At 66.6% G+C, this 57,475-nt stretch carries 50 protein-coding genes and 2 pseudogenes (2 of these 52 cut by a window edge); 32 read left to right on the forward strand and 20 right to left on the reverse strand.

Annotation, left to right across the window (positions count from 1 at the left end; translation table 11 throughout):
- From DIE15_RS17680 to DIE15_RS17695, 4 genes are all read left to right on the forward strand, one after another.
- A protein-coding gene (locus DIE15_RS17680; RefSeq protein WP_057926345.1) for a 1-aminocyclopropane-1-carboxylate deaminase crosses the window boundary here: on the forward strand, nt 1-374 show its 3' end. The gene continues 643 nt to the left of window position 1, outside the view; 374 of the gene's 1,017 nt are visible here — the last part of the coding sequence; its start codon lies beyond the left edge, outside the window; its stop codon occupies nt 372-374.
- Between the two features lie 377 nt (nt 375-751).
- On the forward strand, nt 752-2,404 hold the full coding sequence (locus DIE15_RS17685; protein ID WP_260428283.1) for a ShlB/FhaC/HecB family hemolysin secretion/activation protein: 1,653 nt from the start codon (nt 752-754) through the stop codon (nt 2,402-2,404).
- A 172-nt stretch (nt 2,405-2,576) separates the two neighbouring features.
- A complete protein-coding gene (locus tag DIE15_RS17690) occupies nt 2,577-6,014 on the forward strand; it encodes a GLUG motif-containing protein (protein WP_124833943.1) in 3,438 nt (1,145 codons plus the stop codon).
- Nucleotides 6,015-6,191: 177 nt separating this feature from the next.
- Nucleotides 6,192-6,485 (forward strand): ESPR-type extended signal peptide-containing protein, encoded by a 294-nt coding sequence (locus tag DIE15_RS17695; protein ID WP_057926342.1) that lies wholly within the window; start codon nt 6,192-6,194, stop codon nt 6,483-6,485.
- 292 nt (nt 6,486-6,777) lie between these two features.
- Here the strand turns inward: DIE15_RS17695 and DIE15_RS17700 are convergent, their stop codons facing one another.
- From DIE15_RS17700 to DIE15_RS17725, 6 genes and pseudogenes are all read right to left on the reverse strand, one after another.
- Nucleotides 6,778-7,143, reverse strand: a complete 366-nt coding sequence (locus DIE15_RS17700) for a fimbrial protein (RefSeq protein ID WP_260428284.1) — start codon at nt 7,141-7,143, stop codon at nt 6,778-6,780.
- 273 nt (nt 7,144-7,416) lie between these two features.
- Nucleotides 7,417-10,455 carry an ATP-binding protein gene (locus DIE15_RS17705; protein WP_124833944.1) on the reverse strand — a complete coding sequence of 1,013 codons (3,039 nt, stop codon included), beginning with the start codon at nt 10,453-10,455 and terminating at the stop codon, nt 7,417-7,419.
- A 156-nt stretch (nt 10,456-10,611) separates the two neighbouring features.
- Nucleotides 10,612-11,286, reverse strand: coding sequence for a response regulator (locus DIE15_RS17710; protein ID WP_057926340.1), 675 nt, complete (start codon nt 11,284-11,286; stop codon nt 10,612-10,614).
- A 436-nt stretch (nt 11,287-11,722) separates the two neighbouring features.
- Nucleotides 11,723-11,908 (reverse strand): hypothetical protein, encoded by a 186-nt coding sequence (locus DIE15_RS17715; RefSeq protein ID WP_244104882.1) that lies wholly within the window; start codon nt 11,906-11,908, stop codon nt 11,723-11,725.
- Nucleotides 11,909-12,026: 118 nt separating this feature from the next.
- Nucleotides 12,027-15,068, reverse strand: a complete 3,042-nt coding sequence (locus DIE15_RS17720; protein WP_124833945.1) for an ATP-binding protein — start codon at nt 15,066-15,068, stop codon at nt 12,027-12,029.
- A 138-nt stretch (nt 15,069-15,206) separates the two neighbouring features.
- A pseudogene (locus tag DIE15_RS17725) lies at nt 15,207-15,488 on the reverse strand (hypothetical protein); the annotation flags it as partial.
- 615 nt (nt 15,489-16,103) lie between these two features.
- On the opposite strand from DIE15_RS17725, the gene DIE15_RS17730 reads away from it, so the two are divergent.
- Genes DIE15_RS17730 through atsR form a run of 3 tightly spaced genes read left to right on the forward strand, consistent with a single transcriptional unit; the run spans nt 16,104 to nt 19,363 of the window.
- Nucleotides 16,104-16,988 carry a helix-turn-helix domain-containing protein gene (locus DIE15_RS17730; RefSeq protein ID WP_124833946.1) on the forward strand — a complete coding sequence of 295 codons (885 nt, stop codon included), beginning with the start codon at nt 16,104-16,106 and terminating at the stop codon, nt 16,986-16,988.
- Nucleotides 16,989-17,041: 53 nt separating this feature from the next.
- Nucleotides 17,042-17,542, forward strand: a complete 501-nt coding sequence (locus tag DIE15_RS17735; RefSeq protein WP_057926335.1) for a molybdopterin-dependent oxidoreductase — start codon at nt 17,042-17,044, stop codon at nt 17,540-17,542.
- A 9-nt stretch (nt 17,543-17,551) separates the two neighbouring features.
- Nucleotides 17,552-19,363 (forward strand): hybrid sensor histidine kinase/response regulator AtsR, encoded by a 1,812-nt coding sequence (atsR, locus tag DIE15_RS17740; RefSeq protein ID WP_124833947.1) that lies wholly within the window; start codon nt 17,552-17,554, stop codon nt 19,361-19,363.
- A 54-nt stretch (nt 19,364-19,417) separates the two neighbouring features.
- On the opposite strand, the gene DIE15_RS17745 is transcribed toward atsR, so the two are convergent.
- Together DIE15_RS17745 and DIE15_RS17750 are read right to left on the reverse strand one after the other, a co-directional pair.
- Nucleotides 19,418-19,837, reverse strand: coding sequence for a secondary thiamine-phosphate synthase enzyme YjbQ (locus tag DIE15_RS17745; protein WP_057926333.1), 420 nt, complete (start codon nt 19,835-19,837; stop codon nt 19,418-19,420).
- A 10-nt stretch (nt 19,838-19,847) separates the two neighbouring features.
- Nucleotides 19,848-20,174: a thioredoxin family protein gene (locus DIE15_RS17750; RefSeq protein WP_057926332.1), complete on the reverse strand. Its 327-nt coding sequence runs from the start codon at nt 20,172-20,174 to the stop codon at nt 19,848-19,850.
- Between the two features lie 111 nt (nt 20,175-20,285).
- Between DIE15_RS17750 and DIE15_RS17755 the strand changes: the two are divergent.
- The 7 genes and pseudogenes from DIE15_RS17755 to DIE15_RS17785 form a co-directional block, all read left to right on the forward strand.
- Nucleotides 20,286-20,546 (forward strand): annotated as a pseudogene (locus DIE15_RS17755) (flavin reductase family protein); the annotation flags it as partial.
- A 191-nt stretch (nt 20,547-20,737) separates the two neighbouring features.
- Nucleotides 20,738-21,070, forward strand: a complete 333-nt coding sequence (locus DIE15_RS17760; RefSeq protein ID WP_057926330.1) for a DUF2322 family protein — start codon at nt 20,738-20,740, stop codon at nt 21,068-21,070.
- A gap of 72 nt (nt 21,071-21,142) precedes the next feature.
- Entirely contained in the window at nt 21,143-21,937 is a 795-nt protein-coding gene (locus tag DIE15_RS17765; protein ID WP_244104889.1) for a hypothetical protein, read from the forward strand.
- A gap of 551 nt (nt 21,938-22,488) precedes the next feature.
- Nucleotides 22,489-23,889: an MFS transporter gene (locus DIE15_RS17770; RefSeq protein WP_124833949.1), complete on the forward strand. Its 1,401-nt coding sequence runs from the start codon at nt 22,489-22,491 to the stop codon at nt 23,887-23,889.
- 316 nt (nt 23,890-24,205) lie between these two features.
- On the forward strand, nt 24,206-26,656 hold the full coding sequence (gene nirB / locus DIE15_RS17775) for a nitrite reductase large subunit NirB (protein WP_124833950.1): 2,451 nt from the start codon (nt 24,206-24,208) through the stop codon (nt 26,654-26,656).
- A gap of 32 nt (nt 26,657-26,688) precedes the next feature.
- On the forward strand, nt 26,689-27,087 hold the full coding sequence (locus DIE15_RS17780) for a nitrite reductase (NAD(P)H) small subunit (RefSeq protein ID WP_057926327.1): 399 nt from the start codon (nt 26,689-26,691) through the stop codon (nt 27,085-27,087).
- Nucleotides 27,084-29,921, forward strand: coding sequence for a nitrate reductase (locus tag DIE15_RS17785; protein WP_124833951.1), 2,838 nt, complete (start codon nt 27,084-27,086; stop codon nt 29,919-29,921). Before DIE15_RS17780 ends, DIE15_RS17785 begins: the two co-directional genes overlap by 4 nt.
- Nucleotides 29,922-30,001: 80 nt before the next feature.
- Here DIE15_RS17785 and DIE15_RS17790 read toward each other — a convergent pair whose 3' ends face one another.
- A complete protein-coding gene (locus tag DIE15_RS17790; protein ID WP_057926325.1) occupies nt 30,002-30,571 on the reverse strand; it encodes a hypothetical protein in 570 nt (189 codons plus the stop codon).
- A 216-nt stretch (nt 30,572-30,787) separates the two neighbouring features.
- Nucleotides 30,788-31,246 (reverse strand): Lrp/AsnC family transcriptional regulator, encoded by a 459-nt coding sequence (locus DIE15_RS17795; RefSeq protein WP_006486309.1) that lies wholly within the window; start codon nt 31,244-31,246, stop codon nt 30,788-30,790.
- A gap of 124 nt (nt 31,247-31,370) precedes the next feature.
- On the opposite strand from DIE15_RS17795, the gene DIE15_RS17800 reads away from it, so the two are divergent.
- From DIE15_RS17800 to DIE15_RS17815, 4 genes are all read left to right on the forward strand, one after another.
- On the forward strand, nt 31,371-32,108 hold the full coding sequence (locus tag DIE15_RS17800) for an AzlC family ABC transporter permease (protein WP_124833952.1): 738 nt from the start codon (nt 31,371-31,373) through the stop codon (nt 32,106-32,108).
- Nucleotides 32,098-32,400 (forward strand): AzlD family protein, encoded by a 303-nt coding sequence (locus DIE15_RS17805; protein ID WP_082664671.1) that lies wholly within the window; start codon nt 32,098-32,100, stop codon nt 32,398-32,400. Before DIE15_RS17800 ends, DIE15_RS17805 begins: the two co-directional genes overlap by 11 nt.
- A gap of 188 nt (nt 32,401-32,588) precedes the next feature.
- Nucleotides 32,589-33,368 (forward strand): 5'/3'-nucleotidase SurE, encoded by a 780-nt coding sequence (gene surE / locus DIE15_RS17810; RefSeq protein WP_057926323.1) that lies wholly within the window; start codon nt 32,589-32,591, stop codon nt 33,366-33,368.
- A gap of 50 nt (nt 33,369-33,418) precedes the next feature.
- A complete protein-coding gene (locus DIE15_RS17815) occupies nt 33,419-33,778 on the forward strand; it encodes a TetR-like C-terminal domain-containing protein (protein ID WP_057926322.1) in 360 nt (119 codons plus the stop codon).
- 69 nt (nt 33,779-33,847) lie between these two features.
- On the opposite strand, the gene DIE15_RS17820 is transcribed toward DIE15_RS17815, so the two are convergent.
- The 3 genes from DIE15_RS17820 to DIE15_RS17830 form a co-directional block, all read right to left on the reverse strand.
- Entirely contained in the window at nt 33,848-34,669 is an 822-nt protein-coding gene (locus DIE15_RS17820) for an SDR family NAD(P)-dependent oxidoreductase (protein ID WP_124833954.1), read from the reverse strand.
- A 131-nt stretch (nt 34,670-34,800) separates the two neighbouring features.
- Nucleotides 34,801-35,268 carry a cupin domain-containing protein gene (locus DIE15_RS17825; protein WP_057926320.1) on the reverse strand — a complete coding sequence of 156 codons (468 nt, stop codon included), beginning with the start codon at nt 35,266-35,268 and terminating at the stop codon, nt 34,801-34,803.
- Between the two features lie 138 nt (nt 35,269-35,406).
- Nucleotides 35,407-36,630: a Zn-dependent hydrolase gene (locus DIE15_RS17830; protein WP_057926448.1), complete on the reverse strand. Its 1,224-nt coding sequence runs from the start codon at nt 36,628-36,630 to the stop codon at nt 35,407-35,409.
- Between the two features lie 94 nt (nt 36,631-36,724).
- Between DIE15_RS17830 and DIE15_RS17835 the strand changes: the two genes are divergently transcribed.
- Nucleotides 36,725-37,648, forward strand: a complete 924-nt coding sequence (locus DIE15_RS17835; RefSeq protein WP_124834004.1) for a LysR family transcriptional regulator — start codon at nt 36,725-36,727, stop codon at nt 37,646-37,648.
- Between the two features lie 52 nt (nt 37,649-37,700).
- On the opposite strand, the gene DIE15_RS17840 is transcribed toward DIE15_RS17835, so the two are convergent.
- Nucleotides 37,701-39,053 carry a pyridoxal-dependent decarboxylase gene (locus DIE15_RS17840; RefSeq protein ID WP_124833955.1) on the reverse strand — a complete coding sequence of 451 codons (1,353 nt, stop codon included), beginning with the start codon at nt 39,051-39,053 and terminating at the stop codon, nt 37,701-37,703.
- Nucleotides 39,054-39,073: 20 nt separating this feature from the next.
- Nucleotides 39,074-39,373 (reverse strand): helix-turn-helix transcriptional regulator, encoded by a 300-nt coding sequence (locus DIE15_RS17845; protein ID WP_057926317.1) that lies wholly within the window; start codon nt 39,371-39,373, stop codon nt 39,074-39,076.
- 299 nt (nt 39,374-39,672) lie between these two features.
- On the opposite strand from DIE15_RS17845, the gene DIE15_RS17850 reads away from it, so the two are divergent.
- The 4 genes from DIE15_RS17850 (at nt 39,673) to DIE15_RS17865 (ending at nt 42,921) form a co-directional block, all read left to right on the forward strand.
- Nucleotides 39,673-40,656, forward strand: a complete 984-nt coding sequence (locus DIE15_RS17850) for a hypothetical protein (protein ID WP_057926316.1) — start codon at nt 39,673-39,675, stop codon at nt 40,654-40,656.
- Between the two features lie 299 nt (nt 40,657-40,955).
- Nucleotides 40,956-41,765, forward strand: a complete 810-nt coding sequence (locus DIE15_RS17855; protein WP_124833956.1) for a TlpA disulfide reductase family protein — start codon at nt 40,956-40,958, stop codon at nt 41,763-41,765.
- A 500-nt stretch (nt 41,766-42,265) separates the two neighbouring features.
- Nucleotides 42,266-42,604 (forward strand): SymE family type I addiction module toxin, encoded by a 339-nt coding sequence (locus DIE15_RS17860; protein WP_057926314.1) that lies wholly within the window; start codon nt 42,266-42,268, stop codon nt 42,602-42,604.
- Complete coding sequence (locus tag DIE15_RS17865) at nt 42,601-42,921, forward strand: helix-turn-helix domain-containing protein (protein WP_124833957.1); 321 nt, start codon at nt 42,601-42,603, stop codon at nt 42,919-42,921. The genes DIE15_RS17860 and DIE15_RS17865 overlap by 4 nt, the downstream gene beginning before the upstream one ends.
- A 191-nt stretch (nt 42,922-43,112) precedes the next feature.
- Here the strand turns inward: DIE15_RS17865 and DIE15_RS17870 are convergent, their stop codons facing one another.
- Nucleotides 43,113-43,517 carry a peptide ABC transporter ATPase gene (locus DIE15_RS17870; RefSeq protein ID WP_124833958.1) on the reverse strand — a complete coding sequence of 135 codons (405 nt, stop codon included), beginning with the start codon at nt 43,515-43,517 and terminating at the stop codon, nt 43,113-43,115.
- Between the two features lie 678 nt (nt 43,518-44,195).
- On the opposite strand from DIE15_RS17870, the gene DIE15_RS17875 reads away from it, so the two are divergent.
- The 4 genes from DIE15_RS17875 (at nt 44,196) to DIE15_RS17890 (ending at nt 48,037) form a co-directional block, all read left to right on the forward strand.
- Nucleotides 44,196-44,585, forward strand: coding sequence for a fucose-binding lectin II (locus tag DIE15_RS17875; RefSeq protein ID WP_057926312.1), 390 nt, complete (start codon nt 44,196-44,198; stop codon nt 44,583-44,585).
- A gap of 130 nt (nt 44,586-44,715) precedes the next feature.
- A complete protein-coding gene (locus DIE15_RS17880) occupies nt 44,716-45,540 on the forward strand; it encodes a fucose-binding lectin II (RefSeq protein ID WP_124833959.1) in 825 nt (274 codons plus the stop codon).
- Between the two features lie 193 nt (nt 45,541-45,733).
- Nucleotides 45,734-46,474 (forward strand): fucose-binding lectin II, encoded by a 741-nt coding sequence (locus DIE15_RS17885; RefSeq protein ID WP_057926446.1) that lies wholly within the window; start codon nt 45,734-45,736, stop codon nt 46,472-46,474.
- 357 nt (nt 46,475-46,831) lie between these two features.
- Entirely contained in the window at nt 46,832-48,037 is a 1,206-nt protein-coding gene (locus tag DIE15_RS17890; protein ID WP_057926310.1) for an NAD(P)/FAD-dependent oxidoreductase, read from the forward strand.
- A gap of 85 nt (nt 48,038-48,122) precedes the next feature.
- Here the strand turns inward: DIE15_RS17890 and DIE15_RS17895 are convergent, their stop codons facing one another.
- Both DIE15_RS17895 and DIE15_RS17900 read right to left on the reverse strand, forming a co-directional pair.
- Entirely contained in the window at nt 48,123-48,644 is a 522-nt protein-coding gene (locus DIE15_RS17895; protein WP_057926309.1) for an Rrf2 family transcriptional regulator, read from the reverse strand.
- 206 nt (nt 48,645-48,850) lie between these two features.
- Nucleotides 48,851-50,221, reverse strand: a complete 1,371-nt coding sequence (locus tag DIE15_RS17900) for a M23 family metallopeptidase (RefSeq protein ID WP_124833960.1) — start codon at nt 50,219-50,221, stop codon at nt 48,851-48,853.
- 329 nt (nt 50,222-50,550) lie between these two features.
- On the opposite strand from DIE15_RS17900, the gene DIE15_RS17905 reads away from it, so the two are divergent.
- Nucleotides 50,551-51,426: a mechanosensitive ion channel family protein gene (locus DIE15_RS17905; RefSeq protein WP_057926307.1), complete on the forward strand. Its 876-nt coding sequence runs from the start codon at nt 50,551-50,553 to the stop codon at nt 51,424-51,426.
- A gap of 53 nt (nt 51,427-51,479) precedes the next feature.
- Here the strand turns inward: DIE15_RS17905 and DIE15_RS17910 are convergent, their stop codons facing one another.
- Complete coding sequence (locus tag DIE15_RS17910; protein WP_124833961.1) at nt 51,480-52,625, reverse strand: branched-chain amino acid ABC transporter substrate-binding protein; 1,146 nt, start codon at nt 52,623-52,625, stop codon at nt 51,480-51,482.
- A 70-nt stretch (nt 52,626-52,695) separates the two neighbouring features.
- Nucleotides 52,696-53,733 (reverse strand): histone deacetylase family protein, encoded by a 1,038-nt coding sequence (locus DIE15_RS17915; RefSeq protein WP_057926305.1) that lies wholly within the window; start codon nt 53,731-53,733, stop codon nt 52,696-52,698.
- Between the two features lie 125 nt (nt 53,734-53,858).
- Between DIE15_RS17915 and DIE15_RS17920 the strand changes: the two genes are divergently transcribed.
- The 4 genes from DIE15_RS17920 to DIE15_RS17935 form a co-directional block, all read left to right on the forward strand.
- A complete protein-coding gene (locus DIE15_RS17920; RefSeq protein ID WP_057926304.1) occupies nt 53,859-54,347 on the forward strand; it encodes an Lrp/AsnC family transcriptional regulator in 489 nt (162 codons plus the stop codon).
- 61 nt (nt 54,348-54,408) lie between these two features.
- Nucleotides 54,409-54,738, forward strand: coding sequence for a hypothetical protein (locus DIE15_RS17925; RefSeq protein ID WP_124833962.1), 330 nt, complete (start codon nt 54,409-54,411; stop codon nt 54,736-54,738).
- Between the two features lie 585 nt (nt 54,739-55,323).
- Nucleotides 55,324-56,985, forward strand: a complete 1,662-nt coding sequence (gene mqo, locus DIE15_RS17930) for a malate dehydrogenase (quinone) (protein WP_175825948.1) — start codon at nt 55,324-55,326, stop codon at nt 56,983-56,985.
- A 420-nt stretch (nt 56,986-57,405) separates the two neighbouring features.
- Nucleotides 57,406-57,475 carry the 5' portion of a hypothetical protein gene (locus tag DIE15_RS17935; protein ID WP_057926444.1) on the forward strand. 128 nt of this gene lie beyond the right edge of the window, so only the first 70 of its 198 coding nucleotides appear in the window; its start codon is at nt 57,406-57,408; its stop codon lies beyond the right edge, outside the window.

Below are 57,475 nucleotides of genomic sequence, written 5' to 3' on the forward strand. Positions count from 1 at the left end.
GTGCCGACCGCGTGATCGGCATCGACGCGTCGGCGACACCCGAGCGCACCCATGAACAGATCACGCGCATCGCGCGGCATACGGCCGAACTGGTCGATCTCGGTCGGCCGATCACGAACGCAGACGTCGTGCTCGACACGCGCTATGCCGGGCCGGAATACGGACTGCCGAACGATGGCACGCTGGAGGCGATTCGCCTGTGTGCACGACTGGAAGGCATGCTGACCGATCCCGTCTACGAAGGAAAATCGATGCACGGGATGATCGACAAGGTACGTCGTGGGGAATTCGAACCGGGATCGAAGGTGCTGTATGCGCATCTCGGTGGCGTGCCGGCGTTGAGCGCGTATAGCGAGATTTTCTGCAACGGGTGACGCGCACCCCGATATCGACGCGGCGCGCGGTCGATCGCGCCGCGCCGTTCTACGCCGATCTGCGAAGCCAAACGCAGCCGGCACAAAAAATCGTGCAAAACTGACTGATTTCGCACGTGCGCTAGTACTTGTTCAATATTCACGCGTGAAACCGTTTCGTAATATCCCCGCCTATACCAACCGATCGGCTCCAACGTCCGAGACCGGTCCTGATTTCCTATCCGGGGTGGGATATTCGTATCGTTCGTCACATTCAGGTGCCCGCATTCGCGCGCAAATCGGCAACCGTCTCCGGCTCGCACGCGAGTGCGCCACGCGCAACCGCAGGTACCTTCTCCCGCTGCACCGCACGCACCAGTGCTCATGCATGGCGCGTCATGACGGGACGCAGCCTGATCGGCTGTGTCGCCACCACGCTGCTGCTCCCCGGCTACGCGTTCTCGCAGATGCCCAGCGCGGGACAATCGATGCGCGACATCGAAACCGTGCGCCCGTCACTACCTGCGGCCACCGGCCCGAAGATCGACGTCGCGCCCGCCGAACCCGAGCCCGCCGCGAGCGATGAAACGGGCCCGCGCGTCACGGTCAGCGCATTCGTCATCGACGGCAATGCGGCCATTCCGGCAGCGCAGCTCGACGCGCTGCTCACCGATCTCGTCGGCCGCGACCTGAGTTTCAACGATCTGCAGCAGGCCGCGGGCAAAATCACGACCTACTACCGCGAGCACGGCTACGTCCTCGCCCGTGCCTATCTGCCTCGTCAGGACATCGAACGCGGCGTCGTGCGCATCGCCGTCGTCGAAGGCCGCTACGGGCAGATCGAACTGCACAACCGCACGCGCGTGCTGGACCGCGCGCTGCGCCAGCCGCTGACGTCGCTGCAACCCGGCGAAATCGCGCACGGCGGCCGTCTCGAACGCAGCCTCACGCTGCTGAACGAGATGCCCGGCGTCGATGCGAAGGGCACGCTGCGGCCCGGCGCCGAGCCCGGCACGACCGACCTCGTGATCGACGCCGACCCGGCCAGGCTCGCCACCGGCTCGATCGAGCTCGACAACTTCGGCGATCCGCTGACCGGCCGCTACCGCGCAACCGGCAGTATCGACGTCAACGCGCCGCTGCGCGTGGGCGATCGCTTCTCGTTGCGCGGCCTGACGAGCAACACGAATCAGCACTACTACCGCGCGTCGTATCAGGTACCGGTCGGCCCCGCGTCCACGCGTGTCGGCATCGCGTATTCCGACATGAACTACCGGATCGGCGGCAGCCTGAAAGCGCTTCGCTACCACGGCGGAGCGGACGTCCGCTCCGCATTCGTCACGCAGCCGCTGCTGCGCAGCCGGCGCACGAGTGTCGATGCTCAGGTTACCTACGAAAACAAGCACCTGCGCGACGTGTACGGCGTGTTCGACGTGGTCGGCGACAAGACCGTCGATCTGTGGTCGTTCGGCGTGAGCGGCAACAACCAGGATGGTTTCGACGGCGGCGGCCGCACCGGCTTCTCCGCGACCGTCGGCATCGGTCACCTCGGCGGCAACGATCCGCTCGACATGGACTACTACGTCCATACGCTGGGCCAGTTCGCGAAGCTGAACATCAATGCGCTGCGGTTGCAGGCGCTCGGCCCGCGATTCCAGCTCTACACCCAATTCAGTGCGCAACTGTCGTCGCGCAACCTCGACGCGTCGGAAAAATTCAGCCTCGGCGGCCCGTACGGCGTGCGCGCGTTCGCACTCGGCGCCGGCAGCGGCGACCAAGGGTGGCAGGCCACGGCCGAACTGCGCTATCTCGCCGCACCCGGCTGGCAACTGAGCGCGTTCGCCGACACGGGCCGCATCCAGCTCAGCAAGCAGCGCTGGTCGCGCGAGCGCAACACCGTGCAGCTGTCGTCGCTCGGTATCGGCGCGAGCTGGTTCGGCTCGCGTCATCAAGTCAGCGTCACCGCCGCGCTGCCGGTCGGTTACGCCGATCCGGTCGCGTCGGCCACGCGCTCACCGAGTGTCTGGCTGCAGGCCGCCCAGTATTTCTGAGCGGCATTCGACGAGCGGCCCGCCAGGCATGGCAGGGCCGCAAGTAGCGCGGGCGGCGTAGCTGCCCGCACCGTCGGAAGCGTGCAAGTCACGCATTTCCGTCTTCACCGCTTCGTTAGGTATACGTACCAATACGAAGCCATATCCCAGTACTTTTTCCAGAGGAAAAAACATGAACAAGACCTACGCACTGGTCTGGAACCAGACCCAGGGATGCTGGAGTGCGGTCGGGGAAACCGCGCGCCGCCGCGCCAAACCCGGCAGCGCCAGGCGCGTCGCCGCCGCCCTCTCCCTGCTCGGCATCGTCGCCCTGCCAGCCTTCGCGCTGCCCACCGGCGAGAACATCACGTCCGGCAAGGCCGACATCATCCGCGAGAACGACGGCAAGTCGATGTCGATCAACCAGCACACCGACAAGCTCATCACCAACTGGAACGACTTCAACATCGCCGGCAACGAGCGCGTGTCGTTCCATCAGCCCGGCACCACGTCGATTGCCCTGAACCGCGTGGTCGGCAACAACGGCAGCCAGATCCACGGCCGGCTCGACGCCAACGGCAAGGTCTTCCTCGTCAACCCGAACGGCGTGCTGTTCGGTGCCGGCGCGCAGATCAACGTCGGCGGCCTCGTCGCATCCACCCGGAACATCGCCGACGCCGACTTCCTCGCCGGCAACTACCGCTTCTCGGGCAACTCCACCGCATCGATCGTCAACGACGGCCACATCACCGCCGCCGACGGCGGCAGCGTCGCGCTGCTTGGCGCACGCGTGTCCAACAACGGCGTGATCCAGGCCAAGATGGGCCGCATTGCGCTCGGCGCGGGCAACACCTTCAAGGTCAACTTCGACGGCAACGACCTGCTCAGCCTCCAGGTCGAAGGCGGCGCGGTCGATGCGCAGGCCAACAACGGCGGCCTGCTCAAGGCCGACGGCGGCGAAGTGCTGATGACTGCACGCGCCGCTGGCAACCTGCTGAACGCCGTCGTCAACAACACCGGCACGATCGAAGCGAAGGGGCTCGCCAGCCACGCCGGCAAGATCACGCTCGATGGCGGCACCGTCCTCGTCGGCGGCAAACTCGACGCGAGCGCGGCCGACGCCGATGCGCCGGCCGGTGCCGTCGTCACGCGCGGCGAACAGGTTCGTGTCGCACGCGGCACCACGGTCGACACGCGTGCGGGCAACACCGCCGGCACCTGGACCATCGAAGCGGCCAATGCAGGCGTCGCAAACAACAAGACCGACAGCCTCTATCCGGCCGGCGCATCGATCGACGCCGACACGCTGTCGGACAACCTCGGCACCACCAACGTCGCACTGACGAACACGCAAGGCGATCTCACCGTCGGCGGCCCGGTCGCGTGGGACAGCGATCGCGCGCTCACGCTCACGTCGCAGAAGGGGAACGTCGATCTGCAGCAAACGGTGTCGTCCACCGGCGCGAACGCGAGCCTGAACGTCAACGCCGCCGACAGGATCCGCATCAACGATGCGGTCAAGCTCACCGGCCGCAACGCGCACCTCGAACTCAATTCGAAGAACGGCCATACGCTGAACAACGGCGCTGCCGTGACGCTGTCCGGCGACAACGCGTCGTTCCGCTCGAACGGCGAGGACTACAAGGTTCTCCATACCATCGCCGACCTGCGTAACGTCGATGCGAACCGCGGTGGCCGCTACGTGATCGGCAACACGATCGACGGCGCGAACACGAGCCTGCGCAGCATCGGCGGCGACCAGGCGTTCTACGGCGTGTTCGACGGCCTCGGCAACACGGTGACACGCCTGCGGATTTCCAATCCGGGCCAGACGGCCGTCGGCCTGTTCTCGCACAACGCCGGCCGCATCGCCAACCTCAACCTGAGCGACATCGTGACGACCGCATCGGGTCTGCCGTATTGGCAGACTTCGGTCGGCACGCTCGCCGGCAGCAACTCGGGCACGATCTCGAACGTGACGGCCACGAATGTCGCGGTCTCGGCCACGGGGCCGGCGATCATCGGCGGTCTCGTCGGCTCGAACTATGGCGGCACGATCGAACACGCCAAGGTATCCGGCCGCATCGAAGGCGATCGCTACGCGTACGCGATCGGCGGCCTCGTGGGCGAGAACCTGACGCTGCTGAACAAGCCGCCGGTATCGGCAACGATTCGCGACAGCCATGCCGACGTCCGCATCGACGCCGCGCACGATGGCGCCACCGGCGGCCTGGTCGGTCACAACACGGGCATGATCGAGCGCTCGTCGAGTGCGGGCTCCATCAACGCGACGGGGGCCAACGCGAAGGTCGGCGGACTCGTCGGCATCAACGACGGCATCGTCAAGCAGTCGTCGTCGTCCGCGATCGTGACTGCGCGCAACAACGCCATCGCAGGCGGGCTCGTCGGCCTCAACCTGGCCACCATCTCGGAATCGCGCGCCGGCGGCAAGGTGAGCGTCGGCGAGCATAGCGTCGCGGGCGGCCTCGCGGGCGTGAACCTCGGCGACATCGACTCGTCCACGGCCGACGGCGACGTGTTCGCGGCCGCATCGAGCACGATCGGCGGCCTCGTCGGCACGAACAGCGGCCGGATCCGGAAGTCGCAGGCCAACGGCAACGTGACGGCGGGCAGCAAGGCGGTGGCCGGCGGCTTTGCCGGCTACAACGACGGCGACATCGACGCGTCGACTGCAACGGGCAACGTCGTCACCGGCGCCGACAGCCTCGCCGGCGGCTTCGTCGGCCGCAACGGCACGGCGGGCCGCATCCATGCGTCCGACGCGCAAGGCCATGTCCGGGCCATCGGCAAATCGACGCTCGGCGGCTTCGCGGGCTCGAACGACGGCTTCATCGAAACGTCCCTGGCCAGCGGCAACGTGGCCGGCGACCACAACGCCACGGTCGGCGGTTTTGTCGGCGTGAACGCCGGTCGCATCGAGGCATCCGACGCATCCGGCGACGTAGCGGCGGGCGACAACAGCACGGTCGGCGGCTTTGCCGGGACCAACGCCGGCACGCTGGATTCCTCCAACGCATCAGGCAATGTCGCCGCGCTGGACAACAGCTCGGCAGGCGGTCTCGTCGGGTACAACGCGGGCCGCATCCTCACGTCGAGCGCCAAGGGCAACGTGTCGGCCGGGTCTTCGAGCCGTGCAGGCGGCCTCGTCGGCCGCAACTTCGGGACGATCGCCGATTCCCGTGCTACTGGCTTGGTGAGGGCGGGCGACTTCTCGTCGGTCGGCGGCCTCGTCGGCAGCAGCGAGAGAGGCGACATCGTACGGTCGACGGCGTCGGGCGACGTCGAAGCCGGCATGCAGAGCAATGTCGGCGGCCTCGTCGGCATCCTGACCGGGAATATCGACCAGTCGCGCGCGACGGGCTCCGCCAGGGGCGGCGACGCCAGCTACGTCGGCGGCCTCGTCGGCAACAACGGCGGCACCATCACCGCGTCGTCGTCGTCGAACGGCACCGTATCCGGCGGCCGGTACGCGCGGCTCGGCGGCCTCGTCGGCGGCAATTTCGGCCGCGTCTACGGCTCGTCGAGCACCAGCCGCGTCGACGTAAAGGCTGGCTACGACCAGTTTTACGGCGCGCTGGTCGGCCTGGACTACGGCCTGGTGAAGCCCTGAGCGTGAACCCTGACGGTTCCGGCTGCGCCGCCTGAACGGCAGGCCGGATTCCGTCGCCTGTTACGAGTGGCCTGACCGCTCGTCGCCGGCGGCCGCGAGGCCGTCGGCAACCACCCGCCGGCCGATCGGCCTTCAAGGTCGGCCGGACTTCCAAAAGTCAACCAGGATGACCGAAGGATGAACAAGACCTCCGCAACAGCCTGGAATCAGGCCCAAGGATGCTGGAGTGCCGTCAGGGAGACCGCGCGCCGACGTACCAAACCCGGCAGCGCCAAGCGCATCGCCACCGCCCTCTCGCTGCTCGGCTTTACCGCGCTGCCCGCCTTCGCGCTGCCCACCAACGGGAACGTCACCGCCGGCAACGCCGACATCTTTCGTGAAGACGACAACAGGATCCGCGCGTCGACGTTGAGCAGTCGTCTGCATCTGGTATCTGTTATCCGGTCCAGCCTTATTCCACGGTCGGCTTGAACACCGGCAAGATCGGCGGGCAGTGGCGCAACGGCCCAGTCAGCTGGCGATAGCCTGTTGAACGCGTTGGGCTCGTTGGGCTCGTTGGGCTCTACATGACGGCACCCGCTCATTTCAAGAGCGGCTGCTGGAAAATCGATGACGGGCGGCATAATCAGAGCCGTCAGTCAGTATGCCAACCCCGTGGCGGCTTTAAAACGATATCGCCTTCGAGAACCTGTATTCGCGTTCCGTTCACTGTCGAATTCGGTTCGCACACCAGAGGCGCTGACGCGCTGCCATAAGTCCTGAGTCAGTCCGCGAAGGATATTTGCCGCCGAGGCCAATCGTCACTTGCGTGATCTTTTCGGCGCCGCCGAACTTGATTTCCTTGTCCCCCCCCGTTGGGCGACAGCGACACCATCGGGTTCGCCATTTCGTACCTGCCGCTCGTCAGCTTCAGCGATTGCGCAAGTGAGACGTTGACATCGGCGCTCGTCGACCAGATGCGAACCGGCAGCGACTTTTCGAACTTGCGTTGCGTGTAGTCGGTCGCCTGCAGTTCTTCCGTGCCGTACCACGTCGAGCCGTCCGGCTCCGACACGAAGATGCCGTCGTTGATCTGCGCGGTCAGCGTGATCTTCTTCGACACCGGGTCGGCCTGCGCCGTGTGTGCCATGCCGGACAGTGCCGCGGTGACGCCCCTTGCCAGAACGAGTTTGCTGAGTTTCCTCGATGGATCTCCATTTAAAAGATTGACGCCACGGCCGTGGCACGACCGGCCGTCGAACGATCGAATCCGGCGTTGCGCCGCGCGACCACGCGATCGCGCCCGTCTCCGTGCGACGCGTTTGTTTTCTTTTAATGAACGCGCCGCTGCCCGAATTGGCTTCGGGTCATTTCCCTCCTCGCACGGACCGACATCATGTCGACCTGTCCGGCGGGAGACGCATCAATCCTTGACGAACGCCGCGCCTCCTCGATGGCCGATCCGCTCCAGCGCGTGTTCGATCGTGCCCCGGAACGCGACCCAGTGCGATTCAAACGCCGCGGCACCACCCGAGTTCACAGTCGCTTCCATCTGAGCGCACGCGTCTCGCGCGACACTGTCGCCGGCCAGTGCGAAACCGCCGCGCATCGAGTGCAGTTCTATCGCAAGCGCGTTCGTGTTGCCGCTCGACAGTGTCGCCTCGATCGCACCCAGCGAGCGCAGTGTGGCTTCGCGCAACGCGTGGCGAATTTCATCGGTTACGACCGGCGCCGGCTCACACGCTCCGGATTGAGCATGCTCCGCCCGCGCGCCGCGTTGTCCCCCATGCCGCTGCAATGCCGCGTCAAGCACATCGATCGACAACGGCTTGAGCACGACTTCCGCCACCCCGACCTGCGCGCAGCGGCGACGATCTTCATCGGTCGCATGCGCGGTCATCGCGATCACCGGTACCGTTGCGCCCTGCTCGCGCAGGAAATTCGCCAGCGCGAAACCGTCGAGCTGCGGCATGCTGAGATCGGTCAGCACGACGTCGAACGGATGCACGAAGTACGCGCGCATCGCTTCGACGCCGTTCTCGACGATCGTCGCGTCATGACCGAGCGCGTCGAGCTGATCCCGCAGCAGCACACGGCTGGCCGGGTGATCCTCGGCCACCAGCACGCGCAGCGGCTCCGCGTCATCGTGCCGATCCGGCGTTTGCGCGGCATACGCCGCATCCGTGTCGGGTTCAGTGCCCCGCCAGCCGGCCGGCGCGTCGGGCAGCGGCAGTCTTGCCACGAACGTCGAACCCGCGCCCACCCGGCTCTCGACCGCAAGCTCCCCCTGCATCAGCCGCGCAATGCGGCGACACAGCGGCAAGCCGAGCCCGGTGCCGCCGAACCGACGATAGATCGATGCATCGGCCTGCATATAGACGTCGAACAACGTCGGCAATGCGTCCTCGGGAATGCCGACACCCGTATCGCGCACTGCGATTTCGACGCCGCCCGCACCGGTGCCACCGCCCGCGAGCCGCGCGTCGATCGCAATGCCGCCACGCTCCGTGAACTTGATCGCATTGCCCACGAGGTTCGACACGAGCTGGCGCAACCGCGTCGGATCGCCCAGGTAGCCGTCGGCCAGTTCGGGCGCGATACGGCATTCGAGCGCCAGCCCCTTCGCTTCGGCGAGCGGCCGGAAGATCGCCGCGACCTCCTTCAGCACGCGCCGCAGGTCGAACGGCATGTGCTCCAGCGCCATCTGGTTCGATTCCGCCTTCGACAGGTCGAGCACGTCGTTGATCACGCGCAGCAGCGCGTCCGACGACGACACGATCGTCTTCAGGCGCTGCCGCTCGACCGCAGGCAGGTCGGCGCGCTCCATCAGCTCCAGGTTGCCGACGATCGCGTTGAGCGGCGTGCGGATCTCGTGGCTCATTGTCGCGAGGAACGTCGATTTCGCCTTGTTGGCGTCGTCTGCGGCCACACGCGCTTCGCGCAGCTTGTCTTCGGTCAGCTTGCGTGCGGTGACGTCGGTCAGCGTGCAGAGCAGAACGTCGACGCCGCGGAATTTGGTGCGGACGACGTGCGCCGCGAGATACGTCGTGTCGTGACCGGCGCGCTCGACCGCCAGTTCCTGCTGCATGACGAAGCGCCGCTCGCCCGTGCCTGTCTGCTGTCGCTCGCGGCAGGCCTGCCAGATACGCTTGCCGAGCGGGAGCCCCGATGCGCCGTCGTCGTACGCGAGCGCGGCGTCGTTGCGCACCATTGTTTCTCCATCGGCCGCCGATAGCAGCAGCAGGCCGGCCGGTGCGGTGCGAATCAACGTCCGGTTGAACGCCTCGCTTTCGATCAGACGGATCGCGCGCCGGTGTGCCGGGCGCAGCGCACGACGATCGAACGTCACGATCGTGATCCACAGCGTCACGACGGCAAGCAACGCGGCCCCGAGCGTCACGCTCACGCCGACAGCAGTCGCCCTCGCCACGCTTCGCCACGAGAAGGTGGTTGCTATGGTCAGGCTGGTATCGGGCAGGCTGTCCATGATCGCAAACCGCATGCCTATCCGGCGTACGACGACATGCTTACCGGACTGCGCACCTGCATCGGCCATCGCTCGCTCGATCAGTGCTGGATCGCGCAGCCGCCCGAACACGACACGGCCACGCTCATCCAGGACTGCGACGTCCTCGTCGTCGGACTGCGGCGACATGATGTCGTCGAGACGGAACCGGCCGTTGAAGACGAGCCATCCGAACGGGCGACCGTCCGCGTCGTCGAGCCGCCGTGCGAACCGTACGACGGTGCGCCCGACGATCGGGTCGTAGCGACGATCGAGCATGAATGTCGCGCCTTGCATGTCCGGCTTCTGCTTCGTTGCGCCGGTGGGCATCAGGCTGTCAATCAACGCCCGCAGGTCGGTGTCGGGTGGCAGTGCCCGCGCGCGCGCGACGACCCCCGCCCCCAACACACCAAGAAACGGTCCATCGAGCCCGATCAGGTAGCCCCCGATCGGCTCGGCGTCCGGCGGATTCAACGGGTAGCGCGCGCCCCGGTCGATTTGCCCAAGTACCGCACCCAGATATCGGCCATAGGATTCGGCCGGTCGGGTCGCCGCCACCTCGGCCATCGCGAAAAACGGCGTCCCGCCGCCGGCGTTGCCGGCGGCCAACCGGCCGTGTTCCGCCGAGAATGCCCTGAGCGCATCCAGCGGAGGCTGTGCGCCCTTGCGCCACAGCAGTTCCGTGCGGGTCCCGAGCATCATCAGCATGCGGTCCGCAGTTTGCAGGCTTGCGTAGAACTGCGTTTCGCGCTGAAGAAACGTCGAGCGTGCCCGTGCCAGACTGTCCTGGATGTCGAGCCGGATAACCAGCGCCGCGCAGACGGCAATGAACGCAGTGACCGCACAACCGCCGCCGTACAGCAGCATCTGCTGCTGCCGCCGGACGCGCCCGGGATCGAACGGCTTGCGGCCCACCGCGGCCGCATGCGCGAGAAGTCGTTTCAGTTTTGCGGGCATGAATCGTTTTCGTTAGCGCGGAACGAGGAAGGCACACCCCTGCGCGTCGGGCACTTCGCACGCCGCTTGCCCCGACGTGCATGCCGAGCGGACGAATCGCACGCAGTCGCGCGATGCGATCGTCGATGCATTCGGCGCGGTCACGTTCAGCGCCGGCTATTCGCTTGTGGCCGGCGCATCGGGCGCCGCCGAGTCGACCAGGTTGCCGTCGCTCGCATAGCGGATCAGGTCGGCGTCGCGCACAATGCCGAGCTTCTTCATCGCGCTGGTTTTCTGCGAACTGATCGTCTGCTTGCTGCGATGAAGCTGCGTGGCGATCTCGCCGACCGTATAACCGGCACCGAACAGGCGCACCACTTCGATTTCGCGCGTCGTCAGCGGGCGGGCCGTATCGGACGTGCCCGTCGACTCCAGCAACTGCTTGATATGCGGCGACAGGTAGTTGGCGCCGACATACGCCGCGTGGACCGCGCCGACCAGATGCGAAATCGCATCCGACTTGCTCAGGATGCAGCCGACACCCTGCTTGCGAATCGCATGCAGCACGCTCGGGTTGTCGATCATCGTGATCGTCACGAGCTTCAGCGCCGGATAGCGGCGCTGCAGAAACGACAGCAGCACGAGCCCGTCGCCGAATTTGCCGCCGGGCATCACGTAGTCGACCACCAGCACGTCGCTCGGCTTCTCGTCGAGCGCTGCCACGAGATCGGTCGAATTGGACACGGAGTCGACGAGCCGGATCGTGCTGCTATCGGCGAGCGCCTGCGACATCCCGATCGCGGATGACGGGTGGTCGTCGGCCACCATCACGCGCACAAAGAATTCATCCATCGTCCCATTTCTCCCCGAGGCTTTTGATCGCGCATCCGCCAACAGCCGCAGGATGCGGGCCATCCAGTCGACAGGCCGTCGATTCGACCCGTCGCATTCGACACATCGAAGAATGCAAGCGCGACTCGATTTTAAGATAAAACGAGTGCAAAACCGTAAGCATTGGCCGACAGGTCGAAGCAGGCTGCATGTCGCGTCGCCCCGTGGCATGCCCAGCATGGGCGCGCCGGCCGAACATGAGCGGGTGTTACCGATCGGCATGCACTTCCGGGCCGGCAGCACGCATGGTGATCGGGACACACGCCGACACATAGGTCGGCTTCCCGGACCTGAACGCCGCATCGCGCGTCGCCCCGCCCCATCCCCTGCCACCGCAACCACTCGCGCAGCAGCGAGCCTGCCGCGCATCGACCGCTTGCCCGCATCCGGATCGTCGTTATGGTCTGTGGGCACCTTCGCCCGATTCGCCCCGTTCCTCGACTGCCTGCTTCCATTCGCTGATCGCGCGCCGCTTCTGCACGGGCGACATGATCAGGAATTCGTTCATCCTGCCGAGAAAGTCTCTTCTGGATTTCTCGGGAAGCGTGGCGAAATCGAGCAACATTACGAAGACTTTCACCATGTAGCGCACGGTCTTCCCCTTTTCTCACCTGATTGATCTGCGCCACCGTTGCCGATGCGTCGCGCTGCCTTCCATTCTTCGGACCTCGTCGTCACCGCCCACGGCCATCGACACGCGTTCATGTCATGCCACCGTGTGCGAAGCGCGCGACGTCCGGTTCTTGTATTCCCGCTCCATGCCCCGGCGCACCACGCCGCCGAGCGATGCCGGCCAATGCGCCGCGCAGATGCGCGAGGGTCACCGGTTTGGTCAACACGCAGGCGACTCCTGCGTCGGCATACCGCTGCCTGTCGACAGGCGCGACATGCGACGCCACGACCATCACGTCGCAGCCCGTGCCGAGATCGCGCACGGCATTCGCCAGCGTGCAGACCGACATGTCCGGCAGACTGGCATCCACCAGCAGCACGTGCCACGCGCCGGTGGCCAGCAGGTCGAGCGCCGCTTCGGCCGTACCCGCCGTCTGCACCTCGCAGCCCAGCACGTGGAGTTGCTCCCGCAAGAGCGTGCTGCCGACGGAATCGATGCCGGCGAGCGCCACACGCACCGCGCGCGGACGAACGGCTTCCACATGCGTGCTCGCCGACCGTTGCGCGGCAACGCCGCCGGTGTCGGCCATCGCCTGCGCAAGTGCGGCCTTGAAGCCACCCAATGCATAACTCGACACGCGTATCGTCCTGCCTGCCCGATACGCTTGCGGCGGGCCGTCCGGCGTGGCGAACACGACAAGGCTGTCGCCGCCCAGGCTGTCGAGCTCCGCGCGCGACCAGGCATCCGATTCGCCGAACAGGACGATCGCGACGGCCCGCGCACGACGGTCGGCCGGAATCCGCGCCGGGCGCTCGTATGCGTCGACGTCGAAGCCCCATGCACGCAGATGCGGCAACGCGAAGCGCTGCCATTCCGTACGCGCAACGACGATCAGCGGCGCGCGCGCGCGGCGCGCCGGATGCGTATCGAGCGGCACGACCGCCATCCCGAGCGGCACCGTCAACGTGAAGCGGCTGCCGGCGCCCGGCACGCTCGCCACGTCGATCCGTCCGCCCATCGCGGCCGCGAGACGATCGCACAGCGCGAGCCCGAGCCCGGTGCCGCCGTAGCGGCGTGTGATCGACGCGTCGACCTGCGAGAACGCCTTGAACAGCTTGTGCCGATCGGCGCCCGCAATGCCGATGCCGGTGTCCTCGACGGCGATCGACAGCGCGGCGTCGCCGCATCCGTCCAACGCAACCGACACGCGCACGAGCACATGCCCGCTGGCGGTGAACTTGATCGCGTTGCTCAACAGATTGCCGAGCACCTGCCCGAGCCGGGTCGGATCGCCGCGCATCCGCTGCGCGTCGCTCGCATCGATATCGGCGAACAGCGGCAACCCTTTCGCTTTTGCGACGGGCGCGAACGCCGCCAGTTCACGCTCGATCACCGTGATCACGTCGAACTCGATCGACTCGACCGACATCGCACCGGCCTCGATCTTCGAGAAATCGAGGATGTCGCTGACGATCGCGAGCAGGCCTTCGGCCGATGCACGCAGCGTCTGCACGCGGCTCTGCTGTGACGCATCGAGCGCCGTGCGCCCGAGCAGTTCGAGGTTGCCGAGGATCACGTTGAGCGGCGTACGGATCTCATGGCTCGTCGCGGCAAGAAACGACGACTTGGCCGCATTCGCCGAATCGGCCGCGCGCACGGCCTCCTCGAGCTGATGCACGAGCCGGCGCTGCGCGGTCGTGTCGGCAAAAGTCGCGATCAGCACGTCCTCGCCCTGATAACGCGCGCTGTGCGCGATGATCTCCAGATGCAGCGGCGCGGCGCCGTGTGCATCGAGCACGAGTTCGGTCATCATCGTCCGACCCGCGCCGCCGTGCGCGATGAACGCGTCGTATTGCTCGAGCACCTGCGCGCTCAGCGCATGGTGATCGCCGCCGTGCGGCACGAGCATCTGCGCCAGCACGTCGCTCGCGAGCATCACGCGACGATCGGACAGCGACACGAGACCGATGCCGACCGGTGCCATCGCGATCACGCTGCGACACAGCGCCTCGCTCTCGAACACGCGGGCCGAACGCGCGTAGACCGGCACGAGCACGCGCCGGTGGAATCGCACGAGCAGCAGCCACATCACGACGATCGCAACGAGCGTCGACGCCGCGAGCGCGCCTGCCTGCACGCCGATGCCGGCCGCCACGTCGGCCCACGACAGCACATAGGCGATCGTCCAGCCGGTCGCCGCAAGGCGGGAGCGGAACACGATCGCGCCGTCGCGAAAGAGCGGCTCGCCGGCTGCCTGGCCGCGCTGCGCGACATCGAGGTTCAGCAAGCGCTCGGTCAGCGCATTGGTCCGCTCGACACCGGGATCGATCGCGATCAGCCGGTTGTCCGCCGACACGACGAAGAACACGCCGGCCGGGTTGCGTTCGGGCAGCCACGACAACAGGTATTCCGGGGCGTATTCGGTGACGAGTACCGCGAACGGCAGGCCGCCGGCGCGCGCTTCGGCGGCGATCCGGATGCGCGCCTGCCCCGTCACGGGATTGATGTAGGGCGACAGCCAGCGAACGTGCGGCCGACCGTCTGTCGGTGCCGGGCCGTCGAAATTGACGTGCAGGGCCGCGAGGACACGCGCGCGCGCCTCGGCCGTCGCGAGTGCGGGATTGTCGCGCGCCAGATGCGGTACGAAGCCGAACACCCCCGTGCGCGTACTGTAGTGGTAGCCCTCGAGCGTGCGCCCGCGATTGAGCGAACTCGCCGCGCCGATGCGCGACAGCAGGAACGACAGCGCGAGATAGCGCGCCACCTCGTCGCGCTGCGCGGTTTGCCCCGGCACGCCGACCACGAGCGACGGATACGGCTTGATCGCGAACTGCTGGCCGTTGGCGAAAAACGCGTTCACGACGTCGGGAGGCGCCGCGCCGAGTTCATGCCAGACCAACTGTGTATTCGCGACGCCGTTGCGGAACGACGTCTCGGCCACCTGCACCTCGTCGACGGCTTCCTCGACGCCGTTCAGGAAATTACGCCGCTCGGCATCCAGATAGCCGTAGACGATCGACGTGATCCCGAGCCCGCAGGCGATCAGGATCAGGATCGTGACGACGATGCCGCCCCCGAACATCGAAATGCTCTGGTAGCGGCGAATGGACTGAAGCGTGCTGTATGGCATGACTCGACGTGACGGCGCCCGGGATGCGGACATGCGGCAAATTCCCCGCCGGGCTGGGCGTCACGATGGATACATTCGGGATAGCGATATCCCGATCATGCCAAACGACACGGTGAAAATCAGTCGTGCATTATCCTTTTAGTACACGTCCGATTTGTTTTTATGCTTGTTTTGAACTCGAACGAATCTTCGCGGCGAAATCGCACACGACGTGCTGTCCGAAGTCACGAGATCGCTCAGGTAAGCGGCGCCCTGCGCGCCGTAATCGTTCGCCTGCTGCACGAAGCTCGCGCCGGTCAACTGGTACGTGAAGATTGGCGACTGCGTCTGGTCCTTCACGTAGATCCACGACAGCGTGCTGCCGAACACTTGCCCGCCCTTCACGCCTTCGCTGTTGGCCTGCGCGATGAAGTCGCTGACGTTCGGTTCGTCGCGGCCCCGGTCACACCCGCGTTCCGGCCGGCTTCGTCACCATGCCGCCGCAGCCGGCGACGGACGCGCAAAGCGCTGCAACCAGCGCAGCTTGAGTGAGACGTTGGGAAAGAATGGCCTTCGTGTCGTTATCGATCGATAGCGTCGTTGTTCGGCTTATCGTTCGTGCGAACTTCGATAAGCCATCCGGCTGGCGCGCGATGGTGGTCTCCCCGCGGCTGCCCCCGTTGCTTCAGGCCCGGTCGGTAGTACCAGTACGTCTGCTGCCAGACGCCGTAGTACGGATAACCCGAAACCAGTAGCCGTGTGCGCACCCGGCTCGCGCACGGCGAGGCGAATACAATTCGCCAACGCCGACGCGCAGTCCAAGGCTCTCTCAGGCTCTCTCTTCGAATCGTTCTGTCACGTGCTGCTGCCGCTTTTCGCTGGGCCGACCGCGGTCGACACCGGCCTCCAGACCTGACGCGACAAACAATAGTGACGTGGTGAGCAATAATAATGGAGAAATATGGCATGTCAAGGTGATTCGTGATTTCAAAGTTTGCGTATCACGTCACTTTTGAATATGCTCTTCGTCGCGAAAACCCAGGAGACCCCTTCGAGATGTCCACCAGCGAGCAGGCCAACGCCGATCTCATTACCGCCACCAAGGTGCACGATCTGCTGACGCGCAACGGCATTCCGCCGCGCAGCCACAACACGACGATCGCGAACGTGCTGGGCCTCAGTTTCTCGGTCGTCACGCGCAAGATGAAAGGGCTGATTCCGTGGAACCTGTCGCAGTTGCAGGACATCGCGACGCACTTCGGCGTGCCGCCCGCGATCCTGCTCGACGACAAGGGCACGCAGCCGGCCGCCGCCGAGATGATCGACGCGACGCTCGTGATCGAGTCGCGCCGCTTTCGCTGCCGCGCGGCGATCTCGGCGAAGGCCAGCAGCCAGATCGAAACGGATTTCGTCGCGCTGCAGTGGCAGGGCGAATGGATCGTCACCGAACGCCAGCACGCGCGCGAAGGCCGCACCTATCCGGTCGATGTCATCGAACTGCGCTCGAGCCAGCCGACCGTCTATGCGGCTCGGATCGCCGTGGTCGACGATTCGCAGGACGTCGCCGAAACGGTGTGCGAGTACTTCATCGAAAAAGGCGTGAACGCGGTCCCTTACTATGACGGCGCGTCGTTCCGCAAGGCGCTGGAAGTCGAGGATTTCGACGGCTACATCCTCGACTGGATGCTCGGCGACCAGACGGCCGCCGAGCTCGTGCGCGGCATCCGGTCAAGCGAGAACGGCGGTGCGCCGATCTTCCTGCTGACCGGCAAGATCTCCACCGGCGAAGCGAGCGAGGACGAGATCGCGCACATCGTGTCGCACTACAACGCGCGCTGCGAGGAAAAACCGGTGCGCCTGCCGATCCTGTTCGCCGAAGTCGCGCGCGAACTGAAGATCGCGCTGCCGGCCGGCCCGGCCGCCGCCGCCGCCGCGAGCTGAGACCACAACAAAGACCGACCATCACACGAACACGAACACGAACGAGGAAACACATGCGAATTTCGACGATCTGGATCAAGAGCCTGGTCACGGCCGGCCTGCTCGGCATGGCTGCCGCGTGCTGCGCCGCGTCGTTTACGTTCACCGTCGACGGCAAGATCGGCCGCAGCAACCAGCCCGGCAAGACGACCTTCGTCTTTTCCGAGCAGGCGCTGATGGCGCTGCCGCAGCACACGATCGTCACGTCGACGAGCTGGACGCCGAAGGCGACCTTCACCGGCCCGCGCCTGTCCGACGTGCTGAAGACCGTCGACGCGCAAGGCACGCAAATCGAGTTCCGCTGCATCGACGAGTACACGTTCACGATCCCCGTGTCGGATGCCGACAAGTACGGCGTGATCCTCGCGCGCACGATGAACGGCAAGGTGCTCGGCAACGACAACTACGGGCCGCTGTGGATCATGTATCCGCGCGACCAGTATCCCGACGAGCTGAAGACGCCGCTCGGCGAAGCCAAGTTCGCGTGGCAGATCATCGGCCTGACCGTGAAGTAAGCGCGCGACATGAAGCGCGGGCGGTGGAAGAACAGAAAAGTCATCCTGGTCCTGGGATCGCTGTGGATCCTGGGATTCGCCGCGTGGGCATTCCTGCTGTGGGACCTGCTCGCGACGTCGGTCAACGAGGGCGTGCTCGAAGGGCCGCGTGAAGGCGTGTTCTGGACCGCCGCGCAATACCGCAACGTCTACACGCGCTTCGACCGCCAGCTGATCCTCTACGCGACGCACGTGGACGACGACTACGACCACGTGCAGATGCAGCTCGACAGCCTGTCGGTGTCGTTCGGGTTCCTGCAGCGGCCGTCGGAGGTATCCGAATACTGGCTGCGCATCCCGCGCGCGCGCAAGGAGATCGCGGTGCTCGGCGAATTCATGGCGCGCCTGAAGCAGGACGTGCCGCGCTTGCACCATGCACCGAACGATGCACCGCGCGTGATCGACGAGGTCAATGCGTACTGGCCGAAGGTCAACGGCCTCGCGAACTACTTCCGCGCGATCGAGATGGCGCAGCGCGACTTCACGTTCCATCAGCTGAAGGAAAAGCAGCGGGCGATCCTGTCGCTCGGCATCATCCTCGGCGTGATCCTCGGCGCGCTGTTCCTGCTGCTGTTCTATACGATGCGTACGCGCGACGACCTGCTCGAGCGCCAGGACGCGGCGCTGGATGCGGAGCGCAAGGCATCCGATCGCGCGTTCGAGATGATCGAGGCGAAGAACGCGTTCCTCGGGATGGTCAGTCATGAGCTGCGTACGCCCTTGCAGGCGATCTGCGGGTCGATCGAGATCCTGCTCGCGCGGCCGCAGTCCGACGCGAACCTGAAGACGATCCGGCGGCTGCAAAATTCCGCGTCGTCGCTTGAAGCGCTGGTCAAGGACCTGACCGACTACATCAAGCTGCGCTCGACCAAGCGCCTCGCCGAAACCGAGACGGTCGGCATGGCATCGCTGCTCGCCGAGGTGATCGATCCGCTGCGCGAGAGGATCGCGGCCAAGCGGATTGCAATTTCGCAGCAGGTCGAGCCGCATGATCTCGCGATCCGCTCCGATCGCAAGCTGTTGCGGCAGGTGCTGTCGAACCTGATCGAGAATTCGGTGAAATACACCGTCGACGGATCGATCGACGTATCGATCCTGCTCGTCGACGCGCCGGCCGGCCGGCAGCTGAGACTCGCCGTGCGGGACACCGGCGCAGGTATCGCGAAGCAGCATCTGTCGAAGATCTTCGAGCCGTTCTATCGCGCGAACGACGCGGTCGGCCTGCATGTGGACGGGATCGGGATGGGGCTCGCCGTCGTGCGCGAGATCGTGACGACGCTGCGCGGCCATGTGGACGTGCGCAGCACCGTTGGCGAAGGCAGCGAGTTCGTCGTGACGCTGCCGGCCGAAGTGCCGGATGCCGGCGAAACGGCCGGCGACGCGCCCGCATGGCCGGCTGCCGCCGCGCATCGCAACCGCCGCGCGCTCGTGGTCGACGACAACGACAACGCGCGCGAAACGCTCGGCGCAATGTTGTCGGCGCTCGGCCTCGACACCGATCTGTGCAGCACCGGACAAGAAGGCGTCGCCCGTTTCGGCGAAGCGCATTACGACCTCGTCGTGCTCGACCTCGAGCTGCCGGACCTGAGCGGCTTCGAAGTCGCTCATCGCATCCGGATCGCCGCGCAACCGGACAACGACGGACGGCTTCCGTCGATTCTCGGCGTCAGCGCGTACGAATCGGCCGCGCTGCGCGAGAACCAGCGGGTGTTCGACGAATTCCTGCCGAAGCCCGTTCATCTGCGCGAACTCGGCGCGCTCGTCGAGAAGCTGCTCGGCTGAACGCGGCCGAAATGCGGCGCGGGCCCGCCTGCTCGCCCGTTCGCGTTGCCGCTTCTACTCGCCAATCAAATGCAGCACGATGTCGCGCCGATGCGCCGCGCGACGGTGCTCGAACAGATAGATGCCCTGCCAGGTGCCGAGCACCATGCGCCCATGCTCGACCGGGATCGACAACTGCACCTGCGTCAGCGCCGTGCGCAGATGCGCGGGCATGTCGTCGGGCCCTTCGGTGTCGTGCTCGTAGCGCGTGTCGTCCTCGGGTGCGAGCGTCGCGAAGTAGCGCTCGAGATCGCGCTGCACCGACGGATCCGCGTTCTCCTGGATCAGCAGCGACGCGGACGTATGGCGGCAGAACACGGTCAGCAGCCCGGTGCGGATCGCCTGCTGGTCGACGAATGCGCGCACCTGCGGCGTGAACTCGACGAGGCCGCTCCCGCGCGTGTCGACGCCGATGTGCGTGATGGCCTGTTGCATGATGACGCCCTCAGGCAAGTGCGGCGAAGCCGTCGGCTTCGATCTGCTTCGCGTCGGCGGGGCGCACGACGCGCGCGACTTCGACCCCGTCGCGCAGGAATACCAGCGTCGGCCACAGCTTCACGCCGAACGACCGGCCGAGCGGCCGGCCCGGACCATCCTCGATCTTCAGGTGCCGCACGGCCGGATGCGCGGAAAACGACGCGACGATCGCAGGCTGCGCACCTGCGCAGATCCCGCACCAGTTCGCGCCGAATTCGATGACGGTGGCACCGGCCAGTGCGTCGACTTCCGCGCGCGTCGGCGCATTGGCGGTGTAGCGTTGTTCAGTGTCCATCGGGGCCCTCGTGTGCAATGGCGGAACGTGGCCGCCGCGTGCCGGCGTGGGCGGCAGGTGCGGCCGGTGATTTCCCACTGTAGCGGAAAAGCGCGCGCGATGCCGATGGTGGTGCGCGGCTACATTCGCGTATTCGAAGTGCGCATCCAGCGCGTGCACGGGCACCCGGACCTGCTGATGGATGGCCATCCGGACCACGTCGATCCGGACAAGTGGTCGCCACCGATCATGAGTTTTCAGAAGTTCTACGGCCTCGCACCGCATCAGCCGCATGCGTCGCGGCTCGCCGACATTCCCGAGCGCGCATATCGCAGCCCCGACATCGAGCGCTCGCGCGAAGCGGGCATGACGATGGATACGGCGCGGCGATAACGCAGGGCGGCCCGCGTCACGCAAACGCCTCGCGTACGCGGTGCCGCTGCTCGCGTCCTGCTCACGTCCGGCTCTCGTGCACCGGCTGGTGCGCCGGTGGGTGCGCCGGTGGGTACGCGGCGGCTGGCCGCGGCGACGATCGGATAAGATACGGGCCGATTGACCCATGATCGAACCGACGGAGTATTTCAGTGATTCAACCGACCCAAGTATTCAAGGACAACCTCGCGCAATTGCCGGCCATCGACGGCATCGCGCGCATCGATCTCGTCGGCGCGAACGGCGACGTGGTCGCCAGCATCGAGAACCAGCCGGGCAAGCAAGGCTCGCTCGCGGTGTACAACTACCTGAAGCAGGCATTCGGCACGCTGGATGCGAAGGCCGCCGAACACGGCCTCGCGGTATTCGCGGAACATACCGCCGACGCACGCAACCGCCCGGGCGCACACCCGAACGTCGATCGTCTGCTGGCGATCGTCGACGGTGGCGACGCACTGCGGATCGACGTGATCGCGCAAGGCTGAGTCCACATGCGGCGCATCGCTGCCCGGCCGTTTGCCCGCCGCGTCGCATCGCTCGCGGCACTCACGTGCATCATGCTCGGCGGCGCGGCGTCGGCCGATACGCTGCGTACGGCTTCCGATATCGCGGGTGCGTCGCTGGTTCCGCTCGGCGCGCTGCCGCACTCGCCGGAGAACGGCGCGCTCGACACGTTTTGCGCGCAATATCGTGCGAAAACTGCAACCGCGGCCGGCCGCGACGTCGCGAAGCTCGGCTGGATCGTGACGTCCGAAGCACCGCTCGGCCGCTACACGGTCGTCACGTTCGCGAGCGGGTTCAAGTCGGGGACCAGCGCGATCTGCTTCGCGCGCAACGCAAACATCGGCGTCTTCGACGGCACGACGCTCGTCGCGCTCGGCTATACGGCGCGCGCGTCCGGCTGGCAGCTCGGCTCGGTCGAGCCGCTGGAAAGCGGCGCGCTGCTGGTCTGGGGCGGTGATGGTCCGTCGGCGCCCGTCGGCGAGTTGCGCGAAGAGAATGGCGGCTTGCGGCTGACCGCGGTTGCCGCCGAACGCACGTACTGTCACGGCCGCGCGATCGTGCCCAACGTGTACGGCAAACCGCTCGACAAGGCGCGCAAGATCCTGATCTCGCATGGCTGGCAGCCGCTGCGCCCGCACGAGAAACCGGACGCGATGGACGGCGCGGCGACGCTCGCGAAGCACGGGATCATCGAAGCCGAAGCGTGCTCGGGCACCGGCATGGGGTATTGCGCGCTGCGATATCGGAATGCGGCCGGCGTGCTCGGCGTGACGACGGTCGGCGGCGAGCCGGACACGCCGTCCGCGAATACCGTGATCGATTATCAGGTGGCTTGCAGGCAGCAGTAACCGACGCGAGGCAGCAAGAAACTCGTGATCTCGTTCGCTTGATTCGTCGTACCCTCAGTCGTTCATCGTTTGAACCGCCAGCAGTCGCCACTGTTGTTCAAAATCCTGAACATGCCGCGCCGGCGATCGTAGGCGCCGCCGATTTCCGCATCTTCCGAACCTCGCGGCTCCCGCTCCCCCGGTATCGCGGCCACGCGTCTCTCCCACCACCCGCCACGCGTCGCTCTCGAACCTGGTCGCCCATGTCACCGTACGGCGTGTCCCATCCGGCAACCTCGCTCGATCAACGGTAGTACCCCGAATCTTCCCGGTGCATGGCCGCACCGCCACTGCGCCCGAGCGCACGCTGACAGTGCCGCTCCCCCCGCGTCGCATCAAACGCCGTGGATCCCCCTCTCCCGCTACCGACAAGGCTGAGCGCCCCATCCATCGACATCTGCCGCGGCTGGCATGCATATTGCCAACGAGGACCTGACGCCGCATGCCGGCGTCTTGCGATGTTCGGACCGATCCAGCCGGTGTCCGACCGGCAATCCGCAGAGGTCATCACCATGACGCGTTTGCGCACCTCCTTGCAGAGCGGCAACTGGCGCTCGCTGCTCGCGTGCTTCCTGTATTTCGACACCGGCTTCACCGTCTGGGTGCTGTACGGCCCGCTCGCGCCGTTCATCGGCAAGGACATCGCGATGTCCGCCGCGCAGCAAGGCTTTCTCGTCGCGGTACCGGTGCTCGCCGCGGCGATCCTGCGCGTGACGCTCGGCAACCTGTACCAATCCACGAATGGACGCACGATCGCGCTGATGGGCGTCGTGTTGTCCGCACTGCCGGCAATCGTCCTGCCGTGCGTGCCCGGCACGCCGTCGTACGCGCTGCTGCTCGTGCTCGGCGTATTCCTCGGGATGGGCGGCGCAAGTTTCGCGGTTGCGCTGCCAATGGCGGGCAGCAGCTATCCGCCGAAAGTGCAGGGCCTCGTGCTCGGCCTTGCCGCGGCTGGCAACATCGGCGCGGTACTCGACGGCTTCATGTTTCCGCATATCGCGGCCGCCGTCGGCTGGAAGCTGTCGACCGCCGCCGCGCTGCCGCTGCTCGCGATTGCCGGCTTCGCGATCGCCGCGTGGGCCGACGACCGCGGCGAAAAATCCGGCAGCGTGCCGCGTGCGCTCGGTGCGTTCGCGATCACGCTCGCCGGCCTCGTCGCGCTGGTCCTGGCCGTGCACGGCGGGCTGTTCGGTGCCGGCAAGACGGGCGTGCTGCTGCTGCCGGTGATGGGCGCGCTGCTCGCGATCGCGATCCTGCCCGCGCGCTACCGCGCGGTGCTCGCCGAGCGCGATACGTGGGTCATCATGCTGATCTACAGCATCACGTTCGGCGGCTTCGTCGGCATGTCGTCATACGTGACGCTGCTGCTGACGTCGCTGTATCAGATGCCTAAAATCGACGCCGGCCTGTTCATGTCGCTGCTCGCGTTCCTCGGCGCGATCGTGCGGCCGCTCGGCGGCTTCATCGCGGACCGCGTCACGGGCGTGCGCACACTGATCGTGCTGCTCGCGGCAATCGCCGCCGCCGATTTCGCGTTCGCCGCGTGGATGCCGCCGCTCGCGGGCGGCATCGCATTGCTGATCTGCCTGTACGTCGCCTTCGGGCTCGGCAACGGCGCGACCTTCCAGCTCGTGCCGCACCGCTGGCAGGGCAAGACGGGCCTGCTGTCCGGCATCGTCGGCGCCGCGGGCGGAATCGGCGGCTTCTATCTGCCCGTCGTGATGGGCATCGCGAAGGAAAGCACCGGCAGCTACCAGCTCGGCTTCATGACGTTCGGCGCCCTCGCCACCGGTGCATGCGGCGCACTCGTGCTGCTGCGTGCGCAATGGCTCGAATGGGCCATGCCCGCCGACGCACGCGCGGCCGCCCTGCCGGCGATCCCGGCGAGCGGCATCACGCATGTTGCCGAGTGAGCACCCCAGCGGGCCGCCACATCGGCCCGCTTGACCGGCGCGGCCCATGCCGCCGGCGACATGTCGAACGGGCGGTCGTGCTGCATGCGCCTGCACGCCGTGTGACGGCAAACAACTGACGAATCGATCGTTGCCGCTCCGGTGCACCGACTTGCATTGCAATGCACCAATGTAGCCCGTACCGCGCATGCACGCGGTGCGCGCCCATCGGCGCACATTGCACCGGGACGCGGCCCGGCGCATTGGCACGCCGTTTGCTTTTTGACTCCTTGACAAGCGGGGCGACCTGCACGCTGAACGCCAAGGAGACGTCGTAATGCGGAAGATGAAGCTGGTGATGGTCGGCAACGGGATGGCGGGCGTACGCACGCTCGAAGAACTGTTCAAGCTGGCCCCGGATCTGTACGACGTCACGGTGTTCGGCGCGGAGCCGCATCCGAACTACAACCGGATCCTGCTGTCGCCGGTGCTGGCCGGCGAGCAGACGCTCGAACAGATCGTCCTGAACGATTACGCGTGGTACGAACGGCACGGCGTGAAGCTGCTGACCGGCCGCAAGGTCGTGAAGATCGACCGCGTGCGCCGGGTCGTGGTGGCCAACGACGGCACCGAGGCACCGTACGACCGCCTGCTGCTCGCGACCGGCTCGAATCCATTCATGCTGCCGATCCCCGGAATCGGGCTCGACGGCGTGCTCGGCTATCGCGACATTGCCGACACGCAGGCGATGATCGACGCATCGTCGCAGTATCGACGTGCGGTCGTGATCGGCGGCGGGCTGCTCGGCCTCGAGGCCGCGAACGGCCTGAAGCTGCGCGGCATGGACGTGACGGTCGTCCACCTCGCGCCAACGCTGCTCGAGCGGCAGCTCGACGCGACCGCGGGCGAATTGCTGCGCAAGTCGCTGGAAGCGCGCGGCCTGGCATTCCTGATGTCGAAGCAGACTGCCGCGCTGGAGGCCGACGGCCCGGACGGCAAGCGGGTGCGCGCGGTCCGCTTCGCCGACGGCGATTCGATCGAAGCCGATCTCGTCGTGATGGCGATCGGCATCCGGCCGAACACCGAACTCGCGGAAAGCACGGGGCTCTACTGCAATCGCGGCGTCGTCGTGAGCGACACGATGCAGACCTACGACCCGCGCATCTACGCGGTCGGCGAATGCGCGAGCCACCGCGGCATCGCGTACGGGCTCGTCGCTCCGCTGTTCGAGCAGGCCAAGGTCGCGGCGAACCATCTCGCGGAATTCGGCATCGGCCGCTACGCCGGCTCGGTCACGTCGACGAAGCTGAAGGTCACCGGCATCGATCTCTATTCCGCGGGCGACTTCCTCGGCGGCGAAGGCACCGAAGACATCACGCTGTCCGATCCGCTCGCGGGCGTCTACAAGAAGATCGTCGTCAAGGAAGACCGGATCGTCGGCGCGTGCCTGTACGGCGACACCGCCGACGGCGCGTGGTATTTCAAGCTGCTGCGCGAGGGCCGCAACATCGCGGACATCCGCGACACGCTGATGTTCGGCGAGACGAGCCTTGGCGACACCGGGCACAGCGGCGTCACGCACGCGGCGGCAATGGCCGACACCGCCGAGGTATGCGGCTGCAACGGCGTCTGCAAGGGCACGATCGTCGGCGCGATCAAGGAGAAGGGACTCTTCACGCTCGAAGACGTGCGCAAGCACACGAAGGCATCCGCGTCGTGCGGTTCTTGCACGGGCCTCGTCGAACAGATCCTGATGTCGACGCTCGGCGGCGACTATTCCGCGTCGCCGAAGGCGAAGCCGGTCTGCGGCTGCACCGACCGCACGCATGCGGAAGTGCGCTCGGCGATTCGCGAGCACAAGCTGCTGTCGGTGCCGGCCGCGATGCACTTCCTCGAATGGCGCACGCCGAACGGCTGCTCGACCTGTCGCCCTGCACTGAACTACTACTGCATCAGCACCTGGCCGCACGAGGCGAAGGACGATCCGCAATCGCGCTTCATCAACGAACGCGCGCACGCGAACATCCAGAAGGACGGCACCTATTCGGTCGTGCCGCGCATGTGGGGCGGCGTGACGACCGCCGACGAGCTGCGCCGCATCGCCGATGTCGTCGACAAATATGCGATTCCGACCGTCAAGGTCACGGGCGGGCAGCGCATCGACCTGCTCGGCGTGAAGAAGGAGGACCTGCCGGGTGTATGGCACGACCTCGGGATGCCGAGCGGCCATGCTTATGCGAAGGCGCTGCGCACCGTGAAGACCTGCGTCGGCTCCGAATGGTGCCGCTTCGGCACGCAGGATTCGACGCTGATGGGCCAGCAGCTCGAACGCGCGCTGTGGCGGATGTACGCGCCGCACAAGGTCAAGCTGGCTGTGTCGGGCTGCCCGCGCAACTGCGCGGAATCGGGGATCAAGGACGTCGGCGTGATCGGCGTCGATTCCGGCTGGGAAATCTACGTCGGCGGCAACGGCGGGATCAAGACCGAGGTTGCGCAGTTCTTCTGCAAGGTGAAGACGCACGAGGAAGTGCTCGAGCATGCTGGCGCGTTCCTACAGCTCTATCGCGAGGAAGGCTGGTATCTGGAGCGCACCGTGCACTATCTCGAACGCGTCGGGCTCGACTACGTGAAAGCGCGCGTGCTCGACGATGCCGACAACCGCTCGGCGCTGTGGGAACGCCTGCAGTTCGCGCTGAAGGACGAGCCCGATCCGTGGCACGACACCGACGACGCACAGGTCGACCTGCGCCAGTTCATCCCGATCGCCGTCGAAACGGCCGGCCGCTGACGCCGCCACTGCCACCGCCAGGAAACCTCAAGATGACCACTTTCGAACCCGACTGGATCGCGGTCTGCCGGATCGACGACATTCCCCCGCTCGGCGCACGCGTCGTCAAGCGGCCCGAAGGCGCGCCCGTCGCGCTGTTTCGCACCGCGGGCGACCGCGTGTTCGCGCTGCTCGACCGCTGTCCGCATCGCGGCGGCCCGCTGTCGCAGGGCATCGTGCACGGCGAACAGGTGACGTGCCCGCTGCACGGCTTCAACGTCGCGTTCGGCAACGGCTGCGCGCTGCCGCCCGACGACGGCTGTACGCCCGTGTTCAGCGTCGCGTGCGACGGCGACGCCGTGCTGCTCCGGCGCAGCGAACTCGCGTCGCTCGCGATCGGCGACGACGCATCCGGCGCACCCGCGTGCGTCGCACCAGGGCACGCTGCATGACGGGAATGGCAGCAGTACTCGATCGCAACGCTCACCAAGACGCCGACCTGCGCGAAACGCATTCGACCTGCTGCTACTGCGGCGTCGGCTGCGGCGTGATCATCCAGACGACCGGCGATGGCGACGGACGGCGCAAGATCGTCGGCGTGCGTGGCGACCCCGACCATCCGGCGAATTTCGGCCGGCTGTGTTCGAAAGGCAGCACGCTGCACCTGACCGCCGCGCCCGAACGCTATGCGCAGACCCGTGCGACGCATCCCGAACTGCGGCACGCGCGCGACGCGTCGCGCACGCGCGTGTCGTGGGACGACGCACTCGATCACGTCGCCGCGCGCTTCGCGCGGATCGTCGAGCAGCACGGCCGCGATGCGGTCGGCTTCTACATTTCCGGCCAACTGCTGACCGAGGATTACTACGTCTTCAACAAGCTCGCGAAGGGCTTGATCGGCACCAACAACATCGATTCGAATTCGCGGCTGTGCATGAGCTCGGCCGTGGTCGGCTACAAGAAATCGCTCGGCGCCGACGCGCCGCCATGCAGCTACGACGATCTCGATCACGCGGGCACCGTGCTGATCGCCGGCGCGAACCCGGCGTTCGCGCACCCGATCCTGTACCGCCGGCTCGAAGCCGCGCGCGAGCGCAATCCGGCGATGAAGGTGATCGTCGCCGATCCGCGCCGAACCGATTCCGCAAGCGACGCGACGCTGCACCTCGCGCTGCAGCCCGGCACCGACGTCGCGCTGTTCAATGCGATGCTGCACGTGCTGGTGTGGGACGGCTCGCTCGACCGCGCATTCATCGACGCGCACACGAACGGCTTCGATGCGGTACGCGACAGCGTGCGCGAATGGTCGCCGGCCGTCGCGGCACAGGTCTGCGGGCTGCGCGCGGACGACATCGTGAAAGCCGCGCGCTGGTTCGCCGACGGCCCATCGCTGTCGCTGTACTGCCAGGGGCTGAACCAGTCGGCGGACGGCTCGCACAAGAACGTCGCGCTGATCAACCTGCATCTGGCCACCGGGCAGATCGGCAAGCCAGGCGCGGGGCCGTTCTCGCTGACCGGGCAGCCGAACGCGATGGGCGGCCGCGAAGTGGGCGGGATGGCGACGCTCGCGTCCGCGCATCGCGATCTCGCGAACCCCGCCGATCGTGCCGAAATCGCGCGGCTGTGGGGCGTCGACGACGTGCCGGCGCAGCCCGGCCTGACCGCGGTCGAGATGTTCGACCGGCTCGCCGCAGGCGATCTCAAGGCCGTATGGATCGTCTGCACGAACCCGGCTCACTCGCTGCCGAACCAGGCGGCCGTGCGCGCGGGGCTCGCCCGCGCGGAATTCGTCGTGCTGCAGGATGCATATGCGCATACCGGCACCGCGCCGTACGCCGACGTGCTGCTGCCCGCGGCGACGTGGGGCGAGAAGGACGGCACCGTCACCAACTCGGAGCGGCGCATCTCGCGCGTGCGGGCAGCCGTCGAACCGTACGGCGACGCGCGCGCGGACTGGCGGATCGCCGCGGAGGTCGGCCAACGGCTCGAGGCACGGCTCGCGCCGGGCCGCGCCACGCTGTTTCCGTATGCGGATACGGAAGCGGTATGGAACGAGCATCGTGCGACGACGGCCGGGCGCGATTGCGACATCGGCGGCCTGTCGTGGCCGCAGCTTGAAGCCACCGGCCCGCAGCAATGGCCCTTTCCGCCGGGCGCCGCGCACGGCGCCGCCCGGCTGTATGCCGACGGACGGTTTCCGACCGCCGACGGCCGCGCCCGCTTCATCGCGACGCCGTACCAGCCGGTTGCGGAACCGGTCGATTCGCGCTTCCGCTTCGCGCTGACCACCGGCCGGCTGCGCGACCAATGGCACGGCTGCAGCCGCACGGGCAGCGTGCCGAAGCTGTTCTCGCACGCCCCGGCGCCGAGCGTCGACCTGAACGCCGCGGACTGTGCGCGCCTGGGCATCGGCCCGCACGACTTCGTGCACCTGACGTCGCGCCGCGGCAGCATGCTGCTGCCCGCGCGCGCCGACGACGCGATCGCGCCCGGCCAGGCGTTCACGCCGATGCACTGGGGCGACGAGTTCGTGTCCGGCGTGGCTGGCAATCGCATCGGCGCCGGCGTCAATACGGTGACCTCGGCCGCGCTGGACCCGCACTCGCGCCAGCCGGAACTGAAGCACGCCGCGATCAAGCTGCTGAAGGCCGACCTGCCGTGGCGCTGGCTGATCGCCGCGCGCTTGGCCGCAGACGAACTGCTGGCGCGGCAGCGCGAGGTGCGTGCGCTGTTCGCGCGATTCCCGTACGCGAGCTGCGTGCCGTTCGGCACCGATGCCGGTGGCGGGCTCGCATGGCGCGCGGCGGCGTACGAGCCGGTGCCCGTCGCACTGCACCGCGAGATCGAGGCGCTGCTCGGCTTGCCCGAACATGCGATCGACGTGATGAGCTACGGCGACGCACGGCGCGGCACCGCCCGCCGCGTGCGCGTGGTCGACGGCGTGCTGACCGCGTTCTCCGTGTCGGGCGCGGCGGGCGCAACCGAGGACAGTGCGGCCGTGCTGCGCGACTATGTCGACAGCGGTACCAGCGTCGGCGCGATCGGCCGGATGCTGTTGTTCGCAGGACGCGTGCCGTTGCAGGCGGCACCCGCACGCGGCCGCGCGGTTTGCAATTGCCTGGGCGTCAGCGAGAGCGAGATTCGTGCGGCGCTGTCGGCATGCCCCGCGGCCGCGACGCCTGCGGAGCGGTTCGCGGGCTTGCAGGCGCAACTCAAGTGCGGCACGCAGTGCGGCTCGTGCGTACCCGAGTTGCGGCGAATGAGCGCCGAGGCGATCGTGTCTTAGCGGGCTCGCGCGACAAAGGATCGATGCGCGCCGCCCGGTCACGAATTCCGGTACCGGCGCGCAATGTGCGTGCGCAATCGTCAGCGATTCGCGCCGAGCGCCACGCGCAGCCGCTCCATCAGCCGCGTGTAGTGCCGCAGCACGTCGGCCTTGTCCGTCACGTTCGCGGTCGAGAACCGCTCGGCCCACGCCGCCTTCCATTCATACGTGCCGTGCACGCTGCGGTCGCCGTCCGGCGCCTGGATCAGCGAACGGATCCGCGCGTCGCGCCCCGGCCCCGTATGCATCTCGAACAGCGCGTGGATGAACGTGTGATACGCGTCGTACACGTCGTCGTCGAACAGGTAGCGGTAGATGTGAAACGTGCGGTCCAGCTCGCGCTTCGCGCGGATCACGTCGTCCGGCGAGATGTCCTTCCAGTAGCCGATCCACGTGTAGAAGCACAGCAGCGCATTGAGCTGCGGCGCGACCGTGTCGTACAGCGTGAGCCGCTTCTCGATCAGCCGCTGGTTGGTCCACTGCACGAGCTCGAGCCGCTTCAGCCGGCGCGCGACGAGCCAGCCGAGACACGCGACCGACAACGGCGTCAGCACGCCGAGCACGAGCTTGACGATTTCCAGCGAATTCCACGGCGTGTTGAATGGCTGCATGAATGGCTCGCCCCAGAAAAGGCACCGCCCGGCGGATCGCATCGCGCGCAGCGCGCCTGCCCGATCGCCTTGCGGTTGACCGTTAGTTGCTTGCGCATCGAAGTCGCACCGTGATGCAGCCGGTGCGCGGCGAAGCGGCTTGTCCCGCCAGTGTATCGGTCGATTGTCACCGGCCGGTGACGACTCGCCGAACCGGCGTTGCGCACTCGTGCCGCGTTACGTCGGCAGCGCCGATGTGAGCTTGACCTTCTGCATCGGAATGTCGGTCTTCACGCTCAGCACGCCCGGAATGCGCGTCAGGTATTCCATCTGGAAGCGCCGGTAGTCGTCGATGTCGGCGGCCACCACGCGCAGCAGGAAATCGCAGTCGCCGGCCATCAGGTGACACTCGACCACTTCCGGCATCTGCTGGACGGCCTCGGCGAAGCGGTTCACGGATTCCGCGTCCTGCCCCTTCAGCCACACGCGCGTGAAGATCGTCAGCCCCTTGCCGACCTTCGCCGGATTCAGCACGGCCACGTATTTCTCGATCACACCCGCTTCCTCGAGCAGCCGCACGCGCCGCAGGCACGGCGACGGCGACAGCCCGACCTCGTGCGCGAGTTCCACGTTCTGCATGCGTCCGTCGCGCTGCAGCGCGCTCAGGATCCGCCGATCGATAGCGTCAAGCTTCATTGGCATTGAATTCCAAAAAAATCAAAAATCGTTCGTTCAATGCCAAATTCTCATGAAGTTCTGGCTATAACGCAACCCGATTCGAGTCAAAAAAGCAGACAATCCTCCTCCCCAAGGAGGAGTAATGAGCAGTAGCGTTTCAACGTCGTCCGGGCTTCGCGACAAGCCCGCCTATGTCGCCGAGATGGGTCGCGGATTGCGCGCGGCGCTGCCCGTCATGCTGGGTTTCGTGCCGTTCGCGCTGGTACTCGGCGCGCAGGCCGCGCAAAAAGGGCTGAGCCTGTTCGAGGTCCCGATGATGACGGGCCTGAATTTCGGTGGCGGCTCGGAATTCGCCGCGATCCATCTGTGGACGTCGCCGCCGCACATCGCACTGATCGTCGCGATGTCGTTCCTCGTGAATTCGCGCCACATCCTGATGGGTGCGGCGTTCGAGCCGTACATCCGGCGCCTGCCGCGCCGCCGCGCGTTCGCCGCGCTGTTCTTCATGTGCGACGAAAGCTGGGCAATGTCGCTCGCCGACGCGCGCTCGCGCTCGGCCACGCATATCAGCGTCCCCTATTACGCCGGCGTGTGTTCCGGGCTCTACCTGACGTGGATCTCGATGACGACGCTCGGCGCGGCGGTCGGCCCGACGATCGGCAACGTCGAGCAGTACGGCTTCGACATGGCGTTTACGGCCGTGTTTCTGGTGCTGCTGCGCGGGATGTGGAAGGGCGCGCGCGCGAGCCGTCCGTGGTTCGTGAGCCTCGTCGTCGCAGCCGCCACCCACCTGGCCGTGCCCGGCGCGTGGTACGTCGCGGCCGGCGCGTGCGCGGGGCTGATCGCCGCGCTGCTGTGGGAGCCGCGCGATGCTGCCTGATTTCGCGACGGTGGCGACCATCGTGCTGATGGCGTCGACGACCTATCTGTCGCGCGTGCTCGGCTACGTGCTGCTGCGCAACCGCACGCTGAGCCCGCGGATGGCATCGGTGATGGAGAACGTGCCCGGTTGCGTGCTGATCTCGGTGATCGCGCCGGCCTTCGTATCGACGCGCCCGGCCGACCTGCTCGCGCTCGCCGTCACGCTGGTCGCGGCGACACGCCTGTCGATCCTGCCGACCGTCATCGTCGGTGTCGCGTCGGCCGGCCTGCTGCGGTATCTGCTCGGATAGCGCAACGCCTGCCCGCCGCGCGAGCGGTACATCGAACCTCAAAACGGGCGCGCCATGCGCCCGTTTTCACATGCGCGCACCGGGCGCGGCACCGCATGGCACGACACGCAGCGCGACGCAATGCTAGCCTTGCGGGTGTACCCGCGATGCGTTTCCCCTCTCATTACCTATCTGCGAGGATCGTCCCGATGCAAGAAACCCACCCGCTGTTCGACCGCGTCCTGCTCACCAACGACGACGGATTCGACGCCCCCGGCCTTGAAGTGCTCGAACAGGTCGCCACGCAACTGGCGCGCGAAGTCTGGATCGTCGCGCCGGCGGAAGACCAGAGCGGCACGTCGCATTCGCTGAGCCTGCACGAACCGCTGCGCGTGCATCGCAAGGGCGAGCGCCGCTTCGCCGTGCGCGGCACGCCGGGCGATTGCGTCGCGATCGCGGTCAGCCACCTGATGAAGGACGCGCGGCCCGACGTCGTGCTGTCCGGCGTGAATCGCGGCGCGAACCTCGGCACCGAAACGGTGTTCTCCGGCACGGTCGGCGCCGCGATGACGAGCATGCTGGTCGGCGTGCCGGCGATCGCACTGAGCCAGGCATTCAGCGACCGCAACGCGGTGCCGTGGAATACGGCGCGCACGCACGCGCCGGACGTGATTCGCCGGCTCGTCGCGGCCGGCTGGGATCGCGACGCGTGTCTCAACGTGAATTTCCCGGCGCGGCCGGCCGATGACGTGCGCGGCTTGAAGGTGACGAACCAGGGCGCCGGCACGCTGCAGGGCGTCGAAATCGTGTCGGGGCGCGATCCGCGCGACATCGAATACCACTGGCTGAAACTGGCGCGCGCCCCGCGCGACGACGATGCGGATTCGGAAACGGTCGCGCTCGGCGAAGGCCATATCGCCGTCACGCCGCTGAAGTTCGAACGCACGCACGATCAGGCGCTGGCGCGGCTGCGGTCGAGCCTGGGCTGAGCGGCGCGGCCGGCCGGCCGGCCAGCCGCGAAACCGGCAGACGGCTTCGTGTGCCGGCGCATGATGCCGGCACCCTTCACTTCGCGCTTGCCGGCGCGCATGCGCACGCCGAGTTGTTCCGGCTCAGGTACGGCGGGTTCGCGGCCCAGCACAAGGACCATGCCGAACGCATCGAGGCCAGGCGCGAAAACAGCGTGGTGACGACCGAGGCGATCCGGAGAATGGTGGGCGCCACGCTCGACGAGCAGGAGATCCTCGCGTTCAGCGTCGGCGTGCGCAGTTTTGTGCACGGCTTCGCCGTGCTATGGATCGATGGCCATCTGGAAGGCAGCCAATCGGATATCGAAACGCTGGCGGAAGCCGCTTTCGAATTCTCGATGCACGCGTTTCCCGACACCGGGCGGCAATGAGGCGGGAATGCGTGCACGCGGCGTCCGGCGCTGGTGGTGCGCGCCGCGTCATGCGTCGACCGCGCCCCGTCACGTCAGGTTCATTCCCCCGTCGAGCATCACGATCTCGCCCGTCACGTAGTCGGATGCGACGAGCATCGCGACCGTCTGCGCGACGTCGTCCGGCGTCGCCGCGCGCCGCATCGGCGCGCGCTCGCGCCAGAGCTGCTGCGCGTCGGTCCAGTCGGCGGTCAGCGGCGTATCGACGAGCCCCGGCGCCACCGCGTTGACGCGAATTGCCGGCGCAAGCGTGCGCGCAAGCAGGCGCGTCGTGTGATTGAGCGCGGCCTTCGCCGCCGCGTACGGAATCGACGCGCCCTTCGGCCGCACGCCCGCATGCGAGCTGACGTTCACGACGCAACCGGCCCGCCCGCTCGATGCCGCTTCGAGCAGCGCGGGCTGCGCTTCGGCAACGAGCCGGAACGGCGCGATCACGTTGATCTCGTGCATCTCGCGCCACACGTCGGGCGTCGCGGCGGCGAGATCGTCGTGCGGAATCACGCGGCTGACGCCCGCATTGTTGACCAGCACGTCGAGCCGGCCGTGCACGGCGAGCGCGTCGCGGATCAACCGCACGCGCTGCGCATCGTCGGTGAGATCGGCCTGCACGTAGGCCGCGCCGAGTTCGCGCGCCATCGCGCGGCCGGTCTCGGCGGAGCTGCGCGAATGCAGGATCACCGCGTAACCGTCCGCCGACAGGCGTCGCGCGATGGCCGCGCCGATCCCCGACGTCGATCCGGTGACGAGTGCGACAGGCCGATGCACGCGCGATGCGCGCGGCTCGGCGACGGTTTCGGTTTCTGGTTCCGTGTCGGAGATCGGGGCGTTCATCGGCGGATGCGGCGCGTCCATGGCGTGAAATCCTGTCAGTGGCGTTCCCGCATCATAAGCGCGGCGACAAGCGCCGCAGGGATTGCATCGGCGAAACCGGGGCGGCCTCGCGGCCGCGGCCGGTACCGCCTGCCGATGCGAAGGCGCGGCGGTTACGGCTGTTTCGGCAGATCGACGAATGCTTCGAGTTCGCCGGCGATGTAAAGCCGCTTGCCGATTCTCGGGTATTCGCACACGTCGTGTTCGAGGCGCTGGCCGGCGATGAACAGTTGCAGCGGCACATCGCCGGTGTTCTGCAACGTGTGCGCATCGCCGCCGCGCGGAAAGCCGAGAAAATCACCGGGCCCGATGTCGAAAGTGCGCTCACCGATCGTGGCGATGCCGGTGCCGGACAGCACGTACACGCATTCTTCCTCGTAAAGGTGGCGGTGATACTCGGCCGATTCGTGACCGGGCATCAGCGTGAGCAGGTGAGCGCCGATTTGCGTGAGGCCGGTCAGGTCGCTGAGTTGCCTTTTGAGGCGAACGGCATTGGGATTCAGCGAATGCACCGCGCGCGTCGGCTCCATCTTCGCGATGTCGGCAGCTTTCAGCAGTTCCCGGGGAGGTGTCGTGGACATGGGGATCTCGTCAGCGTGAATGCAGCGATTGAACGGGCCGCCCGGGCCGGCGCGGCGCGCATGCCGAGCTATTGTCCGACATTTTCGCGCAGACGAGAAAGGCGTGCGCGCATGCCGGCGCACACCCGACGCACACCGCTACCGCGCGCAATCCGCCAGCAGGTTCGCCAGCACCGACGCGCCTTGCGCGAGGTGCACCGGATCGGCATCCTCGGCCTCGTTGTGGCTCAGCCCGGCCTTGCACGGGACGAACACCATCGCGCTCGGCGCGACGTACGACAGGTTCACCGCGTCGTGCCCCGCGCCGCTGCACATCTCCATGTACGGATAGCCGGCGGCGGACGTCGCCTGCCGCACGCGCGCGACGCACCCGGCGTCGAACACCACCGGCTCGTATTCGGCGATGGTCTGCACCTGCACCTGCGTGCCGCGCAGCGGAATGCGCTCCCGACAGATCGCCTCGATATCGGCGACGAGCCGCTTCAGCGCCGGCAGCGACGGATGGCGCACGTCGACGCTGAACTTGACCAGGCCGGGTATCGTGCTCGGCGAGTTCGGCTGGCACGCGACATGGCCGACGGTCACGCGCGCATCGGCATCGAACGCGTGCCCATGGTCGACGATCGCGGCGATCATCGCGGCCGCCACGCCCATTGCATCACGGCGCACGCTCATCGGCGTCGTGCCCGCATGCGACTCGAAGCCGGTCACCGTGACGTCGAGTTCGTAGATGCCCTGCACGCCGGTCACGACGCCAATCGGCAGGCCGGCGTTCTCCAGCACCGGGCCCTGCTCGATATGCGCTTCGAAATAGGCTTTCGGCATCTGCCGCTCGCGCTCGCGGCCGGCGAAGCCGGTGCGCTCGAGTTCGTCGCCGAGCAGCACGCCCGTCTGCATGCACGGCCGGGCCAGCGCGTAGTCGAGATCCAGCGTACCCGCGTAGACGGCCGAGCCCATCATGCCCGGCGTGAAGCGCGACCCTTCTTCGTTGGTCCACGCGACGACGTCGATCGGATGGCGGGTGACGATGCCGTGCTCGTTCAGCGCACGAATCGCCTCGAGGCCCGCGAGCACGCCATAGACGCCGTCGAAGCGGCCGCCGAGCGGCTGCGTGTCGAGATGGCTGCCGCACATCACGGCCGGCGCGTCGGGCTGCGTACCGGGCCGGCGCGCGAACACGTTGCCGATCGGATCGATGCGGATTTCGCAGCCGGCCTCCTCGCACCAGCGGATGAAGCGTTGCCGGCCGAGCACCTCGTCGGCGCTCAGCGCGAGCCGGCAACTGCCGCCGTGCGCGGTCGCACCGATCTTCGCCATCTCCATCAGCGAATCCCACAGCCGTTGCTGGTTCACGAGAATCATCGCGGTCACTCCCGAAAAGCCCCGAGCATATACACTCGATCCGATAAGAAAAATCCAAGATTTCGTTTCATACGATAACTTTTCCTTGTCACCTATGAAGCTCAAGCAGCTCAACGCGTTTCTCGCGGTCGCCGAGCACCGCACCATTCGCGGCGCGGCCCGCGCGCTCGGCGTCACGCAGCCGGCCGTCAGCAGCATCGTGCGCGAACTCGAAGGCGAGCTCGGCGTGCCGCTCGTAATGCGCAGCGTGAAGGGCGTCGCGCTGACCGACTACGGCAGCGCATTCGCGATTCGCGCACGGCTGATCGTCGAGGAACTCCAGCGCACGCGCGACGAAATCGAGCAGTTGCGGCTCGGCACGACCGGATCGGTATCGATCGCGGTCAGCCCGACCGTCGCGCTGACGATCCTGCCGCGTGCGTTCGACGCGTTCACGCGCAAGCTGCCCGGCGCGACCGTAAACGTCGACGATGCGCTGACCGCGACGGACCTCGCGCGGCTGCGCGACGGTTCGCTCGATTTCATCGTCACCCATCAACTGTCGAACGCGATGCCGGACCCCGACGAATTCGCGAGCATTGCGCTGTTCCGCACGGCGTTCGTGGTCGTCGCACGAAGCCGGCATCGTCTGGCGCGTGCGCGCTCGCTGCGCGAGCTTGGCGATGCGCAATGGTGTGTGCCGCGTTACGGGGAAGGCGGCGACGATCTGGTGCGCTCGATCTTCGCGCCGTCCGGACTCGAGCCACCGAAGCGGGTGCTTCACTGCCCGTCGTTTGCCGCGACGCTCGGGCTCGTGTCGCAGACGGATGCGCTCGGCGTGTTCGCACGGCCGCTCGCCGACGTCGAACGCAAGTCGCGCGGGATCGTCGCGCTCGATCTCGTCGAGCCGCTGCCGGCGCTGACCGTCGCCATCGTGATGCGGCGGCATGCGTTGCTGACGCCGGCCGCGCTGCATCTGATCGAATGCCTGAAGGCGGCCTCGGCGAGCGTGCCGGGGAAGGACGACGACGGCACGTAATCGACGCAGCGCACAACAAGCGCCGCGCGCTGGGCGCGCGCAGTGCTGCCGCTCAGCCCACGTGCACGCCGCGCAGCTTCGTCAGCAGTGCGACGAGGCGGTCGATGTGTTCATCCTCGGTGCGCCACGACGACACACTGATCCGAAACGCCGGCCGCCCCTGCCACACGGTCTGCCCGAACCAGACCTCGCCCGAATCCTGCGCGGCCTGAAGGATCGCGATCGTCTCGTCGTCGGTGCCGGCGCGCACGAGCACCTGGTTCAGCACGACACGGTTCAGCACGTCGTAGCCGGCCGCACGCAGGCCGTCCGCGACGCGCGCGGCCTGCACGCAATGCCGCTCGACCATCGTCGCCACGCCGGCGCGGCCGAGCGCGCGCAGCGCGGCCCACACCGGAATGCCGCGCGCCCGCCGCGAGAATTCGAGGTTCAGGTTCTTCTGCGCATCCTGCGCGCCGCTCAGGTAGACGGCATCGCTGTTCATCGCGCTCGCGAGCGCGGCCGCGTCGCGGCAGATCACCATCGCGCCGTCGTACGGCGTGTTGAGCCACTTGTGGCCGTCGGTCGTCCAGCTGTCCGCGCCGTCGATGCCTTCGGTCAGCACGCGCTTCGACGACGCGCGCGCCCACAGCCCGAACGCACCGTCCACGTGCACCCACGCGCCGGCGGCCTTCGCAGGCGGAATCAGCGCCGCGAACGGATCGAATTCGCCGGTGTTCACTTCGCCGGCCTGCAGGCAGAGGATCGTCATGTCGTCCAGCGGCGGCAGTTCCGCGGGGTCGATGCGGCCATGCGTGTCGACCGGCGCGACGATGACGCGCTTCATCCCGAAGCCGAGCACGCGCAGCGCCTTCTTCACCGTGACGTGCACGAGCTCGGAGACCACGACCTTGACCTCGGGCGCGCCGATCAGGCCGTCCTCGTCGACGTCCCAGCCCTTGCGCGCGAGCAGCGCACGCCGCGCGGCAACCAGCGCGACCAGCGTGCAGGCCGTCGCGCTCGTCCCGAAGCCGACCGCGCTGCCCTCGGGCAGCCCGAGCACATCGACGACCCAGCGCGCGGCCTGCCGCTCGATCGTCGCGGCCACCGGCGAATTCACGAACGACGACGCGCATTGATCCCATGCGAGCATCAGCCGCTCGGCCGCCGCCGCGGCCGGCAGCGTCGCGCCGATCACGAAGCCGAAGTAGTTCGGGCCGTTCGATGCGACGGTCGCGGGCGTGCCGCGTTCGTCGAGCAGGCGCAGCATGTCGCCGGCCGGGCGGCCCGTGTCGGGCAGCGGCTCGTCGAAGGCCGCGAGGCCGGCGAGCGCGGCCGCGTCGGGATACGTGCGCCGGTCGTTCGTCGCGGCGAGATACGCGTGCGCGCGCCGGTCGGCGTCGGCCAGCAGGGCGAGTTCATCCATGTCGATTGCCTCGGTGAAGGTCAAAGTTGCAGGAGATCGCGGCCCAACTGATGCAGCGCATCGTCGATCCGCCTGTAGTACGTGAACTTGCCGACGCGCGTCGCCTGCACGAGCCCGGCATCCGCGAGGATGCGCATGTGGCGGGTAGTCGTCGCCGGCGCGATGCCGAGCTTCTCAGTGATGTAGGTGCAGCACACGCCGAGTTCGTCGAAGTCGCCGTGCGGCTGCGGCGGGAAGTGCTTGCGCGGCTGCTTGAGCCAGCGCATCACGGCCAGACGGCTTTCGTTGGCCAGTGCGCTGATGCGGGTGACGTCGTCCATGGGTTCGGCCTCGTTTGACGTTTTGAATATTAGCTAAATGACGAAACGTGGACAACCTGGTTTGGCGGACGATCGCGCCAGTCGTCCGGATGCGGTGCGAGCCCCTGCGCGTCGACGCCGATCGGCACGGCAAGCCCGAGCGGCGGAACGTGTGAGCGGGTTGCGCGACCTGTAGCCGCTGCGGCCGGTTTCCGTTTCCGGCCACGACGTTCTACAGTTACGGAAAACAACCTGCGCCGCCGCATATCGTTTGCGTTCGGTTCGCGTTCGCCGATACGCACCCGATTCCGAGGAAATCCATGCCGAGTATCGTCGCCGGTCCCGCCCATCTCCCGCCGAGCCCCGTCGCCGCCGAAACGCGCATGGTGCACGATGTCGCCACGCTGCAGCCGTCCGACTATCGTTCGGCCGACGGTGCGTCGTGGGTCATCGCCACCCTCACGCCGGCCCCGGACAGCGGCGCGAACGTGACCGGCGCCACCTACTTCGATACCGCGAAACAGCAGACCGTCGCGGTGCCCGATGCCCGCCGACGCTATGCGAACCGCGGCACCTGGCAGGTCGTCGCGAGTTCCAGCCCGTCGGTGCCCGCCACCGGCCGCTACGACTGGCTGACGCTCGCGTGGCTGCCGATCAACCGGCGGCCGCTGCCGCAAACGCCCGAGCACCTGTATTCGCCGTTCATTCACGGCGGCACGATCGTCTACCGATGGAACCCGGCCGCGCAAGGCGGCGAGCAGTTCGGCAACGTGCGGATGATCTTTCCCGAGTGGACGCAGCAGGTGGCGGACGCGTTGCGGGCCTCGCCCGGCGATGACGCGCAAGCGGCGGCCGCTTCGCCTGCGTCGGCGCTCGATCGCGTGAAGCAGGACCGCAATCCGATGACTGCCGTGCTCGACTTCGGCGCCGCGCTGCATGAAGAGCCGGCTGACCGGATCGCCGCGCGCCTGCCGGCATTGCTGCGCGCGAACGACCTTCACGAAGTGTCGGCGATCGTGTTTCAGTGCATCGCCGCAGCGCGTGAAGAGGACCGGCCGCGCTTCGTCGAAGCGATCAACGGCTCGATATTCTCGATCGACGACAGCGTGCGCCTGCTCGCGATCGCCTACGGCGCGTTCGCGGCCGGCAGGGCGAAGCCGCATCCGTTCGGCGATGCCGCGCAAACCGCGCGCATCAACGACGTGTTCACGGCACTGAAACGGCGAACGTCGGCGCTCGGAGTACCGACGGCGCAAGGCTCGCCGTGGTACGAATTCTTTACCGCATATCGGCTCGGCGGCTAGCGATCGGGCCAGCGCCGGTAACACCACCCCGATCCGGCCGGCCCATTGTTGACGAACGGCCGTCCGCTGCTCATCAGCCCAGTCTGATTCGCACTGCAGGCGGATGAAAATGACGTGCTCCTGACGATGCGCACGCGGTGGCGACCGGAACGGCCGGATGTAGAACACCCGGTCGGGAGCGCGAAGGGAACCCGCATGCACGACCTCGTGTCGAAACGCCGCCTGCCCGTTGATGGTTTCACCGTCTCCGGCCGACAATCGTCCCGCCTGCCCCGGTCACGTCACTTCCTTTCCTTCCTATGTTGAGCATCGGTCCCTTCTCGATCCGCGTCGTCGCCGTAGCCGCCGCCGCGCTGCTGGCGTGGCTCATCGCCCGTTTCATGCAGCGCCGCCCGCCGGACGGCCAGCACAAGACCGCGTCCAGCCTGATCCTCGACACGCTGCTGCTGGGTCTAATCGCCGCACGCGTCGGTTATGTCGCTCAATGGTGGTCCGAGTATTCGGCCGCACCGCGCTCGATCGTCGCGCTTGGCGACGGCGGCTTCGACTGGCGCATCGGCCTCGCCGCGGCATTCCTATTCGCCGGCTGGCGACTGCGCCGCCTGCCCGCGCTGCGTCGCCCTGTGATGGCCGGCATGCTGGCGGGGCTCGCCGCATGGGGCATCGCGCAAGGCACGCTCGCGTCGTTGCAGCACAGTGCGCCGCCGCTTGCCGCGATGCAGCTCGAAGCGCTCGACGCGACGCCCGTCGCGCCGCAGCGTTTTTCCGGCAAACCCGCCGTCGTCAATCTGTGGGCCACCTGGTGCGCGCCGTGCCAACGCGAAATGCCGATCCTCGCACAGGCGCAGCAGGATCATCCGGACGTGACGGTGCTGATGGTCAACCAGGGCGAAGATGCGCAGACCGTTCGCGCGTTCCTCGAACGCAAGGGGCTGCGGTTCGATCACGTGCTGCTCGATCGCACGCTGCACACGATGAAGGCCTACGGTTCGCGCGGGCTGCCGACAACGCTCTTCTTCGACGCGAAAGGCAATCTCGTCGAATCGCATATGGGCGAGATCACCGCCGCGCGGTTGAAGGACACGGTGAATGCACGCTTCGGCCCCTGACGGCGGCGCCTTACGCGTGAAGCAGGGATCGGCGAGCCCGATATATCGGGCCTCTGTACGGCGATGGAAGCGCTTGCGCTGGCGGATGATGCGGCGACGTTCGCGCGTGAATGGGAACGCTATCGGCACGACGCGAATGACATCCTCATGCGACGTGCGGCTGACGAGCCGAAGCATTCGACCGACACGATTTCTGACACATCTGCAATGAAGTAGCGATTTGGCCAGCCAACGCGTCCGTCCCGAAAGCATTGGGTTTCAGGCATGCAAGACATCGGCTGATGATCCGTTTCGATGAAAACGCACCTAACCAGCACCTGAAAGTGCCCCACCTCGGCTAGAGTGGTTGCACGTTTTCGCGCGGAAGATCACTTCATTTCGATATGCCAAGCATATGACGAGATGACGATCCGAATCCGCTGCGTAAACGAGCGCGGCCCGCAAGTGCCACTAACACCTGCGAGCCGCTGACCACCACCAACTCTAACCAGGAGTTAGCCATGGCTGACGCGAATCATATCGCACCGGTTCGTTTTCAAGATTTTTTCGTCAACGCTCAGACGTCTTGTCAAACTCGTCGCATTGTCCCGCACCTCAGGCTCACCGACATGGCACCTGTCCTCTATCTGTGGATGAAGCTGTCCGGCCGATGGATCGAGGCAGCGGGTTTCGAACCCAACCAGCGTTTGCGGATCGAGGTGACGCACAAGCGGCTGGTGATTACGCCGATCGACGAAGAAAACAGCGCGCATTTCGGGAAGGATGGGCCGCCCGACGTCGATCCCGCAATGGAACCGCCGCGACGGAAATTTTCGGTGATCACGGGGGACGCGCAATGAATTACAGCGACTCACACCAATACGCCGGCAACGCGCCAACAGACCTCGATTTCGACGATGCCGACACGCTGTCGGCCAAGTCCGCGCTCGTGCTCAAGATCAACGCGCTGATTGCGTCGCGCGGCCTGAGCGAGGCCGAGGCCGCAGCGCTTGCCGAGATGGCGCGGCCGGTTGTCACCCCGGAGCAGCGCGACAGGATCCGGAACGTTTCGCTGGATCTGCTGATGCAGACACTCGTATCGTTTGGCCAGCATGTGGAGATCGTAGTGCGGCCTGCGGGACAGTCGCGTCCGGCGGGTATCACGGTATCGATCTGACTTGCGCACAGGCTCGCGCGAACTGAGCGTCTCTCGCCGGTGGAATCGGAAAGACGCTCGTCATCGACTACAACACCCGCTGCGTTCGCCAGCCCGACTACGCGCAATCCGGCTTGTGCGCGGCACTCGCCAAGATCATCGGCCGGAGCCGGTCGCAGCATCGCAGCGCGCCACCGCACGCATCTCCGACCTCAAGGCCGCGACAACACCATCACCCGCCCCGACACCCGCTGCAGCTTCAGCCACCCGGTATCCGCCGTAAACCGAAGCTGCTGCAACGGAAAATCGAATCCCGCCTTCTGCGCGGCACTGACCACCGCATCGGCGATCCAGCGAATCAGTTCCTTTCCTTCGTCGGTAGTCTGGTGACCGTTCTGGACGCCATAGAAATAGCGATTCCCGGCGTTGACCTCGTTCTGCAGTTGCATCCAGTGCCCCGGCAGGCCCGGCAGCGTTCTGAACAGATCGGCCACGCGCTGCGTCGTCAAGCCGCGCGCCCAGAGTGCGCCATTCACCGCGGGCCGCGCCAGATTGTGGCGGTCTGCATCCTGCGCCTGCCTCTTGATTTCGCCTTTCAGAATATCGGGTTTCGTCATCGCACTGTCCTCGTGAGAGCCCGGCACACGGGCCGGTTAAATGAAAAAAGCCGCCGAACGTCGGGCGCGCGCGCCGCTTGCACGATACTGCAAATCTCGAAATTGAACGCCTGTCAGGTGTGTCAGGCCAGCGCATCGCAACATCGCACGCAAAAATCAGCCTTGTCCGATAGGCACCGCGACAGCCGGTCGATATGCTTCCCGGGTGCGGTGCCGGAGGAGTGCCCTGTTCAAGTTCGGAGTGAGCCGGTCATCGAGCTTCGCCGGCACCGCACCCCCCTCCGTTGCAATCCGGCTTCGGCGTGGGCGTTCGGTGGTGGCCGGTGGGCGCGGCCACGACAGAGAAAGACGATGTTGAAACTACACGCTGCCATATGCGAACGTCGAGCGCCTGCTCCGCAGCCGGATCCTCCCCCGCCCTTCCCGCCTGCAGGCCATCCATTATTCAGAAAATCGTCACATGCATCGATATAATTTCTTGAATATATCGAATAACAATCAATCGAATTAGCGCCATTAAATCTGAATGTTTCAGTTTTCGATTTTCTGAACAATTTCCATTCCAGATCGAATATTTTTTTATTTATTTTTCGCCATGCTGGCCGAACCGTGTTTAAAACAGCAAACGTTTGCGCGACACGGTGAAGCGCCTTATCCATCGATCTTCAGGAGGAAAGCATGGCCGACTCTCAAACGTCCTCGAATCGCGCCGGCGAGTTTTCGATCCCGCCAAACACCGACTTCCGCGCGATTTTCTTCGCGAATGCCGCCGAGCAGCAGCATATCAAGCTGTTCATCGGCGACAGCAAGGAACCGGCCGCTTATCACAAGCTGACCACGCGCGACGGCCCGCGCGAGGCCACGCTGAATTCCGGCAACGGCAAGCTCCGCTTCGAAGTGACGGTGAACGGCAAGACGTCGGCCACCGACGCACGGCTCGCGCCGATCAACGGCAAGAAATCGGACGGTTCGCCGTTCACGGTCAACTTCGGGATCGTCGTGTCGGAAGACGGTCACGACAGTGACTACAACGACGGCATCGTCGTGCTCCAGTGGCCGATCGGCTGACCTGACGCACGATCGGCGACCGCCCCCCGCCGGTTGGCCGCATCTGCGCCGGCCGGCGGGTCTGCGCCCCCGTTCAGCGGACTCTCACGCCACACCCCAATCGAAAACCACCTTACCACCGGAGACTTCCATGCCGCTCCTTTCGGCTTCGATCACCAGCGCGCCCGTCGCGACATCGGAGACCTACGTCGATATCCCCGGCCTGCGTATCGACATCGCCAAAGCAGAGATTCGAGACGGGAAACTGCAGGTCATCCTCAACGTGCCGACGCCTTATGCGACCGGCAACAACTTCCCCGGCATCTATTTTGCGATCGCGACCGATAAGGGCGTCGTCGCGGACGGCTGCTTCACCTACTCGTCGAAGGTGCCCGAAGCCACGGGCCGCATGCCGTTCACGCTGGTTGCGACGATCGACGTCGGCAGCGGCGTCACGTTCGTGAAAGGCCAATGGAGAAGCGTGCGCGGCAGTGCGATGCATATCGATTCGTACGCGAGCATTTCCGCGATCGGTGAAACGGCCGCGCAATCGTCGTCGCAGGGCGGCGGAAGCGGCGAAACCGGTGCGGGCGGCAATGCCGGTAGCGGCAACGTCGGTGGCACCGGCGAACGCGACGGCACGTTCAACCTGCCGCCGAACATCAAGTTCGGCGTGACCGCGCTCACCAACGCGGCGCACGACCAGACCATCGACATCTACATCGACGACAACCCGAAACCGGCCGCGACGTTCAAGGGCGCCGGTATGCAGGACGAGAACCTCGGCACGAAGGTGCTCGACTCCGGCAAGGGGCGCGTGCGCGTGATCGTGATGGCAAACGGCAAACCATCGCGGCTCGGCTCGCGGCAGGTCGATCTCTACAAGAAGTCGTATTTCGGGATCGTCGGGTCGGAAGACGGCGCCGACGACGACTACAACGACGGCATCGTGTTCCTGAACTGGCCGCTGGGCTGAACCCGGCGATGCGCGGCGCGGCATGGCATGCGCGCCGCTGCCGAACCTGCAATGGCGACGAGGCCAACCACACATTGCGGTTCGATTCATTCGAGCAGTCATCAGCAGTTCCACGCTGTGCTCCGTGCGCGACAACGGCGAGATCCACTCGCCGGCCGCGCGACGCGAGACCTTTCATCGAGACGAGGACGACATGTCACAACCGTTTACCCATGACGATCTGTACGCACTGCTGCAACTGGCCGGCAACGATGCAACCGCCGTACAGGCGAACGGCGACCAGGCGGTGCTCGACCGGATGCGCCAGTTCATGACCGCGCAGCTCGTGGAAAAGCTGCCGCAATACGATGTGTTCGTCGACATTGCGACCATCCCGTACAGCTTCGACGTCGGTAGCTGGCAGAACAAGGTGAAGGCCGATGCGGCCGGGCAGGTGCTCGCCTGCACGGTGACGTGGGCCGGCGCGCCCGGCGTGCTGCCCGGAGCCGCGGCGAAGTTCGGCGTCGGTGCGGTGGTCAACTACTTCTCGAAGGCGACGCCGCAACCGCAGCCCACGCAGCCGGATACCACGACGACCGGCGGCGGCGAACGCGACGGCATCTTCAACCTGCCGCCGAACATCGCATTCGGCGTGACGGCGCTGGTCAATTCGTCCGCGCAGCAGACGATCGAAGTCTACGTCGACGACAACGCGAAGCCGGCCGCAACGTTCCAGGGCGCCGGCACGCAGGACGCGAACCTGAACACGCAGATCGTGAACTCGGGCAAGGGAAAGGTGCGCGTGGTCGTGACGGCGAACGGCAAGCCGTCGAAGATCGGTTCGCGTCAGGTCGACATCTTCAAGAAGACCTACTTCGGGCTCGTCGGGTCGGAAGACGGCACGGATGGCGACTACAACGACGGCATCGCGATCCTGAACTGGCCGCTGGGCTAAGCACGCGCATCCTGCAGACCATCGCCACGCCGCCCGGCGTGGCGGTTTGCTTTGGCACGGCGTACCGGCCTCTCCGAATACGGCCCGCCGCCGTGGCAAATCGGCGCATCCGGTTCGCCGCAGCAAGGCTGCGTTGCTTGTGCGACCGAGCATCGATCGCCCTCATATCAACCCGATTCCCCTGTTCTCGCCTCGGCTTTCTCCTGGTCACGCCCTGATTTTTCAACAGCCCGTCCCGAACACAGGACTTGCGCTCGATAACTACGACTCATAGAATCGTAGTTATCGAGCGCATCGATGCGCCAGGTAACGTCGGTGTTCCACCGACCTCAGGCATCACTCAATCGGAGTTGAACAGTGGCAAAGCGAATTCTTGTGATCGGAGCCGGCTTCGCCGGCATGTGGAGCGCGCTGAGCGCGGCACGCCTGCTCGACGAGCAAGGCAAGACAGACGTGGAAATTACCGTGGTGGCGCCGGACGCCCATCTGCATGTGCGTCCGCGCCTCTATGAAGAAGGCCCCGCGAACTTCCGGGCACCGCTCGGCGAAATCTTCGATGCAGTCGGCGTGAAGTTCGTCCAGGGCACGGTGGAGCGCATCGACGTGGCGCGCCGCACCGTCGACGTGCTCGGCACGAACGGCCAGGCGTCTGCGCTCGACTACGACCGCCTGGTGCTGGCCACCGGCAGCCGCCTGTTCCGTCCGGCGATTCCAGGTCTCGCGGAGCATACGCTCAGCGTGGATCAGACCGACGAAGCCGTCGAACTCGAAGCGCATATTCGCGATCTCGCGCTGCAGCCGCCCTCGGTGGCGCGCAACACGGTCGTGGTCGCGGGCGGCGGGTTCACCGGCATCGAAACGGCGGCGGAAATGCCGGCCCGCCTGCGAGCCGCGCTGGGCGAGGATACGAACGTACGGGTCGTGATCGTCGAGCGCAACGACGCCATCGGCCCGGATCTGGGTGCCGGTCCGCGCCCCGTCATCGAGGAAGCGCTGCGCACGCTCGGCGTGACGTGGAAGCTCGGCTCGGGTGTCGCGTCGGTCGACGCGGGCGGCATCACGACGGCGGACGGCGAGCGCATCGAGTCGAGCACGGTGATCTGGACGGCCGGCCTGCGCGCGAGCACGCTGACCGAGCAGGTGCCGGGACGCCGCGATGCGACCGGGCGCCTGCATGTCGATCGCAACCTCGCGGTCGACGGCGTGCCGGGCGTCTATGCGACGGGCGACGTCGCGTATGCGGCAACCGACGACGACGGCAACCACACGATGATGTCGTGCCAGCACGCGATGAACCTGGGCCGTTCGGCGGGACACAACGTAGCGGCGGATCTGCTGGGTCTGGAACAGATTCCGTACAGCCAGCCGAAATACGTGACGTGCCTGGACCTCGGCCCGTGGGGCGCGGTGTATACGGAAGGTTGGGATCGTGAAGTGAAACTGTCGGGTGCGGAGGCAAAGAAGCTCAAGCACCAGATCAATTCCGAGTGGATCTATCCGCCGCGCGCGGATCGCGCGGAAGCGCTGGCGGCCGCGGATCCGTTGCGGATCGTCGTGGCCTGAGCGGCGCGTTTGCGCCGACGATATGCGGGGGGCGCTCGATGCGCCCCGCGTGTTGCCGTACCGCGCTGATCCGCCAATCTGCGAATCAGCGCTCGCTGCCGCGACTGGCCGCGCGATCGGCAAACCAGCCAACCACCTTGGGGCCGTAACTGGCCGGCGCTTTCGACCATGCCCGCTCGGCCAGATCGGCGAGCGACTGCTTTTTCAGCTCCTCGCGCATCGCCTGTTCGGCCGCCTGCATCACCGCGTGAATCGAACAGGTGCCGCGCGTGGCCCACGCGGGCGCATCGCCTTCGAACACAGCGCACTGGCCGCGCACCTCGCGGCAATCGAAGAGCCGTTTGTCGCCGTCGATCGCCTCGACGACATCCTGCACGGAAATGTCCCGAGCCGGCTTCGCCAGTGCAAATCCGCCACGTATGCCTTCGCTGGAGACGACGATCCCGGCCTTCGCAAGACGCGTGAACAGCTTGGCCGCGTAATCGACGGAGATGCCCTGCATCTCGGCAAGATCACGCACGCTCGCGTCACGCACGCCTGCGGAAGTGTCGGCGAGGTAGAGCAGGCAATGCAGGCCATACTCGACGCCGGTGCTGATGAACGACATGTTATTGCGACTCGGAGTATCGGAGTTGGGAGCGTAGCCCAGGATGGCGACAAAGTCACTCGTTTCGCTTGCATCGGCCGCGCGGCGGCAACGCGGTCGGGTCCACCGATCGGCAGCGACGATGCACGCCACGGCCGGTCGATCCGGCGCCGATGCATATCGCTGCGAGCACGGCGATGCAGCCGACCGAGGACGAAGCCGCGCGCTCAGCCGGCGGGCGACACAGCCGGTTTCGACATCGCGACCGGCTGCGACCACGCTGCGGAAGCGAGCCGCGTACGCGCGTCATGCGCGACACGATCGAACGCCACGCGCTGCCGGCCCTTCAGCACGGCCGCATTCGTCGCCTGCACCAGCGCGACCGGATCGACCGGACGATTGTGCCGCCGCATCTCGAAGTGCAGATGCGGGCCGGTCGCCGTCCCCGTGCTTCCGACCGCACCGACGCGCTGGCCGCGGGTGATGCGCATGCCCGTGCGCAGCATCGGCTCGAACGCCGACAGATGCGCGTAGTAAGACGCATAGCCGCCCTCATGGCGCACCACCACGTACTTGCCGTAGCCACCCGGCTCGGTGCCGATGAACGACACGACGCCGCGCTCCGATGCATGGACCGCGCGGCCCGCCGGCGCGGCGAGATCGACGCCCGAATGCACGTGACGCGCGCCGGTGACCGGATGCACGCGCGCACCGAAACGCGAACTGGTTCGCGTCGCACGAACCGGCATCGCGAACCGCGCACCAGCGAGCGGTACGCCGTCGAGGTCGTAGTAAGCGCCCGACGATCCCGCTTCCGCAGCGAACCACACCGCCTCGACGTGCTGGCCGCGAAAGCGGACATCGAGCGCCGTCACACGCACGTCGCCCGGCACGACTGCACTGTCGTCCGGTTCGAACGCGACGCGGAAGGTGTCGCCGACCGCGCCATGCTGCGTCACATCGAGCCGCCCGGCCATCATGCGCGTGACCTGCGCAGCGACGCCGGCCGGCAGATCGGCACGCGCGAGCGACGCGCGCAGGCTGCCGGTGATCGCGCCGACACGCGTGCCGCTCTGCCGCTCCGCGAGCACGAACGGCTCTGCGGACGCCAGATCGACATGACGCGGCTCGAATGCAGGCCGCACACCGATTGCCGGAAGCGGCGAGGCGAAACCGTAGTGGAAACGGGCCGCGTAATTGCGCTCGATCGCATCGCGTGCCGCGTCGCAGAGGACGACGTACGGCGCACAGGCGCCTGCGCGCACGACGAACATGCCGGCATAGACGTCCGCATGCACACGGGCCGCGGGCGAACCCGGCGCGATGCCCGGCACCACCGCCGACGCCGGCAAGCCGCCCCAGACGGTCCGGGCGGAACTGAAGAAAGGCACGTCGACAAGGTCGGCCGCTTGCGCCGTCACGGGCGTGAACGGCATGGCATCGGAAGATGCCCACGCCACCGCACCCGGCATGCCGGCAAGCCACGCCGCAACAGCGACACCGCGCACCAGCGCGCGGCGGAGCGGAAAGCGGATGGCGCCGCATTGCGCGGATCGACCTTGTTCGCGTGCGAGACGTAAACACAGGTCGAACCGCATTGCGTCGTCACTCGCTATCAATGAAAAACGGGAAAAGAACCGGTTGCCGCGGAGAAACGCTCATCGCGATCCGGTAGCCTGGAAGCGAGTGTATCGGCAGGGCCAACATGGCTGAATAGGACAAGTCCCATTTGTTCTTAGAACCTCTTAGTACATGAACCAAAGCGCAATTTCACGGCGAAGACGCGCGGAATCCAGCCCCGTGCATTCGCGCGAAACACCTCATGCCGTGTACAGTCGAGGGCGGCCGACGCACGCGCGCATGCCCGTCCGATCACGGCGGACGCCGCCGCCCGTTGCGCCTTCTGTCCTCAAACCGGAATCCCGTCATGTTTCTCGATCATCTTCATCCGGAACGCTGGACGTTCCTGTGGAACGCGTTGTCCACGCTTTCGCTCAGGCTCTGCGCGGCCCTCGCGCTGCTCGTCGCGGGCTGGTGGCTGTCGAAACGCATCGGCAACTGGCTGAACCGTCTGCTCGCGAACAAGGAACGCGTCGACGACACGCTGCGGCCGATCCTCTGCGACGTCGCCGTGTGGGGCATCCGCATCGTCGCGATCGTCGGCGCGCTGTCGCAGCTCGGTATCGAAACCGCGAGTATCGTCGCGGTGCTCGGCGCGGCCGGCCTCGCGATCGGGCTCGCGCTGCAGGGCACGATGCAGAACATCGCGGCCGGCATCATGCTGTTGCTGCTGCGGCCGTTCAAGGTCGGCGACTACATCGACGGCGGCACGGGCGTCGCGGGGACGGTGGACGAGGTCGGGCTCTTCATGACGCGACTGACGAAACCGGACGGCATCTGCGAATACGTGCCGAACAGCGCGCTGTGGGGCAGCTCGATCCGCAACTACACGCGCAATCCGACGCGCCGTCTCGATCTCGAAGTGGAAGTGTCCGTGCACGACGACATCGATCGTGCGCTCGACGCGCTGCGCGCGCTGGCCGAAGCCGACCCCGACGTGCTGAAGGATCCCGCGCCGGACGTGATGGTGATGCGCTTCGACGACAGCACGGCCATCGCGAACATGCGCGTATGGACGCATACCGACACGTTCTGGGCGATGCGCTGGCGCCTCGCGCGCCAGGTCCGCAAGACGCTCGACGACGCGGACTGCGCGCTGCCGATCCGCACGCGCGAGCTGCACATCGTGCACGATGCCGAACAGCAGCGTCGGGCCGACCCGCGCCGCGTACAGGCGTCGTAACGTGTCGGGGCGCACGCCCGCGCATGCCGCGCAGCGCGTGCGCCCCGCCTGCGTCACATCCTGACGATGTCGAGCAGCGCCTTCTTGCCGCTCCTGTACGTGAACACCGAGATCGCGCCGTGCTTCAGGTCGCCCTGCGGCGTGAAGCGCGTTTCGCCGATCACGCCGCGATAGTCGGTCGCCGGCATCGCGGCCAGCACCTTCGCCGGATCCGTCGAATTCGCGCGCTTCATCGCGTCGACGATGATGTACACCGCGTCGTACGAGAACGGCGCATACACCTGCATCGGCTGGTGGTAGCGCGCCTCGTAGCGCTTCACGAACGCCGCGCCGCCCGGCATCTTCTCGAGCGCGATGCCGGCTTCCGAGCACACGACGTTGTCCGACGCCGGGCCCGCGAGCTTCGGCAGGTCGGTCGAGCACACGCCGTCACCGGCGAGGATCTTCGCGCGCATGCCGAGCTGGCGAGCCTGCTTCGCGAGCGGGCCGCCGGTGGCGTCCATCCCGCCGTACATGATCGCGTCGGGGTTCTCGCCCTTGATCTTCGTGAGGATCGCGCGGAAGTCGATCGCCTTGTCGTTGGTCGCGTCGCGCGAGATCACCGTCATCCCGGCCGATTTCGCCGCCTTCTCGAACTCGGTCGCGAGGCCCTGCCCGTACGCGGTCGAATCGTCGACCACGGCCACCGTCCTGATGCCCATGTTCTTCGCCGCATACATCGCCAGCGCGGGCCCTTGCTGCGCATCGGTCGCGACGACACGATAAGTCGTCTTGAAGCCCTGCTGCGTGTACATCGGATTGGTCGCGGCCTGCGAGATCTGCACGACGCCGCCGTCGCGATAGACGCGCGACGCCGGAATCGACGTGCCCGAGTTGTGGTGGCCGACGACGCCGACCACCTTGTCGTCGACGAGGCGCTGCGCGACCTGCGTCGCCGTGCGCGGGTCGCCCGCGTCGTCCTGAGCGTCGAGCTGCAGCGTGACCTTCCTGCCGCCGATCACGAGCCCCTTCGCGTTGATCTCGTCGACCGCGAGCCGTGCGCCGTTCTCGCTGTCCTTGCCGAGATGCGCGATCGCGCCGGTCAGCGGCGCGACGTGCCCGATGCGCGCGACTTCGTCCGCATGCGCGGACAGCGCGGACAATGCGCATGCCAGCGCGGCCGCGGTCGCGCATGCCGTCTTCTTCCGATATCGATTCATGTTCGTCTCCTTCCTTGTCGCTGTGGGTTCGTGATCCGGACCATCGTTGATTGCAGGCAAAGCGATGCGCTCACGCGCGCCCTTCGAAACCGAGCAGCACGTTCACCGCGTTGATACCGATTTCCTCGACCATGTAGCCGCCTTCCATCACGAACAGCGTCGGCAGGTGCAGGCGTGCGAGCGCTTCGCCGATTCGCAGGTAGTCGGGCGAGCGCAGCTTGAAATGGCTGATCGGGTCGTGCTCGAACGTGTCGACGCCGAGCGACACGACGAGCAGGTCGGGCGCGTGCTTCGCGATCGCGGCAGTGGCCTGCCCGAGCGCCGCGGAGTAGGTGTCCCACTGCGTGCCCTTCGGCAGCGGCAGGTTCAGGTTGAAGCCTTCGCCCGCGCCCGCGCCGCGCTCGTCGGCATAGCCGGAGAAGTACGGATACGACACCGCCGGCTCGCCGTGCAGCGACGCGAACAGCACGTCCGAACGGTCGTAGAAGATGTCCTGCGTGCCGTTCCCGTGGTGGAAATCGACGTCGAGCACCGCGACGCGCGCCGCACCGCTCGCGATGCCGTGCTGCGCGGCGATCGCCGCGTTGTTCAGGTAGCAGTAGCCGCCCATGTACTCGCGGCCCGCATGGTGGCCGGGCGGGCGGCACAGCGCGAATGCCGCACGCGCGCCGCCGTTCGACAGCAGATCGGCGCCGGTGAGCGCCGAGTTCGCGCTCGCGCTCACGGCATCCCACGTGCCGGCGTTGATCGGCGCGCCGGCGTCCATTGCAAAGAAACCGAGCTTGCCGTCGATGAAGTCGGGCAGCGCGGCCGACGACGGCATCGCGCGCACCGGCCACACAAGCGGCAGCGCCTGGCAGGTGCGGCCGGTCGCGGTCCATTCGTCCCATGCGCCGGCGAGGAACTCGACATAGCGCGCGCTGTGCGCGCCGGCATAGCACGCGCGGTCGAACGCACGCGGCGCGATCACGTCGCCGAGGCCGGCCGCGCGGACCTGCGCGAGCACCGTCTCGGCGCGAAGGGGGTTCTCGAACGAATCGGTGATCGCGCCGTCCTTCAGTTCGACGCCGCGATGCAGATGATGATCGCTGCTGTAGACCGTGAGCATGGTTGACCGTTGCAGTGAAGGCTGTGAGGGGTAGCAACAGTCTATTGACGCCAGCCGGCAATAACTTTGCTTTTCACCTCTTCGTTTCATACAATTTTGAGAAAACCGTCTACGGAGACCCGGGAATGAGCAAAAATCGCGCTTCAGTGGAACTCGACGGCGTCGATCGCGCGATGCTCCGCCTGCTGCAGGAAGACGGCGCGCTGTCCAACGCGACGCTCGGCGAACGGCTGTCGCTGAGCGTCACGCCGTGCTGGCGGCGGCGCAAGCGGCTCGAGGACGAAGGCGTGATCACCGGCTACCAGGCGAACCTGGACCGCCGCGCGCTCGGGATGAACGTGTTCGCGTTCGTGCAGGTCACGTTCAACATGCATTCGGACCAGGATTCGGATCACTTCGAGGACGTGATGCGGCGTCACGACGAAGTGACGTCGTGCCACAAGATCACCGGCGCGGCGGACTACATCCTGCAGGTCGTCGCCACCGATCTCGACGCGTATGCGGAATTCGTCGAACGCGTGCTGAGAAAGCAGGCCGGCGTGTCGTCGATCCAGTCGAGCCTCGCGCTGCGCGAGGTCAAGTTCTCGTCGCGCGTGCCGGTGCCGGATGCGTGAACGCCCCTTCGCCCATGCACGGGCATCCGCCGTCGATCGTCATCCCATGGAGCGCTACCCGATGAAACAGTTCATTCCTTCCGCGTCGCTTGCCGCCACGATTGCCGCTACGCTTGCATTGAGCGCGTGCGCGACGCAGCCGCCTACCCCTCTGCCGGCCGATGTCGCCGGACAATCCACGCAGCACACGCAAGATACGCAGACCGCGCAGGCCGCGCCGCCAGTCGTCGGCGGCGATCGCGATACGCACGGCTGCATCGGCTCGGCCGGCTACACATGGTGCGAACAGACGCAACAATGCGAACGCCCGTGGGAACTCGCGAAACAGAAGGGGTTCGCGAATTCGGCGCAAGCGTTCGAGCAGTTCTGCCGGAACAATCTGGCGAAATGACCGGGTCGCGGCGCCATGCCGCGACATCACGATGAAGTACCGCTGCGACGCATTACGCGCGCTCGTCGCGCATTGAATGGCGCATGGACGGCACGGCGCTCCTTCGTTTTGTCGCTCCGCATCGGTGCGACGCATGTCGAGCGCGTGCATCGCCCGCTCCGGTCCCTGCGCATTTTCCCGTTCCTCGCACCGTCGTTCCGGAAACCCGGACGCGCAAAAAACCCCACGAAAACAAGGATATTTTGCGCGTGCGACACGTTGACCGAGTTCGGTTATATTACGCGCCCCTTGCCACCCCGCCCCCGCGAAACGCATTGCGCGCGGCCTCTTGCGATGCAGCCCGAAGCGCCTTCCGGCGAGGCCCGCAGCAAGGGCCTGCGCGCCCGTCGCACGATCGCGACGCAGGCGTTCGCATGAGCGCATGAAGTCGATCCGAAGGTGTCCTTCGCAACGGTTTCGCGTGCGCAAATGCAACGGCGAACGCGATCGATCCGGAATTCCGGATTCGCGGTCCGGATCTCCGGATACGCGAACCGGTTGCGAATCCGCATCCGCCGGGCGGCATGGCAAACCGATGCATCCAAGTTGAAAAAGGGATCTGCTGTGATCAAAACGTTACGGGTAATACTGTCGGCGCTCGCGCTGTGCATCGCCGCGTCGTCCGCGCATGCCGCCGATACGAAGAAGGTCGACGTCCTGCTGGTGGGCGGCGGCATCATGAGCTCGACGCTCGGCGTGTGGCTGCATGAGCTGCAGCCCGACTGGTCGATGACGATGGTCGAGCGCCTCGACGGCGTCGCGCTCGAAAGCTCGAACGGCTGGAACAACGCGGGCACCGGTCACTCGGCGCTCGCGGAGCTGAACTACACGCCGGAAAAGGCCGACGGCAAGATCGACATCTCGAAGGCGATCGAGATCAACGAGTCCTTCCAGATCTCGCGCCAGTTCTGGGCGTGGCAGGTCAAGCAGGGCGTGCTGAAGAATCCGCATTCGTTCATCAACTCGACGCCGCACATGAGCTTCGTATGGGGCGACGACAACGTCCGCTTCCTGAAGAAGCGCTATGACGCGCTGCAGGCGAGCCCGCTGTTCCGCGGGATGCAGTATTCGGAAGACTACGACCAGATCAGGCAGTGGGTGCCGCTGATGATGGAAGGCCGCGACCGTTCGCAGAAGGTCGCCGCCACCTGGACGCCGATCGGCACCGACGTGAACTTCGGCGAGATCACGCGCCAGTTCGTCGGCTACCTGAAGACGCAGCCGAACTTCACGCTGTCGCTGTCGAGCGAAGTGCGCGAGATCTCGCGCAACGCGGACGGCACGTGGCACGTGTCGTGGGTCAAGCTGCACTCGGATGAGCCGCCGCAGGCCGTCGACGCGAAGTTCGTGTTCATCGGCGCGGGCGGCGGTGCGCTGCACCTGCTGCAGGCGTCGGGCATCCCCGAGGCGAAGGACTACGGCGCGTTCCCGGTCGGCGGCTCGTTCCTCGTGACCGACAACCCCGAGGTCGTGAAGCGGCATCTCGCGAAGGCGTACGGCAAGGCGTCGGTCGGCTCGCCGCCGATGTCGGTGCCGCACCTCGACACGCGAATCATCGACGGCAAGAAGATCATCCTGTTCGGGCCGTTCGCGACGTTCTCGACCAAGTTCCTGAAGAACGGCTCGTACTTCGACCTCGCGAAGAGCACCAACCTGCACAACGTCGCGCCGATGATGCGCGTGGGCGTCGACGAATTTCCGCTCGTCCAGTACCTGGCCGGCCAGCTGATGCTGTCCGACGACGACCGCTTCAACGCGCTGAAGGAATACTTCCCGGACGCGAAGAAGGAAGACTGGCGCCTGTGGCAGGCCGGCCAGCGCGTGCAGATCATCAAGCGCGACCCGAAGAAGGGTGGCGTGCTGAAGCTCGGCACCGAGATCGTCAGCTCGCAGGACGGCAGCATCGCGGGCCTGCTCGGCGCATCGCCGGGCGCATCGACGGCCGCGCCGATCATGCTGAACCTGATGCAGAAGGTGTTCAAGGATAAGGTCGCGACGCCCGAATGGCAGCAGAAGATCCGCCAGATCGTGCCGAGCTACGGCACGAAGCTGAACGACAGCCCGGTGAAGGTCGTCGAGGAATGGACCTATACGAGCGGCGTGCTGCAGCTGTCGCCGCCGCCGAAGATCGACATGAACGCGCCGTCGCAGGCAACCGGCGCTGCCCCGGCGCGCCCCGCGAAGGCATCGACCGACATGGCGCTGTAACGCGTCCGGCCCCGTTTCGCCGCACCGCACGGCCGCCCTCCGGGGCGGCCGTTTTTCATGGCGATGCAGGCGGCGCCGCGAGCGCCGGCGGGCTGCGCCTTCGCTGGGTTGCCTTCGCCGGGTTGCCTTCGCCGGGTTGCCTTCGCTGGGTTGCCTCTGCCGGTTGCCTCTGCCGGTTGCCTCTGCCGGTTGCCTTTGCCGGGCCGCCCCACCGCCAATAGCCCGCTACCGGTCGTCCGCTGCCGCCCGCATCCGCTAGAATTGCGGGCACGCGCGACGCCGTCGCCATCCGATCCACCACCCGCATCGACGCGGTCCACGTGACCGCCGGTGCGGCCCGCGCCCGAGCCGCGCGAGCGCCGCACGCCGTTGCCGCGCCCGCCGGGCGCGCCACCAACCGAATTCAGCTGGAGAAAGACCGTGTTTACCTGCCGAAACCAGAGCTGCGGCACGCAGTGGGAGACGTCCGACGTCGTCATCAAGGACGAAG

The sequence above is a fragment of the Burkholderia sp. Bp9031 genome (assembly GCF_003857965.1).
Lineage (GTDB): Bacteria > Pseudomonadota > Gammaproteobacteria > Burkholderiales > Burkholderiaceae > Burkholderia > Burkholderia ambifaria_A.

Excerpts from the sequence above, each read along its gene's own strand:
- DIE15_RS17770 (WP_124833949.1), top strand. The coding sequence starts at position 22,489 with ATGACGCGTTTGCGCACCTCCTTGCAGAGCGGCAACTGGCGCTCGCTG.
- DIE15_RS17840 (WP_124833955.1), bottom strand. The coding sequence starts at position 39,053 with ATGGATGAACTCGCCCTGCTGGCCGACGCCGACCGGCGCGCGCACGCG.
- DIE15_RS17820 (WP_124833954.1), bottom strand. The coding sequence starts at position 34,669 with ATGGACGCGCCGCATCCGCCGATGAACGCCCCGATCTCCGACACGGAA.
- DIE15_RS17900 (WP_124833960.1), bottom strand. The coding sequence starts at position 50,221 with ATGCGGTTCGACCTGTGTTTACGTCTCGCACGCGAACAAGGTCGATCC.
- DIE15_RS17855 (WP_124833956.1), top strand. The coding sequence starts at position 40,956 with ATGTTGAGCATCGGTCCCTTCTCGATCCGCGTCGTCGCCGTAGCCGCC.
- DIE15_RS17875 (WP_057926312.1), top strand. The coding sequence starts at position 44,196 with ATGGCCGACTCTCAAACGTCCTCGAATCGCGCCGGCGAGTTTTCGATC.
- DIE15_RS17750 (WP_057926332.1), bottom strand. The coding sequence starts at position 20,174 with ATGGACACTGAACAACGCTACACCGCCAATGCGCCGACGCGCGCGGAA.
- DIE15_RS17920 (WP_057926304.1), top strand. The coding sequence starts at position 53,859 with ATGAGCAAAAATCGCGCTTCAGTGGAACTCGACGGCGTCGATCGCGCG.
- nirB (WP_124833950.1), top strand. The coding sequence starts at position 24,206 with ATGCGGAAGATGAAGCTGGTGATGGTCGGCAACGGGATGGCGGGCGTA.
- DIE15_RS17685 (WP_260428283.1), top strand. The coding sequence starts at position 752 with ATGACGGGACGCAGCCTGATCGGCTGTGTCGCCACCACGCTGCTGCTC.
- DIE15_RS17845 (WP_057926317.1), bottom strand. The coding sequence starts at position 39,373 with ATGGACGACGTCACCCGCATCAGCGCACTGGCCAACGAAAGCCGTCTG.
- DIE15_RS17715 (WP_244104882.1), bottom strand. The coding sequence starts at position 11,908 with ATGGTGAAAGTCTTCGTAATGTTGCTCGATTTCGCCACGCTTCCCGAG.
- DIE15_RS17800 (WP_124833952.1), top strand. The coding sequence starts at position 31,371 with ATGAGCAGTAGCGTTTCAACGTCGTCCGGGCTTCGCGACAAGCCCGCC.
- DIE15_RS17710 (WP_057926340.1), bottom strand. The coding sequence starts at position 11,286 with ATGGATGAATTCTTTGTGCGCGTGATGGTGGCCGACGACCACCCGTCA.
- DIE15_RS17885 (WP_057926446.1), top strand. The coding sequence starts at position 45,734 with ATGTCACAACCGTTTACCCATGACGATCTGTACGCACTGCTGCAACTG.
- DIE15_RS17745 (WP_057926333.1), bottom strand. The coding sequence starts at position 19,837 with ATGCAACAGGCCATCACGCACATCGGCGTCGACACGCGCGGGAGCGGC.
- DIE15_RS17780 (WP_057926327.1), top strand. The coding sequence starts at position 26,689 with ATGACCACTTTCGAACCCGACTGGATCGCGGTCTGCCGGATCGACGAC.
- DIE15_RS17850 (WP_057926316.1), top strand. The coding sequence starts at position 39,673 with ATGCCGAGTATCGTCGCCGGTCCCGCCCATCTCCCGCCGAGCCCCGTC.
- DIE15_RS17795 (WP_006486309.1), bottom strand. The coding sequence starts at position 31,246 with ATGAAGCTTGACGCTATCGATCGGCGGATCCTGAGCGCGCTGCAGCGC.
- DIE15_RS17895 (WP_057926309.1), bottom strand. The coding sequence starts at position 48,644 with ATGTCGTTCATCAGCACCGGCGTCGAGTATGGCCTGCATTGCCTGCTC.
- DIE15_RS17925 (WP_124833962.1), top strand. The coding sequence starts at position 54,409 with ATGAAACAGTTCATTCCTTCCGCGTCGCTTGCCGCCACGATTGCCGCT.
- surE (WP_057926323.1), top strand. The coding sequence starts at position 32,589 with ATGCAAGAAACCCACCCGCTGTTCGACCGCGTCCTGCTCACCAACGAC.
- DIE15_RS17835 (WP_124834004.1), top strand. The coding sequence starts at position 36,725 with ATGAAGCTCAAGCAGCTCAACGCGTTTCTCGCGGTCGCCGAGCACCGC.
- DIE15_RS17805 (WP_082664671.1), top strand. The coding sequence starts at position 32,098 with ATGCTGCCTGATTTCGCGACGGTGGCGACCATCGTGCTGATGGCGTCG.
- DIE15_RS17785 (WP_124833951.1), top strand. The coding sequence starts at position 27,084 with ATGACGGGAATGGCAGCAGTACTCGATCGCAACGCTCACCAAGACGCC.
- DIE15_RS17905 (WP_057926307.1), top strand. The coding sequence starts at position 50,551 with ATGTTTCTCGATCATCTTCATCCGGAACGCTGGACGTTCCTGTGGAAC.
- DIE15_RS17690 (WP_124833943.1), top strand. The coding sequence starts at position 2,577 with ATGAACAAGACCTACGCACTGGTCTGGAACCAGACCCAGGGATGCTGG.
- DIE15_RS17705 (WP_124833944.1), bottom strand. The coding sequence starts at position 10,455 with ATGCCCGCAAAACTGAAACGACTTCTCGCGCATGCGGCCGCGGTGGGC.
- DIE15_RS17860 (WP_057926314.1), top strand. The coding sequence starts at position 42,266 with ATGGCTGACGCGAATCATATCGCACCGGTTCGTTTTCAAGATTTTTTC.
- DIE15_RS17915 (WP_057926305.1), bottom strand. The coding sequence starts at position 53,733 with ATGCTCACGGTCTACAGCAGCGATCATCATCTGCATCGCGGCGTCGAA.
- DIE15_RS17870 (WP_124833958.1), bottom strand. The coding sequence starts at position 43,517 with ATGACGAAACCCGATATTCTGAAAGGCGAAATCAAGAGGCAGGCGCAG.
- DIE15_RS17790 (WP_057926325.1), bottom strand. The coding sequence starts at position 30,571 with ATGCAGCCATTCAACACGCCGTGGAATTCGCTGGAAATCGTCAAGCTC.
- atsR (WP_124833947.1), top strand. The coding sequence starts at position 17,552 with ATGAAGCGCGGGCGGTGGAAGAACAGAAAAGTCATCCTGGTCCTGGGA.
- DIE15_RS17865 (WP_124833957.1), top strand. The coding sequence starts at position 42,601 with ATGAATTACAGCGACTCACACCAATACGCCGGCAACGCGCCAACAGAC.
- DIE15_RS17910 (WP_124833961.1), bottom strand. The coding sequence starts at position 52,625 with ATGAATCGATATCGGAAGAAGACGGCATGCGCGACCGCGGCCGCGCTG.
- DIE15_RS17765 (WP_244104889.1), top strand. The coding sequence starts at position 21,143 with ATGCTCGGCGGCGCGGCGTCGGCCGATACGCTGCGTACGGCTTCCGAT.
- DIE15_RS17730 (WP_124833946.1), top strand. The coding sequence starts at position 16,104 with ATGTCCACCAGCGAGCAGGCCAACGCCGATCTCATTACCGCCACCAAG.
- DIE15_RS17695 (WP_057926342.1), top strand. The coding sequence starts at position 6,192 with ATGAACAAGACCTCCGCAACAGCCTGGAATCAGGCCCAAGGATGCTGG.
- DIE15_RS17720 (WP_124833945.1), bottom strand. The coding sequence starts at position 15,068 with ATGCCATACAGCACGCTTCAGTCCATTCGCCGCTACCAGAGCATTTCG.
- DIE15_RS17880 (WP_124833959.1), top strand. The coding sequence starts at position 44,716 with ATGCCGCTCCTTTCGGCTTCGATCACCAGCGCGCCCGTCGCGACATCG.
- DIE15_RS17700 (WP_260428284.1), bottom strand. The coding sequence starts at position 7,143 with ATGGCACACACGGCGCAGGCCGACCCGGTGTCGAAGAAGATCACGCTG.
- DIE15_RS17735 (WP_057926335.1), top strand. The coding sequence starts at position 17,042 with ATGCGAATTTCGACGATCTGGATCAAGAGCCTGGTCACGGCCGGCCTG.
- DIE15_RS17830 (WP_057926448.1), bottom strand. The coding sequence starts at position 36,630 with ATGATTCTCGTGAACCAGCAACGGCTGTGGGATTCGCTGATGGAGATG.
- DIE15_RS17825 (WP_057926320.1), bottom strand. The coding sequence starts at position 35,268 with ATGTCCACGACACCTCCCCGGGAACTGCTGAAAGCTGCCGACATCGCG.